This is a genomic window from Stenotrophomonas sp. MMGLT7, from assembly GCF_021168555.1.
GTDB lineage: Bacteria > Pseudomonadota > Gammaproteobacteria > Xanthomonadales > Xanthomonadaceae > MMGLT7.
This window is the reverse complement of the sequence record NZ_JAJOZS010000007.1, coordinates 112,052-168,416: the sequence shown is the minus strand read 5'-3', so window position 1 is coordinate 168,416 and position 56,365 is coordinate 112,052. Positions and strand designations below refer to the sequence as shown.

The window sequence follows — 56,365 nt, the reverse complement described above, 5'->3', positions numbered from 1 at the left end:
GACGGCCCGGAGAACAGGCCCAGCAGTCCCAGTATCGAGGTGATGCTCCACTGGTAGCTGCCGCCGATCTGCAACTGGTTGGCGTAGGCCTCGTCCAAATAGACGCGATAGCCGACGTAGTCGCCGCTGTCGCCGCTGTACATGCGCGGCTGGCCGCCCTGGGCATAGGTGCTGCTGAGCAGGTTGGCGGAGAACTGGTTGGCCACGATCAGCACCAGCGCGCCGCCGTCGCAGGTGAAGCCGGAGCCGGCAGTGGTCGTCTGCGCGGTGTTGTACAGGCTGATCGAGTCGATGCTGCCGAAGTCGGCCGCGCCGCTGCTGGCACTGCACGCCTGCGACCAGGCGCGCGGGCACAGCGCGCACAGCGCGAGCAGCAGCAGGCAGTGCGGGATCAGGTTGCGCATGCGCTTGGTCGGCGGGTGGGTCATCGGCGATCGTCCTGTCCGGGTTGCGAAGCGGCGGGGGTGTCGGCGGCGCAGGTCAGCGGCCCGATCCGGTGGGTGCCCGAGGTCGCCCCCGCCGGCAGGTCGAACGCCGCGCGGCAGCGGCTGCCGTCGCGCATCTGCACCAGTACCCGGTTGTCGCGCGGCTGCAGGTCTTCCAGGTAGACCAGGCCGTCGTGGCCGGTGTAGGTCTGCAGGCCGCCCGGCTGCAGGGTGACCAGCTGCCCGGGCGGCAGCGGCCGACCGGCGCCGTCGTGCAGGACCACGCTGGCCGCCAGCAGCGGTGCCATGTCGAAACTGACCAGGGCGCCGCTGCCCTGGCGCACGGCGATGCGCTGCTCGACCTGCCCGGCCTTGACGTCCGCGTCCAGTTCCAGCGCGTCGATGCCGAACCGGGTCGGGTAGTAGGAGCTGACCGAAGGCACCAGCAGGTGGCCGTTGCGATCGGTGTAGCCCATCAGCCGGTTCTCGTAGCGGACCGGGACGTCGGCATAGCCGCCGGTGGATACCAGCGCGAAGGCGTCGTTGATGCGGTTGCTCGCGAACAGCCCGCCGTTCATCCACACCAGCGCGCCGCTGACGTCGGCCCAGCGGGTGTCGTCGCCGTCGCCGTACACGCCCGCCTGCGCCTGCACGTAGCGCCCGCGCCAGGCCACGCTGGCCTGGTGGTAGTCGTCGCCGCCGCCGAGTTCGTAGCCGAGGTTCCAGCCCCAGCCGCCGTGCAGCGGCGCGGCACGGTTCCAGTTGAGCTGCTGCCGGCCGCCGCCGGTGGACGGGCGCCGGTGGGCCAGGCTGGCGTTGCCCAGCCCGCGCTGCAGCGGCACCACCACCTGCACGTAGGCGGTATCGGTGTCGGTCGCCAGGTCGCGGTTGAGCGACAGGTGCACGCTGCTGGCGCCGATCAGCGAGCGGCCGTAGGAGATGTTGAGCAGGCGGGTGCGGGTCATGTCGCCGGCGACGATGTCGTAGTAGCCCAGCGAGGCGCTGCCGCGGCCCATGCCGAACGGGGAGAATCCGAACGTGGCCTGGCTGGCCCGGCGGCTGGTGCCGAAGCCGCGCCCGTTGGCGATGGTGGCGATGTCGGCGAATCCGCTCTGGCGGTAGCGATGCTGCAGGTTGATGCTGAAGGCGCGCGAACGGTAGGAATAGCCGGCCACGTACTGGTTGCCCGCGCCCGTCTCGTCGTCGCCGCGGCTGGCGGCCAGGCTGAGGATGCCGTAGCGTCCCAGGCCGACGTCGGCGCCGGCGCCGGCCAGGACGAAACCGGCGCTGGCCTCGCCATGCACCGACCAGGTCAGCCGGTCGCTGGCGCCGTAGCGGTACAGGCCGCTGAACGCGGCGCGGCCGTAGCCGAAATCGCGTACCCCGTAGTGCGTGCGCAGGCCGCCGAAGGTGGCGTCGAAATCGCTCAGGCCCTCGCGCAGCAGGGTGTTGGCGACGTAGAACGGCACGCTGGTGGATACCTGCCGGCCCAGCGCATCGGTGGTGACCACGGTGGCCTCGCCGGCACCGCTGACGTAGGGGACGTTGCTCAGTACGAACGGCCCGGCGTCGAGGTCGCTGCTGCTGGCGCGGTAGCCGTTGACGAACAGGTCGACGGTCGACGGCAGTCCGTTCTCGCCGGCGATCGCCAGGGTGGGGTAGGTGATCACGTCGGGGCGGACCGAGAAGTCGCGGCCGATGCGCACGCCGCCGATCCTGACCGAGCTGCTCCAGGTCAGCGAATTGCTGATCACGTCGCCGGCCTGGTAGGCGATCATGCGTTCCTCGTCGTTGTAGCGCCAGGTGGTGTCGTAGCGGACATAGCCGCCGCCGAAGGCCGCGCTGCCGCGGCCGCTCGAGCTGCGGTACACGCCGTTGTTGGAGACCATGCCCAGGCGCCCGAACAGGCGCTGTTCCAGCCAGGCCGAAGTGTGGTTGCCGGCCGCGTCGGAATCGGCCTGGTAGATGTCGTAGTTGAACAGCATGCCCAGCGAGCTGCGTGCCTGCACGCGCGGTACCAGCGGCTGGCCGGAGACGTTCTGCTGCGGCAGCCAGGAGGACGGCACGGTCAGCCGCAGCTGCTGCGCGGGGCCGTCGTACTCGCTGGCGACGTCGGGCAGGCTGTCGAGCGCGACCTCCCCCTGTACGCCGTCGGGCACCCGCACCCGGCGCTGGCGCAGCGCGTCGGCATCGACGCGGTAGCTGCCGTCGCGCCAGCTCACCGGCACCAGCTGGCCGTCGCTGTGGCCGTTGACCGAGAGGGTGAGGTAGTAGTCGATCCGGTCCATCTGCGGTATCGCCCTGGGCGCGGGCGGAAGGCCCCCGGCGGCGGCGAGCGCCGCCTCGGCGATGCAGCCCTGGCCGAGCAGCAGCGCGCATCTCAGGGCGACGGACAGGGGCCGGTCCATGGCGTTGGGCGGACTCATTGATGCGCTACGTGGATGGCGGCCTGGTTGTCGGCGACCTGCAGCTTCAGCTGCATGCCGTCGTTGGGCTGCAGCCCGGGCTTGAGCGGCCAGCGCATGGTGCTGCCCGGCAGCACGTAGCCGAGCAGGCCCTCGTTCATGGGCAAGCGGCGGCCGTCGGCGTCGTGCCAGGCGACGTTGCTCAGGCGCGCATGCACCTTGCCGCTGTTGCGCACTTCCAGGAAGCGCCCGTCCTGTTCGTTCACCAGGCGCCAGCGCAGCTCCGGGTGCGATGCGCTCGCCGGCGGCCGTGGCCTGTTCGCACGCGGCTTGGTCCAGATGCCGTCGCCCTGCAGGAACAGCGGGATCGAATAGCGCATCTGGAACTTGAGGCCGACGCTGTTGGACGGCGGCGCCTGGTTCGGGATCTCGTCGACGATCACCCGCAGCGACTGCTCGCTGCCGGCGGGCACGCTGCCGGGTCGCATCAGCCTGACCAACTGCCGCTGGCCCGGGGCGATGGTGACGAACGGCGGGCTCGCCAGCACCTGCTGCTGCTCCGTGTACAGGTCCTGGTAGTCCTGCTGGCTCCAGTCGAAGATGCGCACCTGCAGCGAGATCGGCTGCCTGCCGCGGTTCTCCAGCCACAGCGCCGAGCCCTTCTGGTCGGACTCGATCACCTGGTGGATCGGCCACAGCAACAGGGCGCCGGCGGCCTGCGCGGCCGCGGGCAGCAAGGACAGGATCAGGGCGAATGCCGGCGCGAGCGCGCGGGCGAGGGTATGGCTGGACATTCCTTGTAGCCTCGTAGGGTTGGATCAGTACGAAAGCGTCACCGTCACCGTGTCGGTATAGGTGCCTGCGGCGGGCATGCTGTCGCGTGCCAGCAGGCGCGCGTACACCGTGTAGGTCTGCGTGCTGGCGGGGAAATCGTCGATGGTCATCGCCAGCCCGTCGGATTCGGTCCCCCATACCTGGCTGCGGGCGGCATCGCGGTAGAGCTGGTAGCCCAGGGTCTGGCCGTCCAGGGCGAGGTAGCGCACGCTGCTGCTTCCGCCGTTGACGCCGTAGTCCAGCGAGATCGAGACCATGGCGCCCTGGGTGCAGGTGAGCACGATGGAGCCGGCGTCGACGCTGCTGGCGACGTCCCGCGCGCTCGCCAGGTCGGGCAGGGTGACCGGGCCGAAGTCCAGCACGCCCAGGTCGCTGCCGGTACCCGCGCCACCGCCCGCGCCGAAGGCGCAGCCGGTCTCTATGCGGGCGTTGACGGCGAAGCTGCTGCTGACGGTTTCGGCATGGGCGGCGCCGCTGCCCAGCAGGGCGGCGGCAAGCGATATCCGTATCGTGGAGCGTCCGTTCATGGCTACCAACTGATGGTGACGTTGACCGTGTCCGCGTATGTCCCGGCCGCCGGCGTGGATTGCGCCTGCACCAGGCCATAGACGGTATGGACCTGCTCGCTGCCGGTGCCGGTGGCGGCAACGCCGGTGCTGTCGTCCCATACCTGCGCGTGCCCGGGATCGGTGAACAGGTTGTAGGCGATGCGCGCGTCGCTGCCGGACTGGGCGACCATCTGGCGGTTGGCGGTACTGCCGCTGCTGCCGCCATCGAGCAGGATCGCGTAGCTCTGGCCGGCGACGCAGGTGACATTGATCGAGCCGCTACCTTCGCTGCTGGCCGCGCTGATGGCCGAATCCAGCGAGCCGTAGGAGCCGAAGTCGAGCGTGCCGAAGTCCAGCGAGCCATTGCCATCGCCATCGCCGGCGCTGGACTGGCAGGCGGCTTCCACCGTCGCGCTGATGCCGATGCTTGCGGTCTGCGCATGGGCCGCGATCGCACAGCAGGCGCCGATGCCAGCCGCCAGAAGGCGGCCGGCGGGGACTGCTGCGGATCGACGGTCTGGCGAGCGCCGGTCCATCGCCGTTACCAGGCGATGGTGGCGACGACCGTGTCGGTATACGTGCCGGCCGCGGGAGCGGGGGTGGCCGTCTGGTCGCTGGGCAGCACGCGGCCGTAGACCGGAAGACTCTGCGTGCTGCCGTCGCCGATCAGGTTGACCGAGCCGTCCAGGGTGATCTCGCTGCTGCGGGCGGAGTCGCTGTACAGCCGGTAGGGGATCAGGGTGCCGCCCGCCGCCAGGTTGCGCAGGCTGCCGGCGCCGTTCAGGCCGCCGTCGAGGGTCAGGCTCGGGGTCAGGCCGTCGCTGCAGGTGATGGTGACCGCACTGCTGTTGTTGCTGCCGAGCACTTCGCCGTCGATGACCGAACTCAGGTCCGCGTACTCGCCGAAGTCCAGGGTGCCCCAGTCGTTGGTGCCCGAACTGGTGTCGCCATTGGCGACGGTGCAGCCTGCACCTATGGTCAATTGCACGCCGATCTGGCCGTTCAGGCTGCCTTCGGCACGGGCACCGGCAATGCTCATCGAGCCGATGACGGCGGTAGCGAGCAGGCTGCCCGCGATTTTCAGGGTTGCATTCATGGGGTAGATCCTTCTGGGTCGGGGAAACGGATGTACTGCAGGGGGCGGAAAACATTCCCGGGCGATGACGTCATTCGAACAGTGCGGTGATTCGTCATCCCCATTAAGTGAAGTCAATGGCATCCCGCCCCGCTTCGGATGAAGAGGTGTCGTTTCGAATGGGTTCTTGGCGGGGCAAGTAGATTCGCGGGCCGAAACCGGATATGCGCGGCGTGCATTTGCGTATTCCGATTCCGATCCGGAAATAACGTTGCGGTTTCGACCTTAAGGACGTTAACGTGAAGTTAATGTCAAGCGACTTCGTGAAGATGCTTCATTTACTTCGATGAATGGCGGGATATTCACGGGAGGGGTCGGGCCTGCATCGGCGAACGGCCATGGGCCGCCGCTGGGCCCGATATGCCAGTGGAGTGCACGGATCTGTCCTGAGCAGGTTTCGGCGATGCGGGAAATCACACGGGGCGATGCGCTTGCGCGGCACCATGTGGCGCCTGCCGGGCCATCCCTTCGAACACCCACGGTCCAGAGGAGCGAGCAGCAGGTATCCGCATCGATCGGGACCGGTGTCGCCGGAAACAATCAGAAGATAATCATGGGTCCAATCGCCATGGCGATTGGCAAGGCGCATGCGCCGACAAGGGCGGACGGGACCGGGGGCGAGGAAACGATCGGTGCGCGGGGCAGGCGTGGGTGCACGGCAGCAATCCGGTCGACTCGAAAGAGGGATTGCTTGCGCGCGATGGCCTTGCCGATCGCGAATCGTATGCGGTCCGCGTAGTGGCTTTGCCGACCACCTGCTGCCGTTTCGCCCGATATTGTTTCCGGGCGCGATCCGCTTGAACCAAAAACCCCGCCGGAGCGGGGTTTCAGGATCGTTGCCTTGAGTCATGGTGCCCAGGAGAGGACTCGAACCTCCACGGAGTTGCCCCCGCTAGCACCTGAAGCTAGTGCGTCTACCAATTCCGCCACCTGGGCGACTCAGGAGGAGAATCATGCCATTGCGCGGATTTGGCTGTCAAGCCAGATGCGCCCGTCCACGCTTGCAGCGGGGCGTGCGCGTCGTCGCGACGCCAGTAGGCTAGGCGGTCGCAGCGGCGTTGCGTCCGAACCTGGCGATGGCGCGCACGTAGACCAGTTCGCTCAGCAGCTCCACCAGCGTCTGGGTCACGATGACCGCGGGCAGGACGGGGATCGCGCCGGGAACGGCGAGCGCCAGCGGCAGCACCACCAGCGAGTTGCGGGTTCCCGCGCTGAACGCGATCGAGCGCCCCGCGGCGGCCTCCAGCCGGAACAGCCGCGCCACCAGCCACCCCAGCGGGGGAGCGGCGACCGCGAAGGCGAGGTAGACCGGAACGACGCGCAGGGCGGCGCCGATGGCGGGGCCGAGCTGCGGCACTACGGCGGCGATCACCACGAACAGCACCAATGCCGTGGCCGGTACCGGCAGCAGCCCGAGCATCGCGGTGACGCGCGACCCGGCCGCACTTTTCGCGGCCCACAGCTGGGTGAGCGCGGCGAGCAGCAGCGGGGCCAGGATCAGCCATGCGAATGCATGCACGAAAGGCCCGGCCTGGACCAGCCGCGCGGCATCGGCGCCGAGGAAGGCGCCCAGGTAGCCCGGAAGCAGCAGCATCTGGGCAATGAGCAGGGCCGGTGTCGCGGCGAGCAGCAGGCGCGCGTCGGCGCGACCGAGGTGGGAGAACGTGACCACGTAGTCGATGCACGGGGCCAGCAGTACCAGCAGTACGCCCAGGCGGATCATCGGCTCGGCGGGCAGGAACTGCAGCAGCACCGCGACCAGCAGCGGGACCACGACGAAGTTGGCCACCAGCAGCGCCGCCAGGAAGCGGAAGCGGCCGAACGCGCGCCGCAACTCGGCCATCGGCACCTGCAGGAAGGTCGCGTACAGCATCAGTGCCAGGGCCGGGTTGACCGCCGCTTCCAGCACCGTGGTCCCGGGCACCAGCAGCGCAATGGCTGCGGCGAACGCGACCGTGCAGAAGTAGATCGCGATCTGGCGGCCTTCCAGGACGTCTCGAAGCTGCATTGCCGGTGTTTCTCCGTGTCGAACAGGTCTGCGGATCGAGCCGGCGTACCCGGTGCCCGGATGTGGCGTCGGCCCTGGTAGGCATGAGGCCTGCCGCGTGGTCGCCGCGATCGACGAGGTTACACGGTGCAGCCGCAGCGGCCACCCTGCGGCGGCGGTGGCACGGGTCGCCTCGATTTTCCCCGCAGCGCGAGACATGCGGGAGTGCATGACGCCCTGCAGAGGGGAATCCGTCGTGCATGCCGTGTCGCGCCACGCCACGCCACACCGTGTCGCGCCGTGGCGAAATGGCCGGGCGTTTGCACGACAGCGATCCTGGCGTGGGATTTCGGGGCGACGCCTGCGATCCGGGGATCGGTCCGTCTCGGTTATTCTGCCGGCCAGGTGAGGCACGCAATCGTCGTCCAGGACCGGATCGAGACAGACATGCAATCACGAAGGGAATTCCTGCTGGCCGGGCTCGGGGTAGGCGCCGCTGCGCTGCTGCCGGCGGGCATGGCACACGGGCGCGCGGCGAACGCCGCGGGGTTCAGGGCCGGCGCCGGACGCGCCGAGGTGGCGTTCGCGGACGAACTCTTCCCGCTGGACGGCTTCGCCGGCCAGCACGACCCGCTCGCCGTGCGCGTGCTGTTGCTGGACGGCGGCGGCTCGCGGGCGGCCATCGCGGTGATCGACCTGACCTCGATCTCGGAGGAGATGATCGCCGGCATGAAGGCGATCCTCGCCGAGGTCGCGGCGGTCAAGGCGGACCACGCCATCGTCTGCGCCAGCCACACCTTCTCGGCGCCGCACGTGTTCACCGGAGGCAATGCTCCGCCGGGCACCGATACCAGCCGCAACGCCGCCGCCCTGGCCGCCTTCGAATCGGCGCTGCGGACGGCGGCGACGCAGGCCGTCGCCGGATTGCAGCCGGCGCGACTGGGCGCGGGGCAGGGCGCCACCCGGGTCAACGTCAACCGCGATGTCGCCACGCCCCACGGCTGGTGGCTGGGCGCCGACGATGCCGGCTTCGCCGATCCCGCGGTCGGCGTGCTGCGCATCGATGGCGCCGGCGGCCGGACGCTGGCGATCGTGATGAACGTCGCGGTGCAGTCCTCGGTGATGGACGGTTCCGAGCGCGCGCAGGGCGGAAAGCTGATCAGCGCCGACCTGGCCGGGGCGGCGGCGCGCCACGTCGAGAGCCATTACGGCGCCGGCACGGTGGCGCTGTTCCTGGTCGGCGCGGCCGGCGACCAGGCGCCCTACCTGCAGGCCAACCGCCATGTCGTCGAGGCCGACGGCAGCGTCGGCCGGGTCGACATCCACGAGGCGGGTTTCGCGCTGGTGGACCTGCTCGGCGAGCGGCTCGGCGGCGAGGTCGTGCGCGTCGCCGACGGCATCGCGGCGCAGGCCGCGCCCAAGCCGGATGTGCGTCGCGAGCACGTGGACGTGGCCTCGCAGGAGTTCTCGCCGCGCAACGCGGCGACCGGGCCGGTCACCGCCTTCAGCTACGCCCCCGGCGAGGACACCGCGATGCCGGTGGCACTACTGCGCATCGGCGATGTCGCGCTGGTCGGCGTGCAGCCCGAGCTGGCCGCCAGCATCGGCGCGAAGATCCGCGCGGGTTCGCCGTATCCGCATACCCTGGTGGCGACGATGGTCGACGGCGCGGCCAAGTACATGCCGGACATGCGCAGCTACGACCGCTATACCTACGAGGCGCGCAGCTCGCCCTATGCGCGGGGAGCGGCCGAAGCGGCGGCGACGGCGATCGTCGGCCTGCTGCAACGGATGGACACACCTTGAGAACCGAACCGGAGAACATGCAATGGCGTCACGTCGAGACTTCCTGATCATGAGTGCAGGCATCGGATCGCTGCTGGCGATCGGTGTGACCGCGTGCGCGCAAAAGGGCATCGGCCATGCGCAGGGCGCCACCGCCGTCACCGAGGTGTTCGGCGACGGCGTCCGCCTGGTCGCGGTCGCCGTCGAGTATCCCGAACCGGTCCAGGGCGCGGCCCTTTCCGCGGCCGACTTCAAGGTCGAAGGCCGCACCGTCACCGGTGTCTTCGCCAGCACGTCCACCGACCCGGCGGACCGGGCGGAGGCCGGCCGCTTCGCGATCGTGACCCTGTCGCCCGGGGACGCCAACGCGGTGCTGGCCGAGAAGCTGCAACCGCAAGGTAGCCAGGGCGGTGGCCAGGGCGGGCAGTCCGGGCCGGCCCAGGGTGGCCGTGGCCCCGGCAACGCGGGCGACATCCCCACCTACGACACGGTCTACAAGACCGCCCAGGCCACGGTCGTGGCGCCGGGTGCGGGCACGCTGGCGACGACGGCCGCGCGCAACCTGATCGTCGACGATTTCAGACAGTTGCAGTTCGACGACCCGAACACCGGCAAGACGCTGCGCTACAACCTGTTCGTGCCCAAGGACTACGACGCCGGCAAGTCCTATCCGCTGGTGCTGTTCATGCACGATGCCGGCGCCACCAGCGACGTGACGCGCACCACCCTGTTCCAGGGGCTGGGCGCGGTGGTCTGGGCCAGTCCCGACGACCAGGCCAAGCGCCCGTGCTTCGTGCTGGCGCCGCAGTTCGCCGAGATCATCGCCGACGACGACTCGCGCACCTCGGACGCGCTCGACACCACCATCGACCTGATCAAGGCGCTGGCCGACGAGTACAGCATCGACCGCAAGCGCCTCTACACCACCGGCCAGTCCGGCGGCTGCATGATGTCGATCGCGATGGATATCAAGTACCCGGATTTCTTCGCCGCCTCGTTCCTGGTGGCCGGCCAGTGGGATCCGGCGCTGGTCAAGCCGCTGGCCCGGCAGAAGCTGTGGATCCTGGTCTCGCAGGACGACGACAAGGCGTTCCCCGGCCAGGACGCCATCACCGAGGTGCTGGAGCAGGAGGGGGCGAAGATCAGCCGCGCCACCTGGGACGGCACCTGGAACGCCGAGCAGTTCCGCGCCGCGTTCGACAAGATCGACGCCGAGGGCAGCCCGATCAACTACGTGACCTTCGCCAAGGGCACGGTGATCCCGAAGGAGGATTCGGGCGCCGGCGCCAGCGGGCACCGCAACACCTGGCGCATCGCCTACACGATCGAGCCGATCCGCGAGTGGATCTTCCGGCAGCAGGGATAGGACGCAAGCGCCTGCACGCGTGCCGCGGAGTCGCGGCGGCGGCCGGCCGGAAAGCCGTACCGCGCCGGCGCGGGGCCGCCGGCCGGCTGTCGCGGGCGCGATGGCCGGCACGCCGGTCGCCTGGGCGCGCTCCGTCCCGCAGACGCAAAAAACCCCGCCGGAGCGGGGTCTTTGCGGATCGTGGTGCCCAGGAGAGGACTCGAACCTCCACGGAGTTGCCCCCGCTAGCACCTGAAGCTAGTGCGTCTACCAATTCCGCCACCTGGGCACTTCAGGCCGCGCATTTTCATGGTGCGTGCGGAGGTTGTCAACGGATTTCGGCACGGACGGGATCGCGGCCGTGGTCGGGTCGTGAGCATTTGCGCCCCGCCACGGGGTTACCATGGCGGCAATGAAGAAAAGAACCCCCGACGGGACCGACACGCCGGTCCGCAAATCCGCCAAGGCCAAGGCCGATGGCGGCACGTCCACCGCAAATGGCCCGGCTGCCGCCAAGCCGCGCAAGCGCGCGGCCAAGAAGCTGCCGCCGTGGATGCCCGAGTCCGCGGCCGCGCCGGCGACCAAGCCCGCACCCGGTGGTGGGCGCAAGCCCAGGCCGGAGGCCAAGGCGGCGGCGCCCGGCAGGCGCAAGCCGGCGTCGGCGGCGCAGCCCGCACGCGGCGGCGCCTTCCACGATCCCTACGCCGCGCGCGAGGCCGAGCGCTATGCCGAGCCGATCGCCAGCCGCGAGGCGATCCTGCAGCTGCTCGACCAGTGCGACGGCCCGCAGTCGGTGGACGAGCTGGCACGCCTGCTCAAGCTGACCGCGCCCGACCGCTTCGAGGCACTGTCGCGGCGCCTGTCGGCGATGCTGCGCGACGGCCAGGTGGTGCAGAACCGCCGCGGCGGCTACGCGCCGGTGGAGCAGGTCAACCTGATCCCGGGCGTGGTGATCGCCAATCCCGACGGCTTCGGCTTTCTGCGCCCGGACGGCGGCGGCGACGACCTGTTCCTGTCGCCGTACGAGATGCGCAAGGTCATGCATGGCGACCGCGTGCTGGCCAACGTCACCGGCGTGGACCGCCGCGGCCGCCGCGAGGGCAGCATCTCGCGCGTGCTCGAGCGCGGCGTCAACCGCCTGATCGGCCGCTTCGGCCTGGAGGCCGGCATCGCCTTCGTGGTGCCCGACGACAAGCGCATCCAGCGCAACGTACAGGTGCCGGCCGATGCCACCGGCGGCGCCCGCGACGGCCAGCTGGTGGTGTGCGAGCTGACCCAGGCGCCGGACACGCGGCGCCCGCCGATCGGCAGGATCATCGCCGTGCTCGGCGACAAGCTCACCCCGTCGCTGGTGGTGGAGACCGCTATCCACGGCCACGAGCTGCCGTACGAGTTCCCGCAGGAAGTCTTGGACGAGGCCGCGGCGGTGCCGCTGACGGTGGAGCCGTCGATGATCGGCGGCCGCGTGGACCTGCGCGACATGCCGCTGGTGACCATCGACGGCGCCGATGCCAAGGATTTCGACGACGCGGTCTACTGCGAGAGCAATCGCCAGGGCTTCCGCCTGAAGAACCGCTCGGGCTACCGGCTGGTGGTGGCGATCGCCGACGTCTCCAACTACGTGCGCCCGGGCACGCCGCTGGACGAGGAGGCGCAGCGCCGCGCGACCTCGGTGTACTTCCCCGGCTTCGTGGTGCCGATGCTGCCGGAGACGCTGTCCAACGGCATCTGCTCGCTGAACCCGGACGTGGACCGCATGTGCTTCGTCTGCGACATGCAGGTCAACCGCTCCGGCGAGGTCACCGGCGCCAAGTTCTACGAGGCGGTGATGCGCTCGCATGCGCGCCTGACCTACGACCAGGTGTGGCAGGCGGTGGGCGAGAAGGACCCGGAGGCGCGCCGTGCGATCGGCGCGGTGCTGCCGCAGGTCGAGCGCCTGCACGAGCTATACGGCCTGCTGTCCAAGGCCCGCGAGAAGCGCGGCGCGATCGAGTTCGAGACCTCCGAGACGCGCTTCGTGCTCGACAACCGCGGCGAGGTGACCCAGGCCGGCATGCTGGTGCGCAACGACGCCCACAAGCTGATCGAGGAGTGCATGATCGCCGCCAATGTGCAGGCGGCGCGCTACCTGCTGTCGCAGCACGTGCCGGCGCCGTACCGCGTGCACGACCGCCCGCCGGAGTCCAAGTACGCCGACCTGCTGGAGTTCCTCAAGGAATTCAAGCTGTCGATGCCGCCGTGGAACAAGGTGCAGCCGCGCGACTTCACCGCGCTGCTGAAGAAGGTGCGCGAGCGCCCGGACGTGGCGCTGCTGGAATCGGTGGTGCTGCGCAGCCAGAGCCTGGCGGTGTACACGCCGGAGAACGCCGGCCACTTCGGCCTGGCGCTGGATGCCTATGCGCACTTCACTTCGCCGATCCGCCGCTACCCGGACCTGCTGGTGCATCGCGCGATCAAGCATGCCCTGACCGGGGCCAAGCCGGAGAAGTTTCTGTACACCCCGCACGAGATGGCGGCGCTGTCGCTGCAGTGCTCCGAGCGTGCGCGCCGCGCCGACGAGGCCGAGCGCGAGGTGGACGAGCGCTACCGCGCGGCATGGATGGAGAAGCACGTCGGCAGCGAGTTCGACGGCGTGATCAGCGGCGTCACCAGCTTCGGCCTGTTCGTGGAGCTGGAGCAATCCAAGGTCAACGGCCTGGTGCACGTGACCCAGCTGCCGCACGACTACTACCAGTTCGACCCGATCCGCAAGACGCTCAGCGGCGAACGCCGCGGCGAGCAGTACCGGCTCGGCGACCGGGTGCGGATCCAGGTGCTCAAGGCCAGCATGGAGGAGCGCAAGATCGACTTCCGCCTGGTAGATGACCGCGACGAGGCGGCGCCGGTACCGGCGCGCAAGCCGTCCAGGCGCCGCAAGCAGTCCTACTGAGCCTGCGCGGGAGCGGCCCCGGTCCGCTCCCGCGGCACGGGTGACGGGCGCCGCGCCTGCGGTAGTCCCGGCGCGTGCCGTCGCCGGCGTTAGCCCCTACCATTTCCTCCTTTCCCTTTCCCCGCACCCATCCAGATGAGCAAGCAGAACCAGTGGATCGTCGGCGTCAATGCCGTGGCCTCCGCGATCGAGAACGATGCCGACCATGTCCGCGAGGTGCTGGTTGAGGGCGGCAGCAAGAACCCGCGCCTGACCGAGATCGAGGAAAACGCGCTGCGCAAGGGCATCGAGGTGCGCCGGGTGACCGCGCAGGCGCTCGACGGCGTGGGCGGCGCGGTGCGCCACCAGGGCGTGGCCGCGCGCTATGCCGCGGCCAAGCTGTGGGAGGAAAGCGAACTGCAGGGGCTGGTCGAGGCGGCCGCGGGCAAGGCACTGCTGCTGGTGCTCGACGGCGTGCAGGACCCGCACAACCTCGGCGCCTGCCTGCGCAGCGCCGCCGCCGCCGGGGTGACCGCGGTGGTGATCCCCAAGGACAAGTCGGCCACGGTCAATGCCACCGTGCGCAAGACCTCGGCCGGCGCCGCCGACCGCATCGCCGTGGTGGCGGTGACCAACCTGTCGCGGGCCTTGCGCGATCTGCAGAAGCTGGGCGTGTGGATCTACGGCCTGGCCGGCGAGGCGGAGACCTCGCTGTACTCGCTGGACCTGCGCGGCAACGTCGCGCTGGTGCTGGGCGGCGAGGCCGACGGCCTGCGCCGGCTGACCCGCGAGCATTGCGACGGGCTGGTGAAGATCCCGATGCCCGGCGACATCGAGAGCCTCAACGTCTCGGTGGCCGCCGGCGTGACCCTGTTCGAGGCAGTGCGGCAGCGCGCGTGAGCTGCCTGCGGCATCGCCGCCGCCGCAGGAGCGCCGTAGGAGCGACTTCAGTCGCGAGGGCTCTACCGGTAAGGCCTCATCGCGACTGAAGTCGCTCCTACGGGTCACTCCTGCAGGTCGCTTCGACCCGGCTGCGCGCTGCCGCCCAGCGCCTGGTACAGGGTGACGTCGGCGACCAGTTGCTGGCGCCGTGCCAGCGCCAGCGCCAGCTCCGACTCGCGCAGGGTCTGCTGCGCGTCCAGCCAGGTGCGCAGGTCGGATGCGCCGCTGCGGTAGCGGACCTGGTACATGCGCTCGACATCGCGCGCGGCCTGGTACGACCTGTCCGCCGATTCCACCTGCGCGGCGAGCTGCTCGCGCGCCGACAGTGCGTTTTCGACCTCGCTGAGCGCGGTGTAGAGCGTGGTGCGGAACTGGGTGGCGGCGATCTCGTAGTCGGTGCCGGCGATGCGGGTGTCCAGCCGCGCCTGATGCAGGTTGAGGAAGGGCAGGGTGAGGCCGGCACCGAGGGTGGCGACCGGATTGCGCACCACGTCCGACAACGCCGTGCTGCTGCCGCCGATCGCGCCGGTGAGGCTGAGCGCGGGGTAGTAGCTGCGTGCGGTGGCCTTGATCTGCGCCAGCGATTCGCGCAGGCGCAGTTCGGCCGCGCGCAGGTCCGGGCGCCGCGCCAGCAGCTCGGCCGGCACGCCCGCGGCCAGCGCCGGGCTGGACGCGGCGTCCAGGTCCTGCGGTTCGTCGGCCTGCGGCCATGGCTGGCCGTCCAGCAGCACGGCGATCGCGTTGCGCACTTCCACCCGCTGCTGCAGCAGCGCGCTCTGCGCGGTGCGCTGGCTCTCCAGGTTCTGCTCGGCCTCGCGCAGTTCCAGCCTGGAGACATCGCCGGCGGCGAACTGCACCTGCACCAGTTGCAGGGTCTTCTCCAGCCGCTGCAGGTCCTGTTCGCCGGCGGCGATGCTCTGGTTGAGGTAGGCCAGCTGCCAGTAGTCGCTGCAGACCTCGCCGACCAGTGCCAGCGCGGTGTTCTCGCGGTCCTGGTCGGTGGCCGCCGCCTCCCACTGGGCTACGTCGCGCTGCGCGCGCAGCTTGCCCCACAGGTCGATCTCCCAGTCCAGCGACACGCTGGCGGAGTAGCTGCGATCGAACGCGTCGTGGCGGTCGGTGGCGCGGCTGCCGGAGCCGGCGACGCTGCCGCTGGCGGTCGGCCACAGCTCGGTCTCGGCGAGGCCCGCCTGCAGGCGCGCCTTGCGCAGGGTCAGCCCGGCCGCGGCGAGGTCGCTGTTGGATGCCAGCGCCTGCTCGACCATGCGGTCCAGGCGTGCGTCACCGAAGCCGCGCCACCAGGCATCGGCGGCGATGTCGTGGGCAGGGTAGCTGGCCTGCAGCGCCAGCGCCTGTTCGGGCGGGTTGCGTGCGGCGTCGCCGCGGCCGTAGGCGGAGGCGACCGCGATCGGAGCGGCGCGGTACTGGCCGGTACTGACGCAGCCGGCCAGCAGTACCGCCGCGATCGCGGGCAGGAGGGGGAGGGAGCGGTTCATTCGCGGGCCAGGGCCTCCACGGGGTCGAGTTGCGCGGCATTGCGCGCCGGCAGGAAGCCGAACACCACGCCGATCAGGCTGGAGCAGGCGAAGGCGGCGACGATCGAGCCGGTCGAAAAGATCATGCCGAAGCTGCCGCCGGCGGCGGCGAACACCCGGCCCAGCGCCAGCGCCAGGCCGATGCCGAGCAGGCCGCCGAGCAGGCACACCAGCACCGCCTCGATCAGGAACTGCTGCATGATGTCGCTCTGGCGCGCGCCCACCGCCATGCGCACGCCGATCTCGCGGGTGCGCTCGGTCACCGACACCAGCATGATGTTCATCACCCCGATGCCGCCGACCACCAGCGCGATGGCGGCGATCGCGCCGATCATCAGCGTCATCGTCTGCGTGGTCTGCTCGATGGTCTCGCGGATCTCGGCGCTGTTGCTGAGGAAGAAGTCCTCGCTGCCGTGGCGCAGCCTGAGCAGGCGCGTGACCGCCTGCTCGGCGGCGTCCATCGGGGTGTCGTCGGACACGCGCACGGTGATGCTGGAGAGGTAGTGCTGCCCGAGCATGCGCGACATCGCGGTGGTGTAGGGCACCCAGATGCTGAGCGAGGAACTGCTGCCGAAGCCGGTGGTCTGCTTCTGCGCCACCCCGACCACGCGCACCGGCACGTTGCCGAGCAGGATCACCTGGCCGATCGGGTTCTGCCGAGTGTCGGCGAAGAACTGCGCGCGGGTGTTCTGGTCGATCACCGCGACCTGCTGGATGGAGGATACCGCCTCGGTGCCGAAGAACGCGCCTTCGCTCAGTTTCAGGCCCTTGACCCGGAAGTACTGCTCGCCGACGCCGCTGACCTGCGCGGTCGCGGACTGGCTGCCATGGCGCGCGGTCACCGAGGTGGAGACGTTGGGGGTGGCGCTGTCGACATAGCTCTGCCGTGCCAGCGCGATGGCGTCGCCGGCCTTGAGCGTCTGCACCCGGCCCGAGCGCATGTCGCCGAAGCCGCTGCCGGGATAGACCTCGATGGTGTTGGTGCCCAGCGCGGAGATGTTGGACAGGATCTGCTGCTGCGAGCCGTTGCCCAGCGCCACCACCGACACCACCGAGGCGATGCCGATGATGATGCCGAGCATGGTCAGGAAGGTGCGCAGGCGGTGCGCGTTCATCGCCAGCAGCGCCATCCGGAACGCCTCGACGAAGCGGTCGCGCAGCGCCTGCCAGTGGCTGCCGCCGGCGGGCGGCGGTTCGGGCCGGTGCCGGCCGGCGACGTCGGTGCCGGCGCCGGGGTTGGCGCGGTCGGCGACGATCCGGCCGTCGTGGATCTCGATGATGCGCTGGGCGTGGCGGGCCACCGCCATGTCGTGGGTGACGATGATGATGGTGTGGCCCTCGGCGTGCAGCTCGCCCAGGATCGCCATCACCTCCTCGCCGGAGCGGCTGTCCAGCGCGCCGGTCGGCTCGTCGGCCAGGATCACCTCGCCGCCGTTCATCAGCGCGCGTGCGATCGACACGCGTTGCTGCTGGCCGCCGGACAGCTGGCCGGGGGTATGGCCGGTGCGGTCGGCCAGGCCGAGCCGGCGCAGCAGCGCGCGCGCGCGCGCGGTGCGCGCCGGGCCGGGCATGCCGGCGTAGACCGCCGGCACCTCGACGTTGCCGATGGCGTCCAGGTCGCCGAGCAGGTGGTAGCGCTGGAAGATGAAGCCGAAGTGCTCGCGGCGCAGCTCGGCCAGCTCGTCCGGCGACATCGCGCCGGTCTGCCGGCCGGCGACGCGGTAGCTGCCGCCGCTGGGCCGGTCCAGGCAGCCGAGGATGTTCATCAGCGTGGACTTGCCCGAACCGGACTGGCCGACGATCGCCACCATCTCGCCGGCGGCGATGTCCAGGTCGATGTCCGCGAGCACGACCAGGGTCTGGTCGCCGGCCGGGAACTCGCGGCGCAGGTCGCGCAGCTGCAGCAGTGCTTGGCTCATGGCTGCGCCTCTCACATCATCGGCGGCGGGCCGCCGGGGCCTCGGCGCTGCTGGTTCTTCTGCGCGGACTCGGCGCGGGTCGCGGCGGTGGCTTCGCCGACCACCACCCGCTCGCCTTCGCTCAGGCCGCTCCTGATCTCGGCGCTGGCGTTGTTGTCCAGGCCGACCACGACCTTGCGCGGCTGCGGGCGGCCATCGGCGGACACCACCTGCACCGTGTAGCTGCCGTCCTTGCCCTTGGCGCCGAGCGCGGCCGAGGGAATGGTCAGCACGTTGCGGGCCTGTCCGAGCACGATGCTCACCTGCGCGGTCATGTAGGTGCGCAGCGCGTGGTCGGCGTTGTCCACGTCGAACAGGCCGTTGTAGTAGATCGCGGTGCTCGAGGTGGAGGTGCTGGAGGAACTGCTGCTGGAGGAGCTGCTGTCCTCGTCGGTCACCGATTCCGGTGCCGGGGCGATGTCGCGCAGGGTGCTGGCGTAGCGCTTGTCGGGGTTGCCGAGGATGGTGAAGTACACCTGCTGGCCCTCCCGGGTCTTGACCACGTCGGCCTCGGAGATCTCGGCGTACACCGTCATCGTGTCCAGGTCGCCGAGCATGACGATGGTCGGCGCGCTCTGGTTGGCGTTGACCGTCTGCCCCTGCTTGGACACCACCGCCACCACGGTGCCGTCCATCGGCGCGGTGATCCGGGTGTAGCCCAGGTTGGTCTGAGCGGTGTCCACCGTGGTCTGCTGCTGGGCGATGGTGGCGTCGAGCGCGGCGATCTGCGCGCGGGTGGCCTCCAGGGTGGCGCGGGCGCTGTCGTAGTCGGCCTGCGAGGTCGCCTCGGCGGCCAGCATCCGCTGCTGGCGCTTGAACGCCAGTTCGTAGGCGCGCAGGTTGGCGACCTGCGCGTCGCGGCTGGCGCGGGCGTTCTGCAGCGCGGCCTGGGCGCTCTTGAGGGTGTTGAGCTGGGTGCGCGAATCGATCTCGGCGATCAGGTCGCCGGCCTTGACCTGGTCGCCGAGCCCGACCTTCAGCGACTCGATCCGGCCGGACACCTGCGCGCCGACGCTGACCAGCCGCGACGGCTTGATCGTGCCGGTCGCCTCGACCGTCTGCTCGACGTCGCCGCGGGTCACCGGCGAGGACGCCAGGGTGGGGGGCGGCGGCGGCTTCAGCCACCACAGCACCAGCAGCGCGACCAGCAGCACGACGGCGATCGCGAGCGCGATGCGGCCGCGCCGGCTCTTGGGCAAACGGGGTTTCACTGGGCTGGACCTGTCCGCTGGGCCGCGTCGTGCGGCGTCGGCGACAAGTCTGGCCGGCGCGGTGCGCCGGCCTCAATGCACGGCGTGTATCGGCATGTATCGGGCGCGCTGCCGGATGTGTCGCAATGTTTCGGCGGCGCCGGCCGATACGCGCCGACATGCGCCGGCAAGCGCGCGGCGATCGGCTAGGATGGATCATCGCCGCATGACGGAAGAACAGACGATGCACCGCCTGCTGGTGGTCGACGACGACGTCGACATCCGCACCCTGCTGGCCGAGCAGCTCGGCCGCGCCGGCTACCAGGTCGGCACTGCCAGCGACGGCGCGCAGATGCGCCAGGTGCTGGAACGCGAGCACGTGGACCTGATCGTGCTCGACCTCAACCTGCCGGGCGAGGACGGCCTGACGCTGTGCCGCGACCTGCGCGCGCGCTCGGCCACGCCGGTGATCATGCTCACCGCCCGCTCCGAGCCGATCGACCGCGTGCTCGGCCTGGAAATGGGCGCCGACGACTACCTGCCCAAGCCGTTCGAGCCGCGCGAGCTGCTGGCGCGCATCCGCAACGTGCTGCGCCGGACCGAGGCGCTTCCCGCCAACCTGCTACCGCTGGCGGTGCGCCGCGCGCGCATCGAGGGCTGGACCTTCGACCTGGAACACCGCCACCTGGTCGATCCGGCCGGCCGGGTGGTGGTGCTGTCCGGCGCCGAGTTCCGCCTGCTGCGGGTGTTCGCCGGCCAGGCCAACAAGGTGCTCACCCGCGAGCAGCTGGTGGTGCTGAGCAGCGGCCGCCAGTACGAGGCGCAGGAGCGGGCGATCGACCTGCAGATCAGCCGCCTGCGGCACAAGCTGGGCGATGCCGGCGGCCTGATCAAGACCGTGCGCAACGAGGGCTACGTGCTGGCGGCGGCGGTGACGCTGGAATGAGGCGCCTGCGCGGCTACCTGTCGTCGATGGCCGGGCGGCTGTTCCTGATCCTGCTGCTGGGCATGCTGGCCGCCGCGGTGGTCGCCACGCTGCTGGCCAACGCCAGGCGCCGGCAGGACTTCGAGCGGCAGGAGATGGCGCGTACCGCCGACCGCCTGCAGGGCTATGTCGAACTGCTGGACGGGGCGCCTCAGGAACTGCGCGCCAAGCTGCTCGATCTGGGCGGGCCCGGCGTGCGCCCGGCGCCGGCCGATGCGCAGGGGCACGGCGGCGATGCCGATTTTGCCGCGCTGCTGGCCGCGCGTGGCGGGCTGCTGGCGCAGGCGCGGGTGGAGCATGCCGGCTACCGCCACTGCGCGCCGCGGCTGCCGGACTTCCTGCCGCCGCCCGGTGCCCGCCACGCCGCTGCAGGCGAGCGCGACGGCGACGAGGAAGCGGGGCTGCTGCCGCCGGCGTGCCGGCTGGTGTCGCTGCGGCTGCACGACGGCACCCCGCTGCGCCTGGGCCTGGAATCGCCGCCGGTGGTGCGCGACAGCCTGTCGCCGGTCGATCCGCTGTTCCTTTCGCTGCTGGCGGTGGCCATGGCGCTGCTGGCGTATGCGGTGTCGCGCATCGCCAGTGCGCCGCTCAAGGGCCTGTCCGGCGCCGCCGCGGCGCTCGGGCGCGATCTGCAGCGCGAGCCGGTGCCGGTCGAGGGACCGACCGAGGTGCGCAACGCGGCGATGGCCTTCAACGCCATGCAGCAGCGCCTGCAGCGCCACCTGGGCGAACGCACGCAGATGCTGGCGGCGATCACCCACGACCTGCAGACCCCGCTGACACGGCTGCGGCTGCGCCTGGAGAACGTGCCCGACGAGGCCCTGCGCGAACGCCTGGTCGCCGACCTGGCGGCGATGCAGGCCCTGATTCGGGAGGGACTGGAACTGGCGCGCAGCGCCGAATCGTCCGAGCAGCCGCTGGCGCTGGATCTGGATTCGCTGCTGGAAAGCGTGGTCGCCGACGCCGCCGATGGCGGTGGCGACGCCGTGTTCGAACAGGGCTGCGGCGCGGTGCTGATGCTCAGGCCGCTGGCCACGCACCGGCTGTTCTCCAACCTGGTCGACAACGCGCTCAAGTACGGCGGTTCGGCCCGGGTCGCCGCGACGCGGCGCGACGGCCGGGTGGTGGTATCGGTCCGCGACCGCGGGCCGGGGCTGCCGCCGGACCAGCTGGAGGCGGTGCTCGATCCGTTCGTGCGGCTGGAGACCTCGCGCTCGCGGCAGACCGGCGGCGCCGGGCTGGGGCTCACGATCGCCCGCGCGCTGGCGGAGAAGGACGGCGCGGTCCTCGGCCTGCACAACCGCCCCGAAGGCGGGCTCGAGGCACGCGTGGAGTGGGCCGCGGCGCCGGCGGCGTGACGGCCGCGGGCCAGAATCCGCATGCGCAGGGCGCCTGCCCTTTTACAATGCGGTCATGGTCACCGACGAAACCCGTGCGCCAATGACAGTCGTCCCGGCTCCGGGACGCACGTGCAGGGAACTTGTCGGCTGGCGCATGTTGCTGGTGTGGCTGTGCATGCTGGTCCCGGCGCTGGCCAGGGCGCAGGGCGACGAACCGCCGCCGCTGCGCGACTACGCGGTGGACGTGTGGACCTCGCGCAACGGGTTGCCGCACAACTCCATCCGCGACATCGTGCAGACGCCCGAGGGCCACCTGTGGTTCGCCACCTGGGAAGGCCTGGTGCGCTACAACGGGCTGGACTTCACCGTGATCGACCGCAGTACCCGTCCGGCACTGCTGGACAACGGCGTGGGCACGCTGTTCGTCGACGCCGAGGGGGCGTTGTGGATCAGCGATTCGCGCGGCAACGTCAGCCGGCGCCGGACCGATGGCGAATGGACCATGTGGCCGCGGCAGGCGTCCGCGCCGCAGGTGATCATCCAGGCCATGCAGATGGACAGCCGCGGCCGGCTGTGGCTGCTGTTCGAGGGCAACGGCCTGGGATACCTGGACCCGGCCTCCGGGCGCGTGCACTACGAGACGCCTCCGGCCGACGTGCCGCTGTCGATGAGCTACATGCAGATGGCCGTCGATGGCGACGACCGGGTCTGGGTGGGGACCTTCGACGGCCTGGCGTACCGGGATGCGTCGGGGGCCTACCACGGCACCCCGGCCGGCTTCGGCCTGCCCTCGGGGCTGGCCTGGCCGTACCGCGCCGCTGACGGGTCGATGTGGATCGCCGCCGTGGACAGCCTGTACCGGATGGAAGATGGCCGTCCGGTGCTGAAGCACCGGCTGCCGGGGCAGGAGCGCCCGACCGCGATGCTGCAGGACAGCCACGGCGATCTCTGGGTGGGGACCGAGAACAACGGCCTGCTGCGGGTCGGCCGTCGCGGCGTGGAGCGCCTGCCGGCCAGCGTGCAGGTTCCCGATGGCCGCATCAGCAGCCTGTTCGAGGACGCCGAGGGCAACATCTGGGTGGGCGCCAACGGCGGCCTGTTCCGCCTGCGCGAGACGTTGTTCAGCAACTACACCGAGCGCGACGGCCTGAGCGGCAACTACACGCGCGCGGTGCTGGAGGACGGCCAGGGATGCCTGTGGGTCGGGGGGGCGGCCGGCCTGGACGCGATGCAGCCCGACCGCAGCATCGTGCCGCTGCGGCTGCCGACCGCCAGCGGCAAGCCGCCGTCGGTGCTGAGCCTGGCACTGGGCCGCGACGGCGAACTGTGGGCCGGGACCTACGGCGATGGCGTGTTCCGCATCGACGCGGACGGCCACGTGCGCCATTACGACTTCGGCGGCGCGCTGGCGCGCGGCAACGTCCGTGCGATCAGCGTCGGCAGCGACGGCGCGGTCTGGCTGGGGACCCAGCGCGGCGTGGTGCGGGTGGACGAGACCGGCGCGCACGCGGTGGCGGTTGCCGGCATGCCCGGCGGCCTGATCACCGCGCTCGCCCAGGCCGGCGACGCGCTGTGGATCGGCACCATCGAGGGCATTCGCGTGCTGCGCGGCGACAATGTGCAGCGCATCGACCTGGACGCGATGGGCGGGGCGCGCACGATCTTCGGCTTCCAGCAGGTCGGTGCGGACGTTTGGATCACCAGCGACCGCGGCCTGTACCGCTACCGCGGCGGCCAGCTGGCGCGGGTCGGCCTGGAACAGGGCATGCCGGTCGATACGGTGTTCCAGCTGATCTTCGACCGCCTGGGCAATGCCTGGATCACCAGCAACCGCGGCGTCCTGCGCACCGACCTGGCCACGCTCGACGCGGTCGCCGACGGCCGCAGCCCGCGCATCGATGTGGAGCTCTACAACGAGGCCGACGGCATGGCCAACGCGCAGGGCAACGGCAGTTCCATGCCCTCGGCCGCGCTGCGGCACGACGGCACGCTGTGGATCGCCACCGCCGGCGGATTGACCACGACCGATCCGCAGCGGCTGCAGGGGTTCCGCCAGCGGCTGCCGCCGCCGGCGGTGATCGAAAGCGTCAAGCTCGACGGCGAGCCGCTGCAATGGCAGCGCGGCGGCAGGATATCGGTGCCGGGCGGGCACCGGCTGGCGGTGTCGTACGTCGGCCTCAGCTACCTGTTGTCCGACCGCATCGTCTACCGTACCCGGCTGCAGGGCCTGGACAACGGCTGGGTCGAGCGCGGACGCCAGCGCGGGGTGGAATTCATCGGCCTGCCGCCGGGCGACTACACCCTGCACGTCGCCGCGGCGCATCCGGGCGGCGCCTGGAGCGAGCGCGAGGCGGTGTGGGCATTCACCGTCGAGCCGCTGTTCTGGCAGCGCCGCAGCGTGCAGGCCATTGCCGGACTGCTGCTGTTGCTGGCCCTGGTGGCGTTGTACCGCTACATGATCGACCGCTACCGGACCAGCAACCTGCGGCTGGCCCGGCTGGTGGACGAGCGTACCCGCGACCTGCAGCTGCAGGCCGAACGCCTGCTGGCCGCCGACCGCGAGAAGAGCGGCCTGCTCGAACAGCTGCGCCACCAGGCGGAGGCCTTCGAGCGGCAGGCGCTGGAGGACGTCCTGACCGGGCTGCCCAACCGGCGCGCGTTCGACGAGGCGCTGGCGCGCGATATCGCCCGCGCCCGCCGCGACGGCACGCCGCTGTGCCTGGTGTCGCTGGACGTGGACCATTTCAAGCAGGTCAACGACCGCCATTCGCATGGCGTCGGCGACACGGTGCTGCGCGAAGCGGCACAACTGCTCAGGGATACCTGCCGCGTCAGCGACGTGCCGGCGCGCATGGGCGGGGAGGAGTTCGCGCTGCTGCTCAACAACACCGGCATCGACGAGGCCGAGGCGCTGTGCGAGCGCCTGCGCGCGAAGTTCCACCAGCAGCGGCGATGGGCCGGGATTGAGGACCTGCGGGTGACCTTCAGCGCCGGCGTGGTGAGCCTGGAGGCAGGCGATGCAACTGCGTCCACGCTCTACCAGCGCGTGGACCGCGCGCTCTATCGCGCCAAGAACGGCGGCCGCGATCGTACCTGCCGCGGCTAGGGCGTGCCACCGTTGCCGGGCAGGGCGCGCCGTTCCTGCTCGACGGCAGTGATGTCCAGAACGGCCGGTGCGGGCGCGCGACAGCCGTGTCGTGCGAGTCGTGGCGCCTGTTTGCCCGTCGTCCCCGCGGCTTTTCACGATCGAAATGCCGCCACTCGCTCCACCCGATCCGCGCCCCAAGGAACCCGGGAGAGCGCACTAGCCGCCGAGCTGATGCCGGGGCCAGGCGTTGACGATCTTGCAGAACAGCCGCGCGGTCTGCTCGGTGTCGTAGACGGCGCTGTGGGCCTCGTTGGCGTCCCAGTGCAGGCCGGCGGCCTGTGCCGCGCGCGCCAGCACCGTCTGCCCGTAGGCGACGCCGGCCAGGGTCACGGTGTCGAACACGCTGAAGGGATGGAACGGATTGCGCTTGTGGCCCACGCGCGCGACCGCGGCGTTGAGGAAGTTCAGGTCGAAGTGGGCGTTGTGGCCGACCAGGATGGCGCGCTGGCAGCCATGCTTCTTCACCGCCGCGCGCACCGGCGCGAAGATGTGGTCCAGCGCCTCGCGCTCGGCCTTGGCGAAGCGGAAAGGGTGGTCGAGCACGATGCCGGTGACTTCCAGCGACTTGGGATCGATCTCGGTTCCCGGCGCCGGGATCACGTGCGCGCTATGGGTCTGGCCCGGATGCAGCAGCCCGTGCTCGTCCATCTCCAGCGGGATCGCGGCGATCTCCAGCAGCGCGTGCCGGTTCCAGTCGAAGCCGCCGGTCTCCACGTCCACCACCACCGGCAGATAGCCCCGGAAGCGCTGGGCCATCGGGGTGAACGTGGCTTGCGAAACGGCAGGCTGGGGGACTTCGGACATATCGCATAGGGTAACAGAGGCATCGCCCGGCACCGCGGAAACAAGGCTGCCGATGGTGCCGGCGAAGCACCGCGCAGGCCTTGCCGGCGTATGCGATCGCCGCTACGAGCCGGGTCGGGGCGGGCAGGGCCGCGTGCCGTATCCGGGAGGTGCGATGGCCCTGGTTGAGCCGCACCTGCCATGGCTGGGCGGCATGGGCCGTTGTCACGCTCGATACCCGCGCATGCGAACGGCTGCAAAGGAAAAGCCCCTTGACGGGGCTTTCCGGGTGTCGCGGTGCTTGCTATCAGCGGCCGTTGGCGATGACGCTGGTGACGATGCCGGTGGCTACCGCGATCAGCACGTAGCGGTCGTCCACCTTGCGCCACTCGTGGCCCTTGGGCGGGCGCTTGAGGCCATGCCTGCCGTAGTCGTCCACGCGCTCGCCGCGGCGATCCTGGGCCAGGCGCTCGCCCTTGCGCGGCGGCTGGCGCTGCTGCTGGCCATGCTGGTCGCGGTGATCGTCCTGGTGGTTGCGGTCGGAGTTGCGGGGCGGATCCTGCGGCGCGGCGACGGCCAGGCCGGAAGCCAGCAGCGAGAATGCCAGCAGGGGGGCGATCAGTCGTTTCATCATGCTTCTCCTTGCGTAGGACAGGACAGTCCTGCCTGCAGGGCGAACATTAGGTTTTTGCCGGTGAATCGCCTATTAAGTTTCCCGGAATTTTTGTGTCACGGACGACACACGACGACAACTCCGGCGATGCGGTTCAGGGGGCGCCGGTGGTGCTGGTGTCGTCGCGCTTCTCGCGCGGCGGCAGCGGCTGGTCGCCATGCACCAGGAACCACACGTTCTCGGCGATGTTGGTGGCGTGGTCGCCGATGCGCTCCAGGTTCTTGGCCATGAACAGCAGGTGCGTGCACGGGGTGATGTTGCGCGGGTCTTCCATCATGTAGGTGAGCAACTCGCGGAACAGCGCGGTGTACTGCGCATCCAGGCGCGCATCGTCGTCGCGGATCTTCAGCGCGGCGTCGGCGTCGTTGGCCTGGTAGGCCGCCAGTGCGCGGCGCACCTGCTCGGCGGCGAGCCTGCCCAGCGCGCGCAGGCCGAGGATCTGCGGCATCGGCGGGGCGGTGTTGAGCGCGATCGAGCGCTTGGCGACGTTGGCCGCGTAGTCGCCGATGCGCTCGATGTCGGCGGGGATGCGCAGGCCGGCGAGGATCTCGCGCAGGTCGCGCGCCATCGGCCCGCGCAGCGCCAGGCGCATGACGTCGTGGCTGATCGAACTCTCCAGCGCGTCGATCGCCTCGTCGTTGATGACGATGCGCTGGGCGGCGTTGTCGTCGCGCCGTTCCACCACGTCCAGCGCAGCTTCCAGCTGGGCGACGGCGGTCTCGCCCATGCGCACGATCTCCGCGGCCAGGCGCTGTTGTTCTTCGTCGTAGCTCTTGACGATGTGGTCGGTGGGTGTGGTCATGGCGGTGGGATTCGAGATTCGGGATTGGGGATGGACAGCCCTGCGGCTGCGAGGAACGGGGATCGGGAAAAGCGGGCGGGATTCCAGGGCAGGGCAGCGGCTCGCCCTTGCGAATCCCGAATCCCGAATCCCCAATCCCGGCGGTTCACCCGAACCGCCCGGTAATGTAATCCTCGGTCTGCCGCTTGGACGGCTGCGAGAAGATCACTTCGGTGCGGTCGTGCTCGATCAGGTCGCCCAGGTACATGAAGGCGGTGAAGTCGGACACGCGCGCGGCCTGCTGCATGTTGTGGGTGACGATGACGATGGTGTAGTCGTGCTTGAGCTCCTCCACCAGCTGCTCGATGCGGCTGGTGGAGATCGGGTCCAGCGCCGAGGTCGGCTCGTCCAGCAGCAGCACGTCGGGCTTGAGCGCCACCGCGCGGGCGATGCACAGGCGCTGCTGCTGGCCGCCGGACAGGCCCAGCGCGCTCTGGCCCAGCTTGTCCTTGACCTCGTCCCACAGCGCGCCCTGGCGCAGCGCCTGCTCGACGCGGTCGTTCATCTCGCCCTTCGACAGCTTCTCGTGGTGGCGGATGCCGTAGGCGACGTTCTCGAAGATGGTCATCGGGAACGGCACCGGCTTCTGGAACACCATGCCGACCTTGCTGCGCAGCCGGTTCATCGGGTACTTGGGCGAGAGCACGTTCTCCCCGTCCAGCAGCACCTGGCCGGTGGCGAGCATCTTCGGGTACAGCGCGTAGATGCGGTTGAAGATGCGCAGCAGCGTGGACTTGCCGCAGCCGGACGGGCCGATCAGCGCGGTCACGCGCTTTTCCGGGATGTCCAGGTCGATGTTCTTCAGCGCGTGGTACTTGTCGTAGTAGAAGTCCAGCCCGCGCGCGGACAGCTTGATCGGCGAGTCCGCCAGCGCGGCACCGTTCGAGGCCGGGACCGCGATGCGCTGCATGTGCGTGGCGTGGTGGAGATCGTTCATGGAGGGGTCCGAGGGCTTCAATCGTTGGAGATCTTGTTGCGCAGGAGCAGGGCGCGCGCGCCCAGGCTGACCAGCAGCACGAACACGGTGAGCACCAGCGCACCGGCCCAGGCCAGCGTCTGCCAGGACTCGTAGGGGCTGCCGGCGAACTGGTTCATCACCACCGGCACCGAGGCCATCGGCTGGAAGATGTTGCTGTTCCAGTACTGGTTGCCGAAGGCGGTGAACAGCAGCGGCGCGGTCTCGCCGCTGATGCGCGCCAGCGCCAGCAGTATGCCGGTGACGATGCCGGCCGCGGCGCTGCGGTAGACCACCTGCACGATCACCTTCCACTGCGGCACGCCCAGCGACAGCGCCGCCTCGCGCATCTGCGCGGGCACCAGCCGCAGCATCTCGTCGGTGGTGCGCACCACCACCGGCAGCACGATGAAGGCCAGCGACAGCGCGCCGGCGAAGGCCGAGAAGCGCCCGCCGGTCTGCATCACGTACAGCGTGTAGACGAACAGGCCGAGCACGATCGACGGCGCCGACAGCAGGATGTCGTTGACGAAGCGCACCACCAGGCCGGCCTTGCGGACGTTGCCGTACTCGGCCAGCCAGGTGCCGGCGGCCACCCCCAGCGGGGTGCCGATGGCGATCGCCAGCGCACACATCACCGCGCTGCCGAAGAAGGCGTTGGCCAGGCCGCCTTCCTGCATCGGCGGCGGCGTCATCATGGTGAACAGGTTCCAGTCGATGCCGGCGATGCCCTTGGCGACCAGCGTCCACAGGATCCAGCCGAGGAAGAACAGGCCGAACAGCGCGGTCACGCACGAAAGCAGCAGCGCGACCGCGTTGACCACGCGGCGGCGGTTGTACAGGCGCCGGGAGACGTCGCTGGCCGCCATCAGTTGCCCTCCTTCTGCGACAGCCGCATCAGCATCAGCCGGGCGATCGCCAGCACCACGAAGGTGACGATGAACAGCACGAAGCCCAGCAGCAGCAGCGCCGAGCGGTAGGTTTCCGTCGCCTCGCCGAAGTCGTTGGCGATCAGCGCGGCGATGGTGGTGCCGGGCTCAAGCAGCGAGGGCGACAGCCGCACGCTGTTGCCGATCACGAAGGCCACCGCCATGGTCTCGCCGAGCGCGCGGCCCAGGCCCAGGAAGATGCCGCCGATCACCGCCGAGCGGGTATACGGCAGCACGATGTCCCAGCTCACTTCCCAGCGGGTGGAGCCCAGCGCGTAGGCCGACTCCTTCAGCCGCGTCGGCACGGTCAGGAACACCTCGCGCATCACCGAGGAAATGAACGGGATCACCATGATCGCCAGCACGAAGCCGGCGGTGAGCATGCCGATGCCCAACGGCGGCCCCTGGAACAGCGGGCCGATCAGCGGCAGCGTGCCGAGGTGGTCGTTGAGCCAGGGGGTGCCGTACTCGGTCATAACCGGCACCAGCACGAACAGGCCCCACATGCCGTAGATGATCGACGGGATGCCGGCCAGCAGCTCGATGGCGGTGCTGACCGGGCCGCGCAGCCAGCGCGGCGCCACCTCGGTCAGGAAGAAGGCGATGCCGTAGCTCACCGGCACCGCGATCACCATGCCGATCATCGCCGTCACCAGGGTGCCGTATATCGGCGCCAGTGCGCCGTACTTGTTCTCGACCGGGTTCCATTCGGACGAGTAGAAGAAGCTCAGGCCCTGCACCTGCAGTGCCTGGCGGCCACCCCAAAGCATCGACAGCGCGGCGCTGGCCAGGGCCAGCAGCACGAACACGACGGTGGCGACCAGCACCCAGCGGAACCAGCGGTCGGCACGGGCATCGCGAAGATCGCGCCCGGTCGGGGCGGAGATCGCTTCGGGAATGACGGTGGAATTCATGGGGAGGCGGGGGGCCTTGGATCAGTGAGCGGGCGCGAGCGGGGTGCCGTGGAACTGCGCGATGGCAGGTGGGCCGGAGGCGGAGGCGTTGCGCCTGGCGTGGAGCGCAAGGCCGGTGGACGGAGCACGTGGAGCCGCCGTGGCGATATTGCATCTATCGTCGTCCCCGCGAAAGCGGGGATCCAGGGACGTTGGCCTTCGCCTGGTGGGGCGATGAGAAAGACAGGAGCCAGGAGCAAAGTCGCTGGATCCCCGCTTTACCAGCCATTCGGCTGTGGAAAAGCACTTCGCGGGGATGACCCAACGGCAAGGGCGACCGTGCCGGAGGCACGGCCGCGCCGTTGCGTCACTTGAACTCGGCCGTCCAGTAGGCCTCGATCTGCTGAACCAGCTCCGGCGGCAGCGGCACGTAGTGCAGCTCGTTGGCCTGTGCCTGGCCCTGCTCGAACGCCCACTTGAAGAAGTCCAGCGTCGCCTTGCTGCGCGCGGCGTCCTTGGGCTGCTTCGGCATCAGCATGAAGTTGGTGGCGGTGATCGGCCACGCCTGCTCGCCCGGGGCGTTGGTGATGACCAGGTTGAAGTCCTTGGCGTTGGCCCAGTCGGCGCTGGCGGCCGCGGCGGCGAAGCTCTCGGCGCTGGGCTGGATCCAGTTGCCGGCCGCGTTCTGCAGCGACGCGTACGGCATGTTGTTCTGCAGCGCGTAGGCCAGCTCGACGTAGCCGATCGAGCCCTTGATCTGCTGCACGTACGAGGCCACGCCCTCGTTGCCCTTGCCGCCGACGCCGCCCGGCCACTGCACCGAGGTGCCTTCGCCGACCTTGCTCTTCCACTCCGGGCTGACCTTGGCCAGGTAGTTGGTGAAGTTGAAGCTGGTGCCCGAGCCGTCGGAACGGTGCACCAGGTTGATCTTGGCCGACGGCAGCGTCACCCCGGGGTTGACGGCGGCGATGGCCGGGTCGTTCCAGGTGGTGACCTTGCCCAGGAAGATGTCGGCCAGCAGCGCGCCGGTCAGGCGCAGCTGGCCCGGCTGCAGTCCTTCGACGTTGACCACCGGCACCACGCCGCCGATCGCCGAGGGGAACTGGCCCAGGCCCGAGGCGGCCAGTTCCTCGCTGTCCAGCGGCTTGTCGGAGGAGCCGAAGTCCACGGTGCCCGCCTTGATCTGGGCGATGCCGCCGCCGGAGCCGATCGACTGGTAGTTGACCTTGTTGCCGGTGGCGGCGTTGTAGTCGGCCGACCACTTGGACACCAGCGGGTAGATGAAGGAGGCGCCGGCGCCGGAGATCTCGGCGGTCTTGGCGTCGCCGGGGGCCGGGGTGCCGGTGGCGGCGGCATCGGGCGCGGTCGCGCCGGGCTGGGCGTCGTTGCCCGGCTTGCAGGCGACGAGAGCCAGGGCGACGGCCAGCGACAGTGCGGCCAGTCCGGTCGATTGCAGTTTCATGGAGTTGCTCCAGGGCATGGGGCCGGCCGCGCCGGCGGATGGCGCTATGAAATGATGTTTTTGTTACGGCTTCATGACACTCGTTCCGCCGGGCATGGTGGCGCGACAAAATGAAGCGGGCTCCGATGGAGCCCGCTTCGCCGGTCGACCGGGAGAGAGATCGGTCGGACGGTGTTCCGGGATTCGTGGCCCGCGGCGCCGGACAGGTTCGGAAGGCGCTTGCGCGCGCCATTGCAGGTCCGGCATCCCGTTCCATCGCGGCGGGTGCAGCCGGCAGCGGAGGTGGTCCCGCTATTGGGACATGTCTCGATGAAGGCCTGAAGAAGGAATGATGACGGATGCATGACGGCGCGCAGGGCGGGGCGCCGGCGCGCAGGTCGTGGGCCGTGTGGTCGCGGCGCGAACCGGGGCCTCGGCGCTTCGTGTCCGCCTGCGGCCAGACGGGCAGGGGGCCCCGCATCTCGGCCGGCCGTGTCGGCCCATCGCTGGCGCATGCCGCCGGACTCCCGCAGCCATCGGGCCGTGGCGATGGACTCACCGGCTGGACGGGGCCAGGGCGAAGCCGGCCTGGACCCGCAAGCCGCCCTCGCTCCTGGCGGCGCTCAGGCTGGACGGCGCCAGGCCATGATCGTTGCGCAGGGCATCGAGCCAGGCGAACAACTGCCGCGGGCTGGCCGCGTCGGCTTCGATGCCGAAGCCGGCGGGGTCGCTGTCGCGCTCGCGGCTCACCGCCAGCGCGGCCTTGCCGGCGCTGTCCAGCACGGCACGCTTCAGCGCCGCCGCATCGGCAGGTTGCGGTGGCCGGCGTTGCTGCAGCTGGCGCAGCTGGGCCAGTTCCAGTTCGGTCTGGAGCAGCGCCAGCGTGGCGCGTTCATGGCGGGCCTGGGCACTGTCGCGGGCCATGCGCAGCGGCACGAACAGCGCATACCAGAGCACGAAGGCGGCGATTGCCGCGCACATCGCGCCCAGCATCAGCCGTTCGCGCGGTTCGCGCCGTTGCCACCACAGGCGGAACTGCTCGATGCGTGCCTTCATTGCAGCGGCTCCACGGCGACCAGGCTGCGCAGGCCGGCATCGACCGGCTGGCTGTCCAGCGCGATCAGCTCCAGTCCGTTGTCCGCCAGCTGCTGGCGCAGGGTCTCCAGGTCCGCCTCGCGCGGGTGCAGCAGCCCGGCGCGCAGGCCGCCGTCGGGGGAGAACTCGTAGCTGTCCAGGCGCGCGCCGGGCACGCCGCGCAAGGCTTCGAACAGTCTGGCCGAGTGCACCGCCAGCACGTCGGCGGCCACACGCTGGGTGTAGTGCGCGTGCAGCCGCCCTGCGTCCAGGCCGGGCTGGAAGCGGGCGGCCAGGGCGTCGGCGCGGGCCTGCAGCCGGTGTGCGGCGAGGGCGTGGTAGGCCGTTTGTGCGGCCACCAGCAGCAGCGGCGAAAGCAGGACCAGCGCGGCCAGCAGGCGCAGGCGCCTGCGTTGGCGCGGGGATTTTCCGTCGCCTCGCGCGTGCGCGCCCTGCAGCAGGTCGATGGCGGGCGGCGCGATGGCATGGGCGGCAAGGCATGCCTCGGCCTCGGCGGCGTCGAGCCATCGCAGCGGGCGTTCGCCGATGACGCGCCTGGCCAGATCCGGCTCGGCGGCCAGGGCCAGCCGCTTGCCGCGGGCCAGCACCCGTCCGTCGCGCTCGCAGGCCTGCACGCTGTCGTCCTGTGCCTCGTCCAGCAGCAGGCAATCGGGCACCACGGCCTGCGCCTGCAGGCCCAGTTGCGTGGCGCGCTGCAGCCAGCCGCGCATCGTCTGGTCATCGACCACGGCCAGCAGGCGCTGGGCGTCGGCGGAAAATTCGCCGAGCGCGACATGCAGGTTCTCGCGCGGGCCGGCGACGAGGTCTTCCAGCATCAGTCGTGCCGCGGCCAGCGCCTGTGCCGCGCTGTGCGCGGGCAGTTCGATCCACAGCAGATGCAGCGCGGCGGCCGGTACGGCGAGCACGTCGCGCGTGCCGGCAGCGGCCGGCAGCGGCTGCGCGGCATCGACCTGCGAGCGTGACAGGATGCGTCCGCCGGCATCGATGTGCAGGCAGGTGGAGGCGCCTGCCGGGTCGGCGTTCAACAGCAGCAGGCGAGTGAGGGAGGGGATCTGGGTCATTCTTCGGGCGTCCAGCGGCGGGCGACCAGGCGGGCGGGGCCGCCGTCGGCTTGCAGCAAGGCATCCAGCACCGCTTGTGCGCTGGCGTATTCGACTTCGGTGCGCAGCCTGAACCAGCGGCTGCTCAGCTGTACCTGGTCGTAGACCTCGTTGGGAAGTCCGGCGTCGCGCAGTGCGGGCTGCGACCAGAACGCCAGCGCATCGCGCCAGCCGCCGTCCGGGCGCTGGTCCAGGATGCGCCGCGCCTGCGCGGGCGTGAGCCGGCCCAGGCTGAGCATGCTCAGCACCGGTGCCTGCTCCGGCTGGAGCGCGTTGACGTTCACCGGCGAGAGTTCCGCGCTGGGCAGGGCGCAGACCTGCGGGCGGATACGGGCATAGGTCTGCGCGTCGTAGCCGCGGATGGCGCGCAGTTCGGACGGCTCGGCAAGCAGCGCGCCCGAGGTGCGATAGGCCGGCTGCAGCGCGGCGTAGCTGGAATCCTCGGCGCCGAGCGGCGCGCGCTGCGCATCGGAATCGATCCAGTCGGCCAGCGCATCGGCCAGCGCCTGTGCCTGCGCGGCGGCGAAGCCCTGTGCCTGCAGCAGCGCGACGTACTGGCGCACGCCCAGTTCGCGCCGGGTCCATTGCTCCGGCGCGCCCTCGACCACGGAGTTGAGGTTGAAGCAGGTGCTGGCATCGTCCAGCCGCGCGTACACCATGCCGAGGTTGTCGTCGCCCTCGACGATCGGGAACACCAGCGGCTTGCCGTTCCATTGCGCGACATCGACCTGCATGCGCTGCAGTTCGCCGATGCGCTGCCTGGCCAGCGCCTCGCTGCCCAGCGCATAGCGCTGCGCCTGGGCGATGGCCTGCGCATTGCCGGCGCGGCGCAGGCCGAAGCGGATGTCGTCGAGCATCGCCACCGCCAGCACGGCCATCACCGCGGCCAGCAGCAGCACCGACAGCAGGGCGGTGCCGGATTGGGATTGGGGATTCGGGATGGGGGATTGGATAAAAGCCCGCGCCCGCGGCTGCCCGCCGCTTTCACCAATCCCCCATCCCGAATTCCCAATCCCCGCTCCGCGCTTCACATCCCCTCCTCCGGCAGCAGGAACACCTGCCGCACCCGGCCGAAGTCGCGCAGTTGCAGTTCCAGGCGCACGGCCTGCGGCAGGGCGTCCAGGCCGCCGCCCCAGCCGTCGCTCCAGAAGCCGCGCGCGTAGTAGTACGCCTTCGCCGAGCCGACGCCTTCGAGCACGACCTGCGGCGCTTCGGCCGGTGCACCGTCGAGTGCGGCGCGGCTGCTGCGTTCCAGCCTGCCGTCGGCGACGCGGTACTCGACGTACTGCAGCGAGGCGCGCGGGGCGGCGTCCACGTTTTCCCAGCCGCGGCGGACGAAGCCGAACAGCGGCCCGCGCATGTCGTCCGGTGGCGCGGCGAGGAAGGCGCTGCGTTCGGCACGGCCGTCGCTGCGCCGGGTGCGCCGCAGCGCCGCCTGCGCCAGGTCCGCCTTCAGCAGGGCGTGGGCGCGCTGCAGCTCGCCCAGCCGTTCCATCCTGGCGCGGACCGCACCCTGCTGGTCGGCCGTCCACGCGAGGATGCCCACCGCGGCCGCGGAGAGCAGCGCGAACACGGCCATGGCGATGAGGACCTCGATCAGGGTGAAGCCCACCTGGCTGCAGGCGGGGATTCGGGATTGGGGATTGGGGATTGGACAGAACCCTGCGCCGGCGGCTGCGCGCCGCTTTTGCGAATCCCGGCTTTTCACAGCCGACTGGCTGGTCATCCCCAATCTCCAATCCCGGCTCTTCATCGCAACACCGTGGCGTTCGCCGCGACGGCGCCATCGTCGCCGGTGACCTCGATGTCGATGCGCAGCAGGCCGTCGTTGCCGCTCGCGGCGGTCTCGCGCCGCCAGCGCCAATCGCGTTCGCCGAGGCGTTCGGAGCCCTGTGCCGGGGCGGCCAGCGCGGACGCCTCGGCCAGTGCCGCCTCGGCGGCGAGGTTGTCGGCGACGATGCCGGCCAGCACGCTGCGCTCCACGTGCACCGCGGTGCGGGTGCTTTCGCCGGCCAGGTTGAGCAGGCCGACCACGACCAGGGCGAATATCGCCAGCGCCACCAGCAGTTCGATCAGGGAGAAGCCGGTGGAAGCCGGGATTGGGGATTGGGGATGACCAGCCAGTCGGCTGTGAAAAGCCGGGATTCGCAAAGGCGGCGGGCACGCCCCGGCCTTTACCGAATCCCCAATCCCGAATCCCGAATCCCGGCGCTTCACCGCACCACCACCTTGCCGGCCGGGTCGACCGAGATCTCCGCGCGCGCCTTGCCGCTCGCCAGCAGCAGCGTCTGCGGCTCGGCCGCGCCGGTCGGGTCGAAGCGGAAGCCGAGCCGCTCGCGCCGCGGCGGCAGCTGCGCCTGCACGCCATCGGCCCAGGCGCGTGCGGCGAACGGGCCTTCCTCGAGCACGACCCACCTGCCCGCATCCAGGCGGTCGAAGCGGTAGCCGGCGGCATCGACGCCCACCTGCACCGTGCGCCCGCCGAGGATGGCCTCCTCCTTGGCCCGCAGCAGGCGCAGGCCGAAGTCGTCGGCCTGCCGGTACAGCGCCGCATCGCCATGCGGCAGGGTCAGCAGCACCGCAGTCGTGGCCAGGCCGACGATCGCGAGCACGGCGAGCAGCTCGATCAGGGTGAAGCCCGTCTGGCGGTGGGCCGGGATTGGGGATTCGGGATGACCAGCCAGTCGGCTGTGAAAAGCGGGGATTCGCAAAAGCGGCGGGCAGCCGGTGGTGCAGGCTCTTATCCAATCCCCAATCCCGAATCCCCAATCCCGGCCTTTCATTGCCAATTCCCGATATCCGCGTTCTCGCCTTCGCCGCCCTCGGTGCCGTCGGCGGCGAACGAGTACACGTCGAACGCACCGCGCCGGCCCGGCAGGCGGTACTGGTAGGGGTTGCCCCATGGATCGGCCGGCAGGCGGCGGATGTAGCCGCCCTTGCGGTAGCGCTCCGGCCGTGCCAGCCCTGCCGGTGCCTGCAGCAGCGCCTGCAGGCCCTGGTCGGTGCGCGGGTACACCAGGTTGTCCAGGCGATAGGCCTCCAGCGCCTGCTCCAGCAGGGCGACGTCGGCGCGCGCCTTTTCGGCCATCGCCCGGTCCTGGCTGGGCATCACGTTGATGACCACCACCGTGGCCAGCAAGCCGATGATGACGATGACCACCATCAGCTCGATCAGGGTGAAGCCCCGGGAGGCGGGGATTGGGGATTTGAGATTGGGGATTCGATGGCGGCGAGTTCTGGACATTGGCGTGTTCCCTTCAGATGTTCGTTCGTAAATGCTGTTTGCGAATCCAAGCTCTTCACAGCCGAATGGCTGGTCATCCCGAATCCCCAATCCCGAATCCCGGCCTCAAAGCGCCATCGAATTGAATTGCAGGATCGGCAGCAGGATCGACAGCACGATCATTGCCACCACGCCGCCGAGGACGACGATGATCGCCGGCTCCAGCAGGCTCAGGGTGGCGCTGGCGAAGGTGTCGATCTCGCGCTCGAGGTAGTCGGCGGCGCGGTCGAGCATCGGCGCCAGGCGGCCGCTGTTCTCGCCGCTGCCGGCCATGTAGAGCAGGGTCGGCGGGAACACGCCGGCGCGCTTCATCGCCGCCGACAGGCTGCCGCCCTCGTCGATCGAGGCGACCATGGCCTCGGTCGCCTCGCGCAGCACGCGGTTGCCGACGGTGCGCGCGGTGATCGCCAGTCCCTCGATCAGCGGCAGGCCGCTGTCGAGCATGATCGCCAGCGTGCGCGCCATCCGCGCGGCGTGCAGGTCGCGCAGCAGGCGTCCGAGCAGCGGCAGGCGCAGCAGCCAGCGGTCGAAGCGCAGGCGGAAACCGTCGCGCCGCAGCAGGTGGACGAAGACCGCACCGGCCATGGCCAGCGCGAGCAGGAGCGCCCAGCCCCAGTGGTTGACGAAATCGGAGACGAAGATCACCGCGCGGGTCAGCCACGGCAGTTCGCGCCCCATCGAGTCGAACTGCTCGACCACCTTCGGCACGACGAAGCGCATCAGCCCGACCACCACCGCGACCGCGGTCAGTGCCAGTGCGGCCGGGTAGGCCAGGGTGCCGATCAGCCTGGCCCGGACCTGCTGCTGGCGTTCCAGCAGTCCGGCCAGGCGTTCGAGGATCTGCGGCAGCGCGCCGGAACTCTCGCCGGCGGCGACCATCGCCCGGTACAGCGGCGGGAACGCCTTGCCCTGCCTGGCCATCGCGTCGGCCAGGCGGAAGCCCTCCAGCACCTGCGCGTGCGTGGCCATCACCACCCGGCGCACGCCGCGGCGGTCGGACTGGCTGCCGATCGTGCGCAGCGCCTCTTCCAGCGGCGCGCTGGCGACCAGGGTCGACAGCTGCCGGGTCAGCAGGGACAGGTCCCTGGCGCCGAAGCGGCCGCCCAGGCCCGGCCGTTCCTGCTGCATCGCCGGCTCCAGCCGCAGCGGCAGCAGCTGCCGTCCTTCCAGCAGCGCGCGCGCCTCGCGCAGCGTCGCCGCGGCGACCGTGCCGCTGCGGGTGCGGCCCTGCAGGTCCAGCGCCGAATACTCAAACGCCGCCATCGCCGCCGCCCTCCCTCGGGGTGTCTTCCTGGCGGGTCACCCGCACCGCTTCCTCCAGCGTGGTCAGGCCGGCGGCGACCGCGTCGCGCGCCGCATCGGACAGGCGGCCGCCGCCGGCGAAGGCAACGGCGGCGATCGCGTCCTCGCCGGCGTCCTCGGCGACCAGCCGGCGGATGCGTTCGTCGATGACGATGAACTCGTGGATGCCGATGCGCCCGGCATAGCCGGTATGGTTGCATTGCGCGCAGCCGGCCGCCGCGTACAGCGGGCCGTCGAAGCGTTCGCCGCCGAGCGCGGCGGGGGCGTCGCCGGCCGCGCGCGGGGCGCGGCAGTGCGGGCACAGCCGCCGCAGCAGCCGTTGTGCCATCACCAGGCGCAGGCTCGACGCGAGCAGAAACGGCTCGATGCCGATGTCGCGCAGGCGGGTGATCGCGCCGGCGGCGTCGTTGGTATGCACGGTGGACAGCACCAGGTGGCCGGTCAGGCTGGCCTGCACCGCGATCTGCGCGGTCTCGCCGTCGCGGATCTCGCCGACCATCACCACGTCCGGGTCCTGGCGCAGGATCGCGCGCAGGCCGGCGGCGAAGCTCATGCCGACGCGGGCGTTGACCTGGGTCTGGCCGACGCCCTCGATGGCGTACTCGACCGGGTCCTCGACGGTCAGGATGTTGCGCTGGCCGTCGTTCAGCGACGCCAGTGCCGCGTACAGCGTGGTGGTCTTGCCCGAGCCGGTGGGGCCGGTGACCAGGAGGATGCCGTTGGGCGTGCGCAGCGCCCGGCGCAGCGCGGCCAGCGCCGGCGCGGCCATGCCGAGCTGCTGCAGCGACAGCGCGCCCTGGTCCTTGTCGAGGATGCGCAGCACCACGCGCTCGCCGCCGCGCGTGGGCAGGGTGGACACGCGCACGTCGAGTTGCTTGGACCCCATCGCCAGCGATACCCGGCCGTCCTGCGGCACGCGTTTCTCGGCGATGTCCAGCCGCGCCATCACCTTGACCCGCGAGACCAGCAGCGGTGCGATCCGCGGCGGCATGTTCAGCGCCTCGCGCATCACCCCGTCGACGCGGAAGCGCACCCGCAGCGCCGATTCGAACGATTCGATGTGCACGTCGGAAGCGCCCAGCCGCGCGGCCTCGGCGATCAGGCCGTTGATCAGGCGGATGATCGGCGCATCGCCCTGGCTCTCCAGCAGGTCGGCGGTGCTGGGGATGTCCTCGATCAGCGAATCCAGGTTGCCGTGCAGGTCCAGCTGCTCGACCCCGGCGGCGTTGCCCATCGCGGCATCGGCGTAGATTTCCGACAGCCGGCGGTCGAACAGCGGCCGCGCCAGCGTTTCGATCCGCAGTGGCCGGCCGAGCGCGCGCCGCAGTTCCAGCAGCGCCCGCGGGTCCTCGCCCTCGCGCAGGGCGACGTGGGCGGCGTCCTCGCCGGCGTCGAGCAGCAGCACGCCATGGCGCTTGGCGAAGGCATAGGCGAGGAAGGGCGCGGCGGCGTTCATTGCCGGGACGGAGGGCCGGCGGCGGGCGCGGGCGGCGGCTGCAGCGGCGGGTTGATGCGCAGGTAGTCGCGGACCACCGCGTCCAGCTCGGCCGCCGCGGCCGGGTCGCCCTGCCACTGGCGCTCGCGCAGGTAGCCGTAGCGCTGCGCGGTCAGGCGCTGGGCGTCGGCGGCGGTGCGCACGATGCTCGGGCGCAGGAACACCATCAGGTTGGTCTTGCTGCGGCTGTTGGACCTGTTGCGGAACAGCGCGCCGAGGCCGGGGATGTCGCCGAGCAGCGGGATCTTGTCGACGCGAGACTGGTCGCTGTGGTCGAGCAGGCCGCCGAGGGCGACGATGGCGCCGTCGTCGACCACGACATTGGTCTGGATCTCGCGCTTGTTCAGCACCAGCTCGTCGCTGGAGCTGCTGACCGTGCCGTTGACCGAGGAGACTTCCTGCTTGATCGTCAGGGTGATGCCGCCGCCGCTGTTGATCTGCGGGCGCACGGTCAACTGGATGCCGACGTCCTGGCGGTTGATGGTGCGGAACGGGTTGTCGTTGTTGGTGCTCAGCACCTCGCCGGTGGTGACCGGCACTTCCTGGCCGACGAGGATGTGCGCTTCCTCGTTGTCCAGGGTCAGCAGCGACGGGGTCGACAGCAGGTTGGAGCCGGTATCGCTCTTGACTGCGTTGATGATCAGGCCGAACACGCGGTCGCCGTGGCGCTCGGCCAACCCGAACAGGCCGCCGTTCAGTCCCAGCAGCGACTGCGCCGCGGCCTGCCGGGCCAGGTCGGCGATGCTGTCCTCGCCATCGTCGCCGTTGCTGCCGGCCAGCGCGCTGCCGGCCAGCGAGACCATGCCGGGGGCGCCGTTGGAGAACTGGGTCAGGCCCAGCGGTATGCTGCCGTCGGTGCCGGCCAGCAGCAGCTGCGTGCCCAGCTGCTTGGCCGCACCCTCCGACACCTCGACCACCAGCGCCTCGACCAGCACCTGCTCGCGGCGCACGTCCAGCTGCCGGATCACGTCCAGCAGGGTGCGCTGGGTGTCCGGGTCGGCATGCACGATCAGCGAATTGGCACCGGGATAGCGCACGATCACCGGGCGCTTGCCGCTGGCAGGGGAAATCACCTGGGTGTTGGCGGGCGTGCCGGCGCCGGCCGTGGCGACGAGGGCGGCGGCCGGGTTGTCCGCGGCCCCGGCGGCGGTGGCGTCGGGCGCCTGCCCGATCAGTTGCTGCAGTACCGGCAGCAGCTGTTCGGCGCTGGCATGCTGCAGGCGGACCACGGCCACGTCGCCGCCGCGTTCGGCGCGGGTGTCCAGGTCCAGCGCCAGCTTCGCCGCCTTCTGCACCATCCCGGGGTTGCCGCGCAGCAGCAGCGAGTTGCTGCTTTCCACCGCCAGCACCGACAGCGGCGCGCCGGCCTTGTCGCCGCCGATGCCGTAGAGTTCGGACAGGGTCGCGGCCAGTTCGCGCGCGGAGGTGTTGCGCAGGGTCACGGTGTCGATGCCGGCGCTGTCGCGGTCGATCTGCTCGACCAGGCCGAGGACGCGGCGCAGGTTGTCGGCGTAGTCGGCGACCAGCAACTGGTTGCCCTGCGGCAGCGCCATGACCACGCCGCCGCGGCCGAGCAGCGGCTTGAGCGTCTCGGCGGCGGCGCGCGCGTCGATCCGCTGCAGCGGGAACACCCGGGTGGCGAAGCCCAGCGGCGAGGCCGGCTGCTGCGCGGCGGTGTCGTCGGGCACCACCCGGTAGGTGGCGGTGCCGGCCGGTACCGCGACCATGCCGTTGCTGCGCAGCACCGCCAGCAGCACGCCGATCAGGTCCTCGTTGGACAGCGACTGGTCGCGGCTGACGTTGACCGTCCCCTGCACGCGCGGATCGACGATGAAGGTGGTGCCGGTGGCACGCGCCACGTCCTGGATGAACGCGGCCAGTTCGACGTTCTGCATGCGCAGCGCCGGCGCATTGGCTGCCGCCTGCTGGGCCGGCGCGGGGACGGCGGGAATGGCGAAGGCGGTCGCCGCGAGCAGCAGCAGGCCGGTGTGGCTAGGGCTCATGGCTTGCCGCTTCCGAGAGTCAGGGTGCGGGTCTGGCCGTCGCGCTGGAAGCTGACGACCGCCTGCGGGTTGGACTGCAGTTCCCTGGCCAGGTCGGCCATCGTCCCCGGCGACAGGAACTGGCCGTTGACGCTTAGCAGCACGTCGCCCGGGCGCAGGCCGATGCCGCGCAGCATCAGCTCGCTGCCGCCCCGCGGCAGCAGGGTGTAGCCGGTGATGCGGCCGTCCTCGGTGCGTGCCTGCAGGCCGGCGTCGAGCAGTTTCGAGGTGTCGAAGCCGGCGGCATCGGCCGCTCTGGCCGTCGCCAGCGGCGCGGCCGGGCGCGCCGCTGCGGGCGCCGGTCCCGCGTCGGGCAGGTCGAGGCGGCGGCCATCGCCGAACTCGACGTGGTCGTCGGCGATCCTCGCCAGCGCCAGCCCCGGTGCGATCTCGTCGCCGACCGCGTACGCCATCTGCGGTTGCTTGTCGCGGCCGAGGATGGCCGAGCCGCCGCCGTCCGCCGCGCTGCGCAGGCCGAACAGGCGCCAGCCGTCAAGGCTGGCCGACGCCGTGGCCGTGTCGGCGCCGCTGCCGGAGAAGGGGGCGTGCCCGGCCAGGTCGGGGATCTGCGCGGGCAGCGCGGTGATCCTCGGGGCGCCGGCGACGCTGGCCGGGGCCAGCAGCAGCCAGCCGAAACGCGCCAGCTGGAGCAGCAACAGCAGCCAGAGCACGGCTTCGGCCAGCACGGGCCAGTGCCGGGGCAGAGCGCGGTTGGGGATCGAGATGGACACGGGAGAAGGGCCGGAAAGGGCGGTGGGCAACCGGTTTGTTACAGGATGAGTCAGAAATGTGACGGCCTCATTGCATCGGAAACACGAAGCCCGGCGGGCCGCCGGGCTTCGTGTCTCGGGCCGCCGCCGGATCAGAAGTCCAGCGTCAGGCTCAGGTCCCAGCTGATGCCCGGCTTGTAGGTGTACAGGTCGATGCGGCTGCCGCCGCGCTCCTGGTACTCCTCGTGCTTGGTGTCGAGCAGATTGCGCGCCGAGAATTTCAGCGACGGCTTGATCCAGTCGTAGCCGAAGTCCAGGCCCTTGCGCAGCACGAAGTCCAGCGTCGTGCCCGGCTTTTCCATGTAGTCCGGCTGGCCGGAACGGCCGCGCACGCTGATCCGCTCGCTGACGTAGTTGGCGATCAGGGTCGCCTGCAGGTCGGCGCTTTCGCTTTCCACGCCGAACTGGAGGTTGGCGATGTGTTCGCTCTGGCCCTGCATCTGGCTGCCGTCGCGGACGAAGCTGCTGGCTGCCTGCGGCACGCCGTTGAAGCCCGGCGGGATCACCGTGTCGCTGTCCTTGCTGTTCACTTCCGACTTGGACCAGGTGTAGTTGCTGGCGAAGTAGAGGCGGCCGTCGCCGAGCCAGTTGAAGCCGGGGTCGAAGTACTTCTTGTATTCGATCTCGGCGCCGTACAAGGTGGCTTCCGGTGCATTGAGGAAGCCCTGGAACAGCTGGTTTCCGCCGAAATCGCCGACCACCGCTTCCACCGGCTTGTCGATGTGCTTGTGGAACAGCCCGGCGGTGAAGTACTCGCCGGCGCCGAAGAACCATTCGTAGCGCAGGTCCAGGTTGACCAGTTCGCTGTCCACCAGGTACGGATTGCCGAAGAACAGGCGGTCGTTGTCCGGGTCGGTGTACTGCTGCGGGGCCAGTTCGCGGAACTGCGGGCGGGCGATGGTCTTGGACGCGCCGAGGCGGATCTGCTGGTTCTCGGCGAAGTTCCAGGTGATGGTCAGCGCCGGCAGGAGGTAGTCGTTCTGCAGCGGGGCGGTGGCGTAGATGCCGCCGACGCGCGCGCCGCTGAAGATGTCCAGCGGATGCACCGCCTGGGTGGCGTCTTCGTAGCGCAGGCCCAGCGCCGCGCGCCACGCCGGGGCGATGTCGCCTTCCAGTTGCAGGTAGGCCGCCTTGGTCTTGAGCGTGCCCTTGTAGGCCGACTCGCCGTTGTTGTTGGCGGTGATCTCGTTCAGGGTCAGCAGGCCGTTCTGGAAGTTGTAGTCCGAGAACAGGTAGTCGATGCGCTGGTACTGGTTGTACACGGGCAGGGCGGCATTGTTGGTCGTGTCGAAGCGGAAGCTGCGCTGCACCGCTTCGCGGTCGTTGTCGGAATAGGCCGCGCCGAAGCTCAGGCTCAGCTCGCGCTCGATCGGCAGGCGCCAGACGAAATCGACGCCGCCGCTGGCCACCTCGTCGTCCACCGCGCCGAACTTGAGCGAGTTGTTGCCGCTGCCGTGCAGCCAGGTGCCGTCGATGTCGGCGTAGCGGACGCTGGTCTCGTAGGGGGTGGTGCGGGTCGCCTTGGACTTGGCCAGGCGCCATTCGACCTTCAAGTCGTCGTATTCGCCGAAGCTGCTCTTGCCGGACAGCTGGTGGTTGATCAGCTTGCGCTCCAGCCACAGGGTGCCGTCCTCGCGGATGTCGACGCCGACGTTGAAGTTGTAGCCGTCGCGGGACTTGGCTTCCTTGAGCGTGTCGTGCACGTACAGGGTGTTCCACGACAGCGAGTGGCGCCGGCCCTGCAGGCCGAGGCCGAGCAGGCCGTTGACGCGGGCGTTCATGCGCGTGGTGGCGAAGTCGTAGTCCTCGTAGGTGTCCGCGCCGGCGCCGGTGAACACGCCGTTCTGCTGCTTGCCGGTGCGGGTGCGCCATTCGTTCTTGAAGTCGGCCACCGCGACGACGCCCAGTTTCAGGTCGTCGCCGATGTCGTACGAGGTGCCGGCGCTGCCGCCGAAGTTGAAGTCCGGATCGATCTTGTTCTTCTGCTGCAGCACGAACAGGTTGGGGTTGTTCAGCGCGCTGCCGAACGCGGCCAGCCATTCGCGGCTGTAGTTGGCCTGGGTCAGTGCCTGGTGGCTGTGGATGACCTCGCTGGGCAGGTCGCGGCGGCCGTCGTCGTAGCCCCACCAGTCGCTGTCGCCGCCGCCGTAGTAGGTCAGGCCCTTCTCGCGGGTGGTGACGCTGTTGCCGCCGATGCCGATGGACAGCTTGAGGAAGCTGTCTTCCGGCACGTTCAGGCTCTGCAGGTCGATCACGCCGCCGCCGAACTCGCCGGGGTACCTGGCCGAATAGGTCTTCTGCACGGTCATGCTCTGCAGCGCCTCGCTCGGGAACAGGTCCAGCGGCACCACGCGCTGCATCGGTTCGGGCGAGGGCAGCGGCGAGCCGTTGAACAGCGCCGAGGAATAGCGCTCGCCGAGGCCGCGCACGTACACGTACTTATCGCCGACCACGCTCAGGCCGCTGACGCGGGCCAGTGCCTGCGCGGCATCGCTGTCGCCGGTGCGCTGGAGATCTTCCCGGGTGACGAAGCTGGCCACCTCGGCGGTGTTGGCCATCGGTTCGGGGATGTACTCGCCGCGCACGGTCACCGTGTCGATCTGGGTGGCCTGCGGCGTTGTCTGTTGCGTGGTTTCCTGGGCCAGCACGGGCTGGGCCAGCGCCGTGCCGATGGCGATGAACAGGCCGCGGCGCAATGGATTGGATCGGGGATTGGAGGACGTCATGGGCGTGGACCTTGGCTGCATCGGGCAGGCTTGATGGAGGATGCGGCGGCCTCGGGCCGCCGCATCCTCGTGCACGGGGGGAGCAGTCGCGGCCGGTTACTCCAGGCCGACCGTCCAGCCCTGCCACCAGGCGTCGTTGGCGTCCTTGGCCGCGCCGATGTAGTCCACGTCGTCGAAGAAGCCGTGCTTGGCGTTGACCGCGGCCGGCGTCACCGCGTTCTCGTTCTGGCCGTTGATGTAGGCGCTGGTCAGGGTCGAGGCGCCGAACACGGTGCCGGTCTTGGTGGCCGCATCGACCTTGGCGGTCGTCTCGGAGTTCTTGTCGCGCTTGTCGCAGGTGAAGTGGTTCGACAGCAGTTCGATGCCGGTGCCGGTGCCGGTGATGTCGAAGCACACGTCGGCCTGCTTCTGGTTGGCCGAGGCCGGGGCGGTCACCAGCACGCTGTTCCACACGTATGCGTTGGTGCCCTGGTTGACCTTGACCAGCGAGTCCAGCGTCGGGTCGGTGGTGTAGACGGTGAAGTTGGACACCTTCGGCGTCGAGGTCGGGGTCTGGTCCAGGGCCGACCACTCGAAGATCGAGCCGGAGTCGGCGACGCCCTTCACCGACGGGGTCTTGCGCACGACCAGGCCGTACTGGACGCCGCCGCTCCAGCCCCAGTCGGTATCCAGCGAGTCATCGTCGGCCTCGGTGATGACGATGTGGCTCAGGTTGACCGTGCCGCCGAAGATCTCGATGCCGTCGTCGCCGCTGTAGTGCGACTGGAAGTGGTCGATCTTGGTGCCGCTGCCGACGCCGACCAGGGTCAGCGACTGCAGTTCGTTGCCGGCGCCGAGGACGTAGCCGGAGTAGCGGATCTGCACGTAGCTCATTTCGCCGCTGCTGTCGGTCGGATCGTTGCCGCCGCCGTAGGCGTTGCTGGTGCCTTCCACCGCGCCCTGGCAGTCGGCCGCGCCGGGAGTGGCGCCGCCGATGCAGTTGTTGATCGGCGCGCGCCCCATCAGCACCACGCCGGCCCAGTCGAACTTGGCGCCGTTGCCTTCCAGGTCGTTGCGCGAGGTGAAGACGATGGGTTGCTCGCGGGTGCCCAGCGCGTGGATCTGCGAGCCGCGCTGCACCAGCAGCACGTCCGGGCCGCTGGAGCCGAACAGGGTCACGCCCGGTTCGATCAGCAGGCGGCCGCGCTTGGAGGCATCGTTGACCGCGCTGTCGCCCAGCTGGTCCTGGCCGACGTTGACCTGGCCCTGGATCTGGTAGGCCACGCCGTCGATGTTGCGCAGGGTCAGGTCGCCGAGGATTTCCGAAGGCAGGCGGCAGGCGCGCAGGCTGTCGCTGGCGATGGTGCCCTGGTTGACGGTGCCGTCCGGGCAGCTCTCGGCGGCGCTGCCGCCCGGCGATGGCGTGGGGGTCGGCGTGGGGCTCGGCGTGGGAGTCGGGGCCGGCGGATTGCTCGGGGTGCCGGGGGAGACCACCTTGTCGGCACCGCCGCCGCAGCCGCTGAGGGCGAAGGCGGCGGCGAAGGTCATCAGGAGGGTCTTGGCATTGTGGCTGGACGACATGATGCTCTCTCTCCAAAAAAGTGAGTGTTCGAAAAGGAATTCAAGGGAAGCGGGGACAGGCCACAGTTCGCTCGCGATCGGATGCGGGCGCGCGATCCGTATGGCTTGCGTTAAGGAAGATTTATAGGTGCTGTCTGTGACAGGTCGGTGACTCGTTCTCCCGACACCGAGCCGATGCCTGAGCGTGCCTTCCTGCGGGGATCGAAATGCGTGCCGGGCAGCTGTCATGGCGTTGTCATGGCCGTGATGGAATTTCCGTCACCAGGTCCTTTGCTGGAGCCCGCCCGCGGCGGGACGATGCCCATGGCGCGACACCTGTCGCCGGAACTCGAACGCTGGGCCGTGGAGCAGGCGCTTGCCGGCCAGGACCCCGGCGTCGTGCTGCAGGCGCTGTATGCGGACGGTTGGAACGAACAGGAGGCGATCGACGCGGTGGAGGAGGCCGTGCGCGGCTACCTGCTCGAGCAGGCGCGGGAATCCGGATCACCGCCGCCGGCGCGCGTGCCGGCGGCGTTCGAGTTGAATGGCGCGGCGGTGCTCGATGCCGGCGACCGGCGGGTGCAGGTCCTGGCGCAGATGCTGCTGCCGCGGGTCGTGGTCCTCGGCGGGCTGCTGTCGGACGAGGAATGCGACGCACTGGTGGGGTTGTCGCGCAGTCGCCTCTCGCGCTCGACCACGGTCGATCCCGAGACCGGCGAGGGCCTCGTGCACGCGCACAGGACCAGCCGGGGGACCTGCTTCGCCCGCGGCGAGAATGCGCTGTGCGCGCGCATCGAGGCGCGGATCGCACGATTGCTGGACTGGCCGCTGGACCACGGCGAGGGCCTGCAGATACTGCACTACGGCACCGGAGCCGAGTACCGCCCGCACTACGACTACTTCGATCCGCAGCGCGCCGGCAGCGAGGCGGTGGCCAGGTGCGGCGGCCAGCGCGTGGCCACGCTGGTGATGTACCTCAACACGCCCGCCCGCGGCGGTGCCACGGTGTTCCCGGACGCCAGGTTCGAGGCGGCCGCGGTCAAGGGCAATGCGGTGTTCTTCAGCTACGACCGCCCGCACCCGATGACGCGCAGCCTGCACGCCGGCGCGCCGGTGCTGGAAGGCGAGAAGTGGATCGCCACCAAGTGGCTGCGCGAGCGCGCATATCCATGAAGGACAGGCCCACGCTCGGGGAGTGATGCCGGAGCGACTGTAGGAGCGACTTCAGTCGCGATGGGGCTCTACCGGCAAGTCCCCATCGCGATTGAAGTCGCTCCTACAGGTTGCTTCTCTCAGGGGCGCGACCGCTCCCGCGGCGCGCTCACCAAGCCGGGACCAGCGCGCCCTTGTAGCGTTCCAGGATGAACTGCCTGACCGGCTCGCTGCGATAGATGTCGTACAGCCGATGCAGTTCGGGCCGGTCCTTGTCGGCGGCGCGCACCGCGAACACGTTGACGTAGGGCGAGTCGGTCGCCTCGCGCGCGATCGACTCGCGTACCGGGTCCAGGCCGGCCTCCAGCGCGTAGTTGGTGTTGACCGCAGCCGCATCGACGTCGTCCAGCGAGCGCGGCAGCTGGGCGGCATCCAGTTCGACGAAGCGCAGCTGGCGCGGGTTGTCCTCGATGTCCTGCACGCCGGCACGGATGCCGGCATCGGCGCGCAGGCCGATCACGCCGGCCTGCTGCAGCACCAGCAGGCTGCGCGCGCCGTTGGTCGGGTCGTTGGGGATGGCGATGCGGGCGCGCTCGGGCAGGGCGTCCAGCGACGGATACTTGCGGCTGTAGACGGCGATGGGCGAGGCGAAGGTGCGGCCGAGGCTGACCAGGTGGGTGCCGCGGTCGGCGTTGGTGCTCTCCAGGTACGGCAGGTGCTGGTAGCTGTTGGCGTCCAGGTCGCCGGCCTCGAGCGCGGCGTTGGGCTGGACGTAGTCGGTGAACTCCACGACCTCGATCGGCAATCCCTGCTTGGCGGCCTCGGCCTTGACCACCTCCAGGATCTCCGCGTGCGGCCCGGTGGTCGCCCCGACCTTGAGCGGGGCGCTGCCGTCGCCGCCGCGGCCGCAGGCAGCCAGTGCCAGCGCGGCCAGTGCCGGCACGACGAGACGGAACAGGCGCGGCAGCGCGCGCACGGACGATACAGGCATGGACGAGGCCCCTGGGGTCAGCGATGGGAAAGCCTGCGGACCAGCCAATCGCTCAGGCTCTGGATCAGCTGTACCAGCAGGATCAATACCACTACCACGATCGCCATCACTTCCGGCAGGAAGCGCTGATAACCATAGCGAATACCCAGATCACCGAGCCCGCCGCCGCCGATCGCGCCGGCCATCGCCGAGTAGCCGATCAGGCCGATCAGGGTCACGGTGACCGCCGCCACCAGCCCCGGCAGCGCCTCCGGCAGCATGATCTTTAGCACCACCTGCAGCGGCGAGGCGCCCATCGCCCGCGCCGCCACCACCAGCCCGGGGTCGATCTCGCGCAGCGCGTTCTCGGCCAGCCGGGCCATGAACGGGATCGCCGCCAGCGCCAGCGGCACGATCGCCGCGGTGGTGCCGATCGAGGTCCCGGCGACGAGCCGGGTCAGCGGCACGATGGCCACCATCAGGATCACGAACGGGACCGAGCGGGTGGCATTGACCAGTGCCCCCAGCACGCGGTTGAACAGCGGGAACGGCACCAGCCCGCCGCGCTCGCTGACGATCAGCGCCACCCCGAGCGGGATTCCCGCCAGCACCGCGACCAGCCCGGAGACGCCGACCATCAGCAGGGTCTCCAGCAGCGAGCGCCACAGCAGTTGCAGCATCGCCGCGCTCATCGCCCGCTCCCTGCCTGCAGTGCGTCCATTTCCACCACCTGCGGCTGGATGCGGTGCTCGCCCAGCGCCCGCCGGCCCTGTTCGAGCGCTGCCGCGCTGCCGCGGGCAAGGACGAAGACGGTGCCGACGGCATTGCCCTGGATGTCCTCGACCCGGGCCTGCAGCAGGGTCAGGTCCAGTCCGGTATCGCGCGCGAGCCTGGAGATCCAGTCCCCGGCCTCGCCGCCGCACAGGCGCAGCCGCCACAGCTGGACGCTCGCCGCGCCGTCGCCGGCTTCGCGCTGGTCCAGGCGCCGGCGCAGGGCTTGCAGGCTCTCGGCGGTCAGTTCCGAGGCGGTGGCCGCCGCGACCATGGCCCGGGTCACCGGGTGGCGCGGGGCGGCGAACAGCTCGGCGGTGTCGCCCTGTTCGACCACCTGGCCCTGGTCGAGCACCGCCACCCGGTCGCAGATGGCCCGCACCACGTCCATCTGGTGGGTGATCATCACCACGGTGATGCCGGTCTGGCGGTTGATCCGGCGCAGCAGCGCCAGGATCGAGGCGGTGGTTTCCGGGTCCAGCGCCGAGGTCGCCTCGTCGCTGAGCAGCACGTCCGGTTCGTTGGCCAGGGCGCGGGCGATGCCCACCCGCTGCTTCTGCCCGCCGCTGAGCTGGGCCGGGTAGCGCTCGCCCAGCGCCGACAGGCCGACCAGTTCCAGCAGCCGGTCCACCCGCGGGCCGACCTGCGCGGCGGCTACGCCGGCGATCTCCAGCGGCAGCGCGACGTTGCCGTGGACAGTGCGCCGGGTCATCAGGTGGAAGCCCTGGAACACCATGCCGATGCGCTGGCGGTGGCGGCGCAGCTGTGCCTCGTCCAGGCCGGTCAGCGTCTGCCCGCCGATGGCGATGCTGCCCGCGTCCGGCCGTTCGAGCAGGTTGATGCACTGGACCAGCGTGCTCTTGCCCGCGCCGCTGGGACCGATGATGCCGAAGATCTCGCCGGTGCCGACATGCAGGTCCACGCCGCGCAGGGCAGGGTGGTGGCCGTCCGCCGTCTGGTAACGCTTGTGCAATCCCCGGATCTCGATCATGGCGCTCGATGGTGCTCCCGCATGCGCAAGCGGGCTCCGACCGAGCCCGCCCGCGGAGCCTAGCAAGTTTGGCGGCGCCAGGCAGCCGCCACCGGTCCGGCGTGACTACGGCTCTACCGCAGGCGCAACCTGCAGGAGCGCCCGTAGACCGTAGGAGCGACTTCAGTCGCGATGGGGCTCTACCGGTAGAGCCCCATCGCGCCTGAAGTCGCTCCTACAGATCTCGCTCGTGCGGCGGGACGGACTGGATCAGCGGAGTCAGCGCTCCGTGGTCTTGTCCTTGTAGCGGCACAGGTCGCGGATCACGCATTGCGGGCAGTCCGGCCTGCGCGCCTTGCATACGTAGCGGCCATGCAGGATCAGCCAGTGGTGCGCGTCCTGCATGAACTCGGCGGGCACCACCTTCAGCAGCCGGTCCTCGACCGCGCGCACGTCCTTGCCCGGCGCCAGCCCGGTGCGGTTGGCGACGCGGAAGATGTGCGTGTCCACCGCGATGGTCGGTTCGCCGAAGGCGGTGTTGAGCACCACGTTGGCGGTCTTGCGGCCGACGCCGGGCAGGGCTTCGAGCGCCTGGCGATCGCGCGGCACCTGGCCGCCGTACTGGTCGAGCAGGATGCGGCAGGTGGCGATGACGTTCTTCGCCTTGCCGTTGAACAGGCCGATGGTGGCGATGTAGCGCTTCAGGCCTTCCTCGCCCAGCGCCAGGATCGCGGCCGGGGTATTGGCCACCGGGTAGAGCTTGCGGGTGGCCTTGTTGACGCCCACGTCGGTGGCCTGCGCCGACAGCATCACCGCCACCAGCAGCTCGAACGGGGTGTGGTACTCCAGCTCGGTGGTCGGGTGCGGATCGAGTTCGCGCAGGCGCGAGAACAGTTCGTGGATCTCCGCGCGCGTGAGCGTGGGCCCGCGGCGGACGCGGGCAGGCGTGGTGGTGTTCATTGGCTGGAACGGCCCTCGGCCTTGGCCTTGGCGCGGGCCAGCACGGCGGCGACCGCCGGCGGCAATGCCGGCTTGCTGTCGGCGGCCGGAGCGGCAGCGGCGGCCACGGCACGGCGGCGGGCCTCGCGCTCGGCGGCACGACGCTGCAGCCGCGCGGCGCGCGCGCGATAGCGCTCGCGCGCGGCCCAGGCATCGCGCAGGCGCCGTTGCGCGGCCAGCAGCACGGCCGCCTGGCCCGGCTCGTCGGCCGGCGCCGGCGTGTAGTCCATCAGGCCGGCCGCGATCGCGGCATCGAGGTCGTCGGCCCGTACCTGCTCGAACAGGCGCTGGTGCAGGGTTCCGGTGGCATCTGGCTTCCGGGTCATGGCGGGGCTCAGCGGTTGGCGAACCGCGGCTTGCGGCGTTCCAGGAAGGCGCCGGTGCCTTCGCGCATGTCCTCGGTGGCGAACAGCAGCCCGAACTGCGCGGTCTCGAATTCCAGGCCCTGCTCCAGCGCGCATTCGCCGCCGGCCAGCACCGCGTCGAGCACCCCGCGCAGGGCGAGCGGCGCCGAGCGCGCCAGCTGTTCGGCGATCTGCAGGGTCTGCGCCTCCAGTTCTGCATCGGCGACGACGCGGTTGACGATGCCCAGCTCGAACGCGCGCGCGGCGGTGACCGGGCTGCCCAGCAGGCACAGCTCGAGCGCCGCCGCGCGGCCGGCCAGGCGCAGCAGCCGCTGGGTGCCGCCGAAGCCGGGGATCAGGCCCAGGTTGATCTCCGGCTGGCCCAGCCTGGCCGACTCGGCGGCCACCCGCAGGTGGCAGGCCATGGCCAGTTCCAGGCCGCCGCCCAGTGCGTAGCCGTTCACCATTGCGACGACCGGCTTGGGCAGGCGTTCGATCCGCTGCATCAGCCGCTGGCCCAGCAGCGAGAAGTCGCGCCCCTGCGGCGGGGTGAGCCGGTTCATCTCGGCGATGTCGGCGCCGGCCACGAAGGCCTTGGCGCCGGCACCGGTGAGCACCACCACGCGTACCGCAGCGTCCGTGGCGGCGGCCGCGAATGCCTGGTCCAGCGTCTCCAGCGTCTGCCGGTTCAGGGCATTGAGCTTGTCCGGGCGGTTGACGGTGAGGATGCGGACGGCGTCGCGGTCTAGGGTCGTGACGATCGGCTCGGACATCGGTAATCCCTGGTGATGTAAAGGAAAAGTGAAGGGGAACTCCCGCCAGCGCCCACTGTCACAGCCTCCAGGCGTCAGTGGCGGTCACCCGTTGCGGCGGCTATCCTAACGCGTCATCTCAGGCGGTATGCCCGTCCTGTGCCACCACCCTGGAGAAAACAATCCAATGAAGTTGCGTTCTATCGCGGTCGCCGTCGCGGCCCTGGCCCTGACGGGCAATGCGTTCGCCCAGGACACCTCGTCCGAGAAGGGCAAGCTGAGCTACTACTTCGGCTACGACTACGGCAACAACCTTGCCGAGTTGACCGCGCGCGGCGAGCAGCTGGACATCAATTCGGTGGTCAAGGGCCTGCAGGACGCCTACGCCAAGAAGCAGCCGGCGATCACCGCCGAACAGCTGCGCCCGGCCGTGGAGGCCTTCCAGAAGCGCGAGCAGGGCCGTGCCCAGCAGGCCAAGGCCGAGTACGACAAGGCCGCTGCCGAGAACAAGACCAAGAGCGACCAGTTCATCGCGCAGAACAAGGCCAAGTCCGGCGTGCAGACCCTGCCCAGCGGCGTGCAGTACCGCGTGATCGAGACCGGCAACGGCGCCAAGCCGACCCAGGCCAGCACCGTGCAGCTGGAAGTGGCCGGTCCGTTCCCCTACGGCCAGCGTCCGACCGAGGCCCGCCCGGCCCAGCAGATCCCCTCGATCAAGGTCAGCGAGGTGGAGATGCAGGCCATGCGCGACACCCTGCTGCAGATGCCGGCCGGCTCCAAGTGGGAAGTCACCCTGCCGCCGGACAAGGCCTACGGCGCCGATCCGCGCACGCCGTTCCCGCCGAACGTGGCGGTGCAGTTCGAGATCAAGCTGGTCAGCGTCAAGTAACCTGCGGCATCCGTTCGATCGACGATGCGCCGGCCCTGCGAGGGGCCGGCGCATTGCTTTTGGGGGAGGGATCGCCCGCCGACTTCCGGGAAACCCGGCGGGTCGGGGCCACGCCCGGATGTCCATCGAATCCGGACATCGGTCGCGCCCGCCGCATGGGACCGGCCCGCGATCGCGGCACGCCGGTACCGGTTCCGCGCGGCCATGCTCCGCGCGCCCATGTCGCGATGGGAGAATCGCGCTACGCTTGTCCGGCCAATAGATCAATGGAAGTGTCCCGTGCTGTACCCAGCCCCTGCATCGGTGTCTGCTCGCTCGGCGAGGCAGGCCTGTGTTCCGGGTGCTGGCGCAGCGGCGAAGAGATCGGCAGGTGGCCGAGCATGAGCGACGAGCAGCGGCTGGCTTTCATGGAGCAGGTGCTGAGCGCGCGCGCGCGGCGCCATCGCCCGCCGTTCGACGAGCAGTTGCCCGAGCGCGAGCAGCTGCTGCGGGCGCTGTATCCGCTGGATGCGCCGCCGCACGGGCCGGGCTGGAACCACGAGGAACTGATCGACCTGGCGCCCAGCGGCCAGCCGGCCGAGGCCGCGGTGCTGGCGGCGCTGGTGCCGCGGCCGCAGGGCACCGGCGTGCTGTTGACCCGGCGCAACGACGGGCTGCGCCACCACGGCGGGCAGGTGAGCTTTCCCGGCGGCCGGGTGGAGCCGGGCGATCGCGACGCGGTGGCCGCGGCGCTGCGCGAGAGCCGCGAGGAGATCGCGCTGGATGCGGAGCAGGTACGGCCGCTGGGCTACCTGGATCCGTTCGTCACGGTCAGCGGCTTTCGCGTGATGCCGGTGGTGGGCGTGGTCGATCCGGGCTTCGTGGCGCGGCCGTCGCCGGACGAGGTGGCCGAGGTGTTCGAGGTGCCGCTTGCGTTCCTGATGGACCCGGACAACCTGCGCAGCATCGAGATCCAGTTCCGCGGCCGGCCGCGGCGCGTGCTCGAGTACGCCTGGCCCGGCCAGCGCATCTGGGGCGCCACCGCCGCGATCCTGCTCAACCTGCGCCGTCACCTGGAACAGGTGCGCTGAGCCCGGCCACGCGCCGGAACGCGGCGGCCGTGGTTGATATGCGAATCTTCGAGGAAGGTCGCAATCGCCCGCCCGCCGTGCCCTCCATACTGTGACGCGGACGGGCGGCTTCAGGACGGTCGCGTTCACGACATGGAAGGCAGTGCGGCAACCGCGGGGTATGCATGCGTTGGACGAGTCTGATCGTTGCAGGATGCCTGCTGGCATCGATCGTCGGCTGCTCGGCCGACCGCCCGGCCAGTGCGCTGTCGGTGCCGGCTGCCGACGCGGACTATCTGCGGCGGATCGAGCAGTGGCGCCGCGAGCGCGTGGCCACGCTGCGTGCCCCCGATGGCTGGCTGAGCTACATCGGTTCCGGACCGCTGCGGCACGGCCGCCATCGGATCGGCCGGGACCCGGGCAACGAGATCGTGCTGCCCGATGGCCCGGCGCGGCTGGGCGTGGTCGAGCTGGACCGCGAGGACCGGGTCTGGTTCGAGGCGGCGCCCGCGCGGGGCGTGGCCGGGGCCGGACGCGTCGAACTCGCCTGGCCGCCCGGGCAGTCGCGCAGCCGGCCGCTCGACGTGGGGCAGGGCCAGTTCCACGTGGTCAGGCACGGCAACACCTTCGGCTGGCGCTTCCGCGATCCGGCCGCGCCGGCGCGGCGCGACTTCCGCGGCATCGAGTACTTCCCGCTCGATCCGTCCTGGCGCATCGTCGCCGACTGGCATCCGTTCGTGCCGCCGCGATCGCTCACCTTGCTGACGTCGATCGCCACGCCGCAGCCTTCGCAGGTGCCGGGCGAGGCGGTGTTCGAGCGCGACGGCCGCCGTTTCCGCCTGCTGCCGGTCCTGGATGCCGGCCGCGACAGCCTGTTCTTCCTGTTCGCCGACCGCACCAGCGGCCGCGAGACCTACGGCGGCGCGCGCTACCTGGAGGCGGGCAGGCCAGAGAACGGCCGCATCGTGCTGGACTTCAACCGTGCCGAGAATCCGCCATGCGCGTTCACCGCGCACGTGGTGTGCCCGCTGGCGCCGGCCGAGAACCGCCTGGATCTTTCGATCACCGCCGGCGAGAAGAACTACGCCTGGACGCGCTGACACGGCCTGCCCGGCGAATCATGCGGACGGCCGCAGGAGCAACTGCAGGAACGCCGTAGGAGCGACTGTAGGAGCGACTTCAGTCGCGATGGGGCTTCACCGGTAGAGCCCCATCGCGACTGAAGTCGCTCCTACGGCACCCATGCCGCGACGTGCCGGCCGCGGAGCACCGGCACGGATCACGGCGCGAAGCGCTGTAGCGGTACCTGCGCCATCAGCGCCTGCCAGGGGAACAGCGGGCCGGGATCGCGCTTGCGCGGCACGCTCAGCGCGGGGTCGTCGCTGGCCGGCTCGCGCTCGGTGTCCAGCTCCTCGTGGCCGGCGACGAAGCGCAGCGCCGGCAGCGTGGCGGCCAGCTGCCGCAGCAGCCGGGCCAGGGCAGCGATCTGCGCGTCGGGGTAGGGTTCGTCCATCGCCTGGTGGCGCGAGTCCAGCCAGTGCGGGTAGCGCCCGCGGTTGACCAGCTCGATGCCGAGCGAGCGCGGGTTGTAGCCGCGCACGTGGTGGGCGATGCGCTCGTGGGCGACATAGCGGACGATGCCGCCATCGCGGTCGATGTAGTAGTGCCCGCTATTGCCGGTGCCGTCCGCGTACAGTACGCGCTCGCCGTACTCGCGCGCCATCGCCAGGTCGGGCAGCTCGGTGCAGTGGATCACCACCAGGTCGATCGTGGCTACCTCGCGCGACGCCAGCAGGTGTTCGTAGGGCAGCGCCTGGATGCGGACGGCTGCGCCGCCTTCGGCGGCATCGGCGGGGAGCGGGGAGGACATGGGCCGATGCTAGCATTCGCGCATGAGCGCATACATCGATTCGCCCCGCCGGGCCGGCAACCGCCCGCTGAAGGGGCACTGCATCCTGTCCCACGGGTTCGAGAGCGGCCCGGACGCCACCAAGGTGACCGCGCTGGCCGAAGTGGCGCAGCGCCTGGGCTGGAGCCACGAACGCCCGGACTACACCGACCTGGACGCGCGCCGCGAAGTGAGCAAGGTCGGCGACCTGCCCGCGCGCCAGCAGCGCCTGCTTGGACTCGCG

At 70.4% G+C, this 56,365-nt stretch carries 49 protein-coding genes and 2 tRNA genes (2 of these 51 cut by a window edge); 12 read left to right on the top strand and 39 right to left on the bottom strand.

Features of this window, described 5'->3' with window-relative positions; genetic code table 11:
• The 8 genes from LRX76_RS11160 to LRX76_RS11125 all read right to left on the bottom strand — a co-directional run.
• On the bottom strand, positions 1-428 hold the start of the coding sequence (locus tag LRX76_RS11160) for a spore coat protein U domain-containing protein (RefSeq protein ID WP_231805137.1). Its footprint begins 556 nt before the window's first position; the window shows 428 of its 984 coding nt (coding positions 1-428); the start codon lies at positions 426-428; the stop codon falls past the left edge of the window.
• On the bottom strand, positions 425-2,851 hold the full coding sequence (locus LRX76_RS11155; RefSeq protein ID WP_231805135.1) for a fimbria/pilus outer membrane usher protein: 2,427 nt from the start codon (positions 2,849-2,851) through the stop codon (positions 425-427). The genes LRX76_RS11160 and LRX76_RS11155 overlap by 4 nt, the downstream gene beginning before the upstream one ends.
• The gene (locus LRX76_RS11150) at positions 2,848-3,624 is read right to left on the bottom strand and encodes a molecular chaperone (RefSeq protein WP_231805133.1); all 777 of its coding nucleotides are present in this window, start codon (positions 3,622-3,624) and stop codon (positions 2,848-2,850) included. The genes LRX76_RS11155 and LRX76_RS11150 overlap by 4 nt, the downstream gene beginning before the upstream one ends.
• Before the next feature lie 24 nt (positions 3,625-3,648).
• Positions 3,649-4,191 (bottom strand): spore coat U domain-containing protein, encoded by a 543-nt coding sequence (locus LRX76_RS11145; protein ID WP_231805131.1) that lies wholly within the window; start codon positions 4,189-4,191, stop codon positions 3,649-3,651.
• A gap of 2 nt (positions 4,192-4,193) precedes the next feature.
• On the bottom strand, positions 4,194-4,748 hold the full coding sequence (locus tag LRX76_RS11140; protein ID WP_269450833.1) for a spore coat U domain-containing protein: 555 nt from the start codon (positions 4,746-4,748) through the stop codon (positions 4,194-4,196).
• Between the two features lie 5 nt (positions 4,749-4,753).
• Positions 4,754-5,308 carry a spore coat U domain-containing protein gene (locus LRX76_RS11135; RefSeq protein WP_231805127.1) on the bottom strand — a complete coding sequence of 185 codons (555 nt, stop codon included), beginning with the start codon at positions 5,306-5,308 and terminating at the stop codon, positions 4,754-4,756.
• Between the two features lie 888 nt (positions 5,309-6,196).
• Positions 6,197-6,283 (bottom strand) — tRNA-Leu (locus tag LRX76_RS11130).
• A gap of 103 nt (positions 6,284-6,386) precedes the next feature.
• Complete coding sequence (locus LRX76_RS11125; protein WP_231805125.1) at positions 6,387-7,355, bottom strand: arsenic resistance protein; 969 nt, start codon at positions 7,353-7,355, stop codon at positions 6,387-6,389.
• 426 nt (positions 7,356-7,781) lie between these two features.
• Between LRX76_RS11125 and LRX76_RS11120 the strand changes: the two genes are divergently transcribed.
• Together LRX76_RS11120 and LRX76_RS11115 are read left to right on the top strand one after the other, a co-directional pair.
• On the top strand, positions 7,782-9,140 hold the full coding sequence (locus LRX76_RS11120) for a hypothetical protein (protein WP_231805123.1): 1,359 nt from the start codon (positions 7,782-7,784) through the stop codon (positions 9,138-9,140).
• Positions 9,141-9,162: 22 nt separating this feature from the next.
• Positions 9,163-10,485: a PHB depolymerase family esterase gene (locus LRX76_RS11115; protein ID WP_231805121.1), complete on the top strand. Its 1,323-nt coding sequence runs from the start codon at positions 9,163-9,165 to the stop codon at positions 10,483-10,485.
• Between the two features lie 181 nt (positions 10,486-10,666).
• Here the strand turns inward: LRX76_RS11115 and LRX76_RS11110 are convergent.
• Positions 10,667-10,753: transfer RNA gene (locus LRX76_RS11110), tRNA-Leu, on the bottom strand.
• A gap of 264 nt (positions 10,754-11,017) precedes the next feature.
• Between LRX76_RS11110 and rnr the strand changes: the two genes are divergently transcribed.
• Together rnr and rlmB are read left to right on the top strand one after the other, a co-directional pair.
• Positions 11,018-13,393, top strand: a complete 2,376-nt coding sequence (gene rnr / locus LRX76_RS11105) for a ribonuclease R (protein ID WP_231805187.1) — start codon at positions 11,018-11,020, stop codon at positions 13,391-13,393.
• 135 nt (positions 13,394-13,528) lie between these two features.
• Entirely contained in the window at positions 13,529-14,272 is a 744-nt protein-coding gene (gene rlmB / locus LRX76_RS11100) for a 23S rRNA (guanosine(2251)-2'-O)-methyltransferase RlmB (protein WP_231805119.1), read from the top strand.
• A 104-nt stretch (positions 14,273-14,376) separates the two neighbouring features.
• On the opposite strand, the gene LRX76_RS11095 is transcribed toward rlmB, so the two are convergent.
• Genes LRX76_RS11095 through LRX76_RS11085 form a run of 3 tightly spaced genes read right to left on the bottom strand, consistent with a single transcriptional unit; the run spans position 14,377 to position 19,018 of the window.
• Positions 14,377-15,810 (bottom strand): efflux transporter outer membrane subunit, encoded by a 1,434-nt coding sequence (locus LRX76_RS11095; RefSeq protein WP_231805117.1) that lies wholly within the window; start codon positions 15,808-15,810, stop codon positions 14,377-14,379.
• Complete coding sequence (locus tag LRX76_RS11090; RefSeq protein WP_231805115.1) at positions 15,807-17,768, bottom strand: MacB family efflux pump subunit; 1,962 nt, start codon at positions 17,766-17,768, stop codon at positions 15,807-15,809. The genes LRX76_RS11095 and LRX76_RS11090 overlap by 4 nt, the downstream gene beginning before the upstream one ends.
• A gap of 11 nt (positions 17,769-17,779) precedes the next feature.
• On the bottom strand, positions 17,780-19,018 hold the full coding sequence (locus tag LRX76_RS11085) for an efflux RND transporter periplasmic adaptor subunit (protein WP_231805113.1): 1,239 nt from the start codon (positions 19,016-19,018) through the stop codon (positions 17,780-17,782).
• Positions 19,019-19,241: 223 nt separating this feature from the next.
• Here LRX76_RS11085 and LRX76_RS11080 point away from each other — a divergent pair, with 223 nt between their 5' ends.
• The 3 genes from LRX76_RS11080 (at position 19,242) to LRX76_RS11070 (ending at position 24,428) form a co-directional block, all read left to right on the top strand.
• Positions 19,242-19,943: a response regulator transcription factor gene (locus tag LRX76_RS11080; RefSeq protein WP_231805185.1), complete on the top strand. Its 702-nt coding sequence runs from the start codon at positions 19,242-19,244 to the stop codon at positions 19,941-19,943.
• A complete protein-coding gene (locus LRX76_RS11075; protein WP_231805111.1) occupies positions 19,940-21,340 on the top strand; it encodes an ATP-binding protein in 1,401 nt (466 codons plus the stop codon). The genes LRX76_RS11080 and LRX76_RS11075 overlap by 4 nt, the downstream gene beginning before the upstream one ends.
• Positions 21,341-21,476: 136 nt before the next feature.
• Positions 21,477-24,428 carry a ligand-binding sensor domain-containing diguanylate cyclase gene (locus LRX76_RS11070; RefSeq protein WP_231805109.1) on the top strand — a complete coding sequence of 984 codons (2,952 nt, stop codon included), beginning with the start codon at positions 21,477-21,479 and terminating at the stop codon, positions 24,426-24,428.
• Between the two features lie 198 nt (positions 24,429-24,626).
• Here the strand turns inward: LRX76_RS11070 and rnt are convergent, their stop codons facing one another.
• The 20 genes from rnt to LRX76_RS10970 form a co-directional block, all read right to left on the bottom strand.
• Positions 24,627-25,274 carry a ribonuclease T gene (rnt, locus tag LRX76_RS11065; RefSeq protein WP_231805107.1) on the bottom strand — a complete coding sequence of 216 codons (648 nt, stop codon included), beginning with the start codon at positions 25,272-25,274 and terminating at the stop codon, positions 24,627-24,629.
• Positions 25,275-25,560: 286 nt separating this feature from the next.
• Entirely contained in the window at positions 25,561-25,884 is a 324-nt protein-coding gene (locus tag LRX76_RS11060; RefSeq protein WP_231805105.1) for an RcnB family protein, read from the bottom strand.
• A gap of 136 nt (positions 25,885-26,020) precedes the next feature.
• Entirely contained in the window at positions 26,021-26,728 is a 708-nt protein-coding gene (gene phoU, locus LRX76_RS11055; protein ID WP_231805103.1) for a phosphate signaling complex protein PhoU, read from the bottom strand.
• 145 nt (positions 26,729-26,873) lie between these two features.
• Complete coding sequence (gene pstB, locus LRX76_RS11050) at positions 26,874-27,704, bottom strand: phosphate ABC transporter ATP-binding protein PstB (RefSeq protein ID WP_231805101.1); 831 nt, start codon at positions 27,702-27,704, stop codon at positions 26,874-26,876.
• A 17-nt stretch (positions 27,705-27,721) separates the two neighbouring features.
• Entirely contained in the window at positions 27,722-28,591 is an 870-nt protein-coding gene (gene pstA, locus LRX76_RS11045) for a phosphate ABC transporter permease PstA (protein ID WP_231805098.1), read from the bottom strand.
• Complete coding sequence (gene pstC / locus LRX76_RS11040) at positions 28,591-29,565, bottom strand: phosphate ABC transporter permease subunit PstC (protein WP_231805096.1); 975 nt, start codon at positions 29,563-29,565, stop codon at positions 28,591-28,593. Before pstC ends, pstA begins: the two co-directional genes overlap by 1 nt.
• Before the next feature lie 346 nt (positions 29,566-29,911).
• The gene (pstS, locus tag LRX76_RS11035; protein ID WP_231805094.1) at positions 29,912-31,006 is read right to left on the bottom strand and encodes a phosphate ABC transporter substrate-binding protein PstS; all 1,095 of its coding nucleotides are present in this window, start codon (positions 31,004-31,006) and stop codon (positions 29,912-29,914) included.
• Between the two features lie 534 nt (positions 31,007-31,540).
• Complete coding sequence (gene gspM / locus LRX76_RS11030; RefSeq protein WP_231805092.1) at positions 31,541-32,041, bottom strand: type II secretion system protein GspM; 501 nt, start codon at positions 32,039-32,041, stop codon at positions 31,541-31,543.
• Positions 32,038-33,141 carry a type II secretion system protein GspL gene (gene gspL, locus LRX76_RS11025; RefSeq protein ID WP_231805090.1) on the bottom strand — a complete coding sequence of 368 codons (1,104 nt, stop codon included), beginning with the start codon at positions 33,139-33,141 and terminating at the stop codon, positions 32,038-32,040. The genes gspM and gspL overlap by 4 nt, the downstream gene beginning before the upstream one ends.
• On the bottom strand, positions 33,138-34,121 hold the full coding sequence (gspK, locus tag LRX76_RS11020) for a type II secretion system minor pseudopilin GspK (RefSeq protein ID WP_331716774.1): 984 nt from the start codon (positions 34,119-34,121) through the stop codon (positions 33,138-33,140). The genes gspL and gspK overlap by 4 nt, the downstream gene beginning before the upstream one ends.
• Before the next feature lie 86 nt (positions 34,122-34,207).
• Positions 34,208-34,792, bottom strand: a complete 585-nt coding sequence (gene gspJ, locus LRX76_RS11015) for a type II secretion system minor pseudopilin GspJ (RefSeq protein ID WP_231805087.1) — start codon at positions 34,790-34,792, stop codon at positions 34,208-34,210.
• Between the two features lie 137 nt (positions 34,793-34,929).
• Positions 34,930-35,280 carry a type II secretion system minor pseudopilin GspI gene (gspI, locus tag LRX76_RS11010; RefSeq protein ID WP_231805181.1) on the bottom strand — a complete coding sequence of 117 codons (351 nt, stop codon included), beginning with the start codon at positions 35,278-35,280 and terminating at the stop codon, positions 34,930-34,932.
• Between the two features lie 113 nt (positions 35,281-35,393).
• Complete coding sequence (locus LRX76_RS11005) at positions 35,394-35,840, bottom strand: GspH/FimT family pseudopilin (RefSeq protein ID WP_331716773.1); 447 nt, start codon at positions 35,838-35,840, stop codon at positions 35,394-35,396.
• A gap of 119 nt (positions 35,841-35,959) precedes the next feature.
• Complete coding sequence (gspG, locus tag LRX76_RS11000; RefSeq protein ID WP_231805085.1) at positions 35,960-36,424, bottom strand: type II secretion system major pseudopilin GspG; 465 nt, start codon at positions 36,422-36,424, stop codon at positions 35,960-35,962.
• 105 nt (positions 36,425-36,529) lie between these two features.
• Positions 36,530-37,726, bottom strand: coding sequence for a type II secretion system inner membrane protein GspF (gspF, locus tag LRX76_RS10995; RefSeq protein ID WP_231805082.1), 1,197 nt, complete (start codon positions 37,724-37,726; stop codon positions 36,530-36,532).
• Positions 37,713-39,221 carry a type II secretion system ATPase GspE gene (gspE, locus tag LRX76_RS10990; protein ID WP_231805079.1) on the bottom strand — a complete coding sequence of 503 codons (1,509 nt, stop codon included), beginning with the start codon at positions 39,219-39,221 and terminating at the stop codon, positions 37,713-37,715. Before gspE ends, gspF begins: the two co-directional genes overlap by 14 nt.
• Positions 39,218-41,263 carry a type II secretion system secretin GspD gene (gene gspD, locus LRX76_RS10985; RefSeq protein WP_231805076.1) on the bottom strand — a complete coding sequence of 682 codons (2,046 nt, stop codon included), beginning with the start codon at positions 41,261-41,263 and terminating at the stop codon, positions 39,218-39,220. Before gspD ends, gspE begins: the two co-directional genes overlap by 4 nt.
• Positions 41,260-41,988, bottom strand: coding sequence for a type II secretion system protein N (locus LRX76_RS10980; RefSeq protein ID WP_231805073.1), 729 nt, complete (start codon positions 41,986-41,988; stop codon positions 41,260-41,262). The genes gspD and LRX76_RS10980 overlap by 4 nt, the downstream gene beginning before the upstream one ends.
• Before the next feature lie 176 nt (positions 41,989-42,164).
• Positions 42,165-44,798: a TonB-dependent receptor gene (locus LRX76_RS10975; protein ID WP_231805070.1), complete on the bottom strand. Its 2,634-nt coding sequence runs from the start codon at positions 44,796-44,798 to the stop codon at positions 42,165-42,167.
• A 96-nt stretch (positions 44,799-44,894) separates the two neighbouring features.
• On the bottom strand, positions 44,895-46,358 hold the full coding sequence (locus tag LRX76_RS10970) for a hypothetical protein (protein ID WP_231805067.1): 1,464 nt from the start codon (positions 46,356-46,358) through the stop codon (positions 44,895-44,897).
• 303 nt (positions 46,359-46,661) lie between these two features.
• Between LRX76_RS10970 and LRX76_RS10965 the strand changes: the two genes are divergently transcribed.
• A complete protein-coding gene (locus LRX76_RS10965; RefSeq protein ID WP_231805064.1) occupies positions 46,662-47,510 on the top strand; it encodes a 2OG-Fe(II) oxygenase in 849 nt (282 codons plus the stop codon).
• A gap of 148 nt (positions 47,511-47,658) precedes the next feature.
• On the opposite strand, the gene LRX76_RS10960 is transcribed toward LRX76_RS10965, so the two are convergent.
• The 6 genes from LRX76_RS10960 to LRX76_RS10935 all read right to left on the bottom strand — a co-directional run bounded on the left by LRX76_RS10960 (position 47,659) and on the right by LRX76_RS10935 (position 52,316).
• The gene (locus tag LRX76_RS10960) at positions 47,659-48,480 is read right to left on the bottom strand and encodes a MetQ/NlpA family ABC transporter substrate-binding protein (protein ID WP_231805061.1); all 822 of its coding nucleotides are present in this window, start codon (positions 48,478-48,480) and stop codon (positions 47,659-47,661) included.
• 17 nt (positions 48,481-48,497) lie between these two features.
• Positions 48,498-49,151 (bottom strand): methionine ABC transporter permease, encoded by a 654-nt coding sequence (locus LRX76_RS10955; RefSeq protein WP_231805058.1) that lies wholly within the window; start codon positions 49,149-49,151, stop codon positions 48,498-48,500.
• Positions 49,148-50,221 carry an ATP-binding cassette domain-containing protein gene (locus LRX76_RS10950; RefSeq protein WP_231805055.1) on the bottom strand — a complete coding sequence of 358 codons (1,074 nt, stop codon included), beginning with the start codon at positions 50,219-50,221 and terminating at the stop codon, positions 49,148-49,150. The genes LRX76_RS10955 and LRX76_RS10950 overlap by 4 nt, the downstream gene beginning before the upstream one ends.
• A 258-nt stretch (positions 50,222-50,479) precedes the next feature.
• Complete coding sequence (gene nth, locus LRX76_RS10945) at positions 50,480-51,160, bottom strand: endonuclease III (protein ID WP_231805052.1); 681 nt, start codon at positions 51,158-51,160, stop codon at positions 50,480-50,482.
• Positions 51,157-51,525 (bottom strand): hypothetical protein, encoded by a 369-nt coding sequence (locus LRX76_RS10940; protein ID WP_231805049.1) that lies wholly within the window; start codon positions 51,523-51,525, stop codon positions 51,157-51,159. Before LRX76_RS10940 ends, nth begins: the two co-directional genes overlap by 4 nt.
• 8 nt (positions 51,526-51,533) lie before the next feature.
• Positions 51,534-52,316 carry an enoyl-CoA hydratase-related protein gene (locus LRX76_RS10935; RefSeq protein ID WP_231805046.1) on the bottom strand — a complete coding sequence of 261 codons (783 nt, stop codon included), beginning with the start codon at positions 52,314-52,316 and terminating at the stop codon, positions 51,534-51,536.
• Positions 52,317-52,482: 166 nt separating this feature from the next.
• On the opposite strand from LRX76_RS10935, the gene LRX76_RS10930 reads away from it, so the two are divergent.
• The 3 genes from LRX76_RS10930 (at position 52,483) to LRX76_RS10920 (ending at position 55,333) form a co-directional block, all read left to right on the top strand.
• Positions 52,483-53,184: an FKBP-type peptidyl-prolyl cis-trans isomerase gene (locus tag LRX76_RS10930; RefSeq protein WP_231805043.1), complete on the top strand. Its 702-nt coding sequence runs from the start codon at positions 52,483-52,485 to the stop codon at positions 53,182-53,184.
• A 266-nt stretch (positions 53,185-53,450) separates the two neighbouring features.
• Positions 53,451-54,254: a CoA pyrophosphatase gene (locus LRX76_RS10925; protein WP_231805040.1), complete on the top strand. Its 804-nt coding sequence runs from the start codon at positions 53,451-53,453 to the stop codon at positions 54,252-54,254.
• A gap of 164 nt (positions 54,255-54,418) precedes the next feature.
• Entirely contained in the window at positions 54,419-55,333 is a 915-nt protein-coding gene (locus LRX76_RS10920) for a DUF1684 domain-containing protein (RefSeq protein WP_231805037.1), read from the top strand.
• Positions 55,334-55,512: 179 nt separating this feature from the next.
• Here the strand turns inward: LRX76_RS10920 and LRX76_RS10915 are convergent, their stop codons facing one another.
• Positions 55,513-56,103: an N-acetylmuramoyl-L-alanine amidase gene (locus LRX76_RS10915; RefSeq protein ID WP_231805034.1), complete on the bottom strand. Its 591-nt coding sequence runs from the start codon at positions 56,101-56,103 to the stop codon at positions 55,513-55,515.
• Between the two features lie 22 nt (positions 56,104-56,125).
• On the opposite strand from LRX76_RS10915, the gene LRX76_RS10910 reads away from it, so the two are divergent.
• Positions 56,126-56,365, top strand: the 5' end (the start) of a protein-coding gene (locus LRX76_RS10910) for a hypothetical protein (RefSeq protein ID WP_231805031.1). Its footprint extends 330 nt past the window's final position; 240 of the gene's 570 nt are visible here — the first part of the coding sequence; it begins with the start codon at positions 56,126-56,128; its stop codon lies off the right edge, out of view.

Excerpts from the sequence above, each read along its gene's own strand:
- gspF (WP_231805082.1), bottom strand. The coding sequence starts at position 37,726 with ATGGCGGCGTTTGAGTATTCGGCGCTGGACCTGCAGGGCCGCACCCGC.
- phoU (WP_231805103.1), bottom strand. The coding sequence starts at position 26,728 with ATGACCACACCCACCGACCACATCGTCAAGAGCTACGACGAAGAACAA.
- LRX76_RS10965 (WP_231805064.1), top strand. The coding sequence starts at position 46,662 with ATGGCGCGACACCTGTCGCCGGAACTCGAACGCTGGGCCGTGGAGCAG.
- gspE (WP_231805079.1), bottom strand. The coding sequence starts at position 39,221 with ATGAACGCCGCCGCGCCCTTCCTCGCCTATGCCTTCGCCAAGCGCCAT.
- LRX76_RS10935 (WP_231805046.1), bottom strand. The coding sequence starts at position 52,316 with ATGTCCGAGCCGATCGTCACGACCCTAGACCGCGACGCCGTCCGCATC.
- rnt (WP_231805107.1), bottom strand. The coding sequence starts at position 25,274 with ATGTCCGAAGTCCCCCAGCCTGCCGTTTCGCAAGCCACGTTCACCCCG.
- LRX76_RS11060 (WP_231805105.1), bottom strand. The coding sequence starts at position 25,884 with ATGAAACGACTGATCGCCCCCCTGCTGGCATTCTCGCTGCTGGCTTCC.
- rnr (WP_231805187.1), top strand. The coding sequence starts at position 11,018 with ATGCCCGAGTCCGCGGCCGCGCCGGCGACCAAGCCCGCACCCGGTGGT.
- LRX76_RS11095 (WP_231805117.1), bottom strand. The coding sequence starts at position 15,810 with ATGAACCGCTCCCTCCCCCTCCTGCCCGCGATCGCGGCGGTACTGCTG.
- LRX76_RS11075 (WP_231805111.1), top strand. The coding sequence starts at position 19,940 with ATGAGGCGCCTGCGCGGCTACCTGTCGTCGATGGCCGGGCGGCTGTTC.
- LRX76_RS11070 (WP_231805109.1), top strand. The coding sequence starts at position 21,477 with ATGTTGCTGGTGTGGCTGTGCATGCTGGTCCCGGCGCTGGCCAGGGCG.
- LRX76_RS10920 (WP_231805037.1), top strand. The coding sequence starts at position 54,419 with ATGCGTTGGACGAGTCTGATCGTTGCAGGATGCCTGCTGGCATCGATC.
- LRX76_RS10925 (WP_231805040.1), top strand. The coding sequence starts at position 53,451 with ATGGAAGTGTCCCGTGCTGTACCCAGCCCCTGCATCGGTGTCTGCTCG.
- LRX76_RS10960 (WP_231805061.1), bottom strand. The coding sequence starts at position 48,480 with ATGCCTGTATCGTCCGTGCGCGCGCTGCCGCGCCTGTTCCGTCTCGTC.
- pstC (WP_231805096.1), bottom strand. The coding sequence starts at position 29,565 with ATGAATTCCACCGTCATTCCCGAAGCGATCTCCGCCCCGACCGGGCGC.
- gspD (WP_231805076.1), bottom strand. The coding sequence starts at position 41,263 with ATGAGCCCTAGCCACACCGGCCTGCTGCTGCTCGCGGCGACCGCCTTC.
- rlmB (WP_231805119.1), top strand. The coding sequence starts at position 13,529 with ATGAGCAAGCAGAACCAGTGGATCGTCGGCGTCAATGCCGTGGCCTCC.
- LRX76_RS10975 (WP_231805070.1), bottom strand. The coding sequence starts at position 44,798 with ATGACGTCCTCCAATCCCCGATCCAATCCATTGCGCCGCGGCCTGTTC.
- LRX76_RS11080 (WP_231805185.1), top strand. The coding sequence starts at position 19,242 with ATGCACCGCCTGCTGGTGGTCGACGACGACGTCGACATCCGCACCCTG.
- LRX76_RS10930 (WP_231805043.1), top strand. The coding sequence starts at position 52,483 with ATGAAGTTGCGTTCTATCGCGGTCGCCGTCGCGGCCCTGGCCCTGACG.
- LRX76_RS11125 (WP_231805125.1), bottom strand. The coding sequence starts at position 7,355 with ATGCAGCTTCGAGACGTCCTGGAAGGCCGCCAGATCGCGATCTACTTC.
- LRX76_RS11090 (WP_231805115.1), bottom strand. The coding sequence starts at position 17,768 with ATGAGCCAAGCACTGCTGCAGCTGCGCGACCTGCGCCGCGAGTTCCCG.
- LRX76_RS10955 (WP_231805058.1), bottom strand. The coding sequence starts at position 49,151 with ATGAGCGCGGCGATGCTGCAACTGCTGTGGCGCTCGCTGCTGGAGACC.
- nth (WP_231805052.1), bottom strand. The coding sequence starts at position 51,160 with ATGAACACCACCACGCCTGCCCGCGTCCGCCGCGGGCCCACGCTCACG.
- gspL (WP_231805090.1), bottom strand. The coding sequence starts at position 33,141 with ATGACCCAGATCCCCTCCCTCACTCGCCTGCTGCTGTTGAACGCCGAC.
- gspG (WP_231805085.1), bottom strand. The coding sequence starts at position 36,424 with ATGTCCAGAACTCGCCGCCATCGAATCCCCAATCTCAAATCCCCAATC.
- LRX76_RS11145 (WP_231805131.1), bottom strand. The coding sequence starts at position 4,191 with ATGAACGGACGCTCCACGATACGGATATCGCTTGCCGCCGCCCTGCTG.
- LRX76_RS10970 (WP_231805067.1), bottom strand. The coding sequence starts at position 46,358 with ATGTCGTCCAGCCACAATGCCAAGACCCTCCTGATGACCTTCGCCGCC.
- LRX76_RS10950 (WP_231805055.1), bottom strand. The coding sequence starts at position 50,221 with ATGATCGAGATCCGGGGATTGCACAAGCGTTACCAGACGGCGGACGGC.
- LRX76_RS11135 (WP_231805127.1), bottom strand. The coding sequence starts at position 5,308 with ATGAATGCAACCCTGAAAATCGCGGGCAGCCTGCTCGCTACCGCCGTC.
- LRX76_RS11150 (WP_231805133.1), bottom strand. The coding sequence starts at position 3,624 with ATGTCCAGCCATACCCTCGCCCGCGCGCTCGCGCCGGCATTCGCCCTG.
- LRX76_RS11115 (WP_231805121.1), top strand. The coding sequence starts at position 9,163 with ATGGCGTCACGTCGAGACTTCCTGATCATGAGTGCAGGCATCGGATCG.
- gspM (WP_231805092.1), bottom strand. The coding sequence starts at position 32,041 with ATGAAGGCACGCATCGAGCAGTTCCGCCTGTGGTGGCAACGGCGCGAA.
- LRX76_RS10915 (WP_231805034.1), bottom strand. The coding sequence starts at position 56,103 with ATGTCCTCCCCGCTCCCCGCCGATGCCGCCGAAGGCGGCGCAGCCGTC.
- pstA (WP_231805098.1), bottom strand. The coding sequence starts at position 28,591 with ATGGCGGCCAGCGACGTCTCCCGGCGCCTGTACAACCGCCGCCGCGTG.
- LRX76_RS11155 (WP_231805135.1), bottom strand. The coding sequence starts at position 2,851 with ATGAGTCCGCCCAACGCCATGGACCGGCCCCTGTCCGTCGCCCTGAGA.
- LRX76_RS11120 (WP_231805123.1), top strand. The coding sequence starts at position 7,782 with ATGCAATCACGAAGGGAATTCCTGCTGGCCGGGCTCGGGGTAGGCGCC.
- pstB (WP_231805101.1), bottom strand. The coding sequence starts at position 27,704 with ATGAACGATCTCCACCACGCCACGCACATGCAGCGCATCGCGGTCCCG.
- LRX76_RS10940 (WP_231805049.1), bottom strand. The coding sequence starts at position 51,525 with ATGACCCGGAAGCCAGATGCCACCGGAACCCTGCACCAGCGCCTGTTC.
- pstS (WP_231805094.1), bottom strand. The coding sequence starts at position 31,006 with ATGAAACTGCAATCGACCGGACTGGCCGCACTGTCGCTGGCCGTCGCC.
- LRX76_RS11140 (WP_269450833.1), bottom strand. The coding sequence starts at position 4,748 with ATGGACCGGCGCTCGCCAGACCGTCGATCCGCAGCAGTCCCCGCCGGC.